The organism is Anaeromusa acidaminophila DSM 3853, from assembly GCF_000374545.1.
Classification (GTDB): Bacteria; Bacillota; Negativicutes; order Anaeromusales; family Anaeromusaceae; genus Anaeromusa; species Anaeromusa acidaminophila.
In genome coordinates, this window is sequence record NZ_KB894582.1 from 1 (window position 1) to 55,291 (window position 55,291).

Annotated in this window: 61 protein-coding genes, 1 pseudogene and 1 riboswitch (1 of these 63 cut by a window edge); of the genes and pseudogenes, 46 read left to right on the forward strand and 16 right to left on the reverse strand. The window is 49.6% G+C overall.

The window, feature by feature from the left end:
• From C508_RS0100005 to C508_RS0100015, 3 genes are all read right to left on the reverse strand, one after another.
• Positions 1-210, reverse strand: a 210-nt coding sequence (locus C508_RS0100005) for a helix-turn-helix domain-containing protein (RefSeq protein WP_018701476.1), incomplete at its 3' end; no start/stop codon positions are given.
• Positions 211-285: 75 nt separating this feature from the next.
• A complete protein-coding gene (locus C508_RS0100010) occupies positions 286-864 on the reverse strand; it encodes a hypothetical protein (protein WP_018701477.1) in 579 nt (192 codons plus the stop codon).
• 4 nt (positions 865-868) lie between these two features.
• Positions 869-1,141 (reverse strand): hypothetical protein, encoded by a 273-nt coding sequence (locus C508_RS0100015; protein ID WP_018701478.1) that lies wholly within the window; start codon positions 1,139-1,141, stop codon positions 869-871.
• Positions 1,142-1,403: 262 nt separating this feature from the next.
• On the opposite strand from C508_RS0100015, the gene C508_RS20520 reads away from it, so the two are divergent.
• From C508_RS20520 to C508_RS17385, 3 genes are all read left to right on the forward strand, one after another.
• Positions 1,404-1,904, forward strand: a complete 501-nt coding sequence (locus tag C508_RS20520) for an aldo/keto reductase (protein WP_018701479.1) — start codon at positions 1,404-1,406, stop codon at positions 1,902-1,904.
• A 9-nt stretch (positions 1,905-1,913) separates the two neighbouring features.
• Positions 1,914-2,426: a 4Fe-4S dicluster domain-containing protein gene (locus C508_RS20525; protein WP_018701480.1), complete on the forward strand. Its 513-nt coding sequence runs from the start codon at positions 1,914-1,916 to the stop codon at positions 2,424-2,426.
• 496 nt (positions 2,427-2,922) lie between these two features.
• Positions 2,923-4,113: an LCP family glycopolymer transferase gene (locus C508_RS17385; protein ID WP_071595748.1), complete on the forward strand. Its 1,191-nt coding sequence runs from the start codon at positions 2,923-2,925 to the stop codon at positions 4,111-4,113.
• Between the two features lie 62 nt (positions 4,114-4,175).
• Here the strand turns inward: C508_RS17385 and C508_RS0100035 are convergent, their stop codons facing one another.
• Complete coding sequence (locus C508_RS0100035) at positions 4,176-4,646, reverse strand: hypothetical protein (RefSeq protein WP_018701483.1); 471 nt, start codon at positions 4,644-4,646, stop codon at positions 4,176-4,178.
• A gap of 183 nt (positions 4,647-4,829) precedes the next feature.
• Here C508_RS0100035 and C508_RS0100040 point away from each other — a divergent pair, with 183 nt between their 5' ends.
• The 4 genes from C508_RS0100040 (at position 4,830) to C508_RS0100055 (ending at position 8,749) form a co-directional block, all read left to right on the forward strand.
• Complete coding sequence (locus tag C508_RS0100040; protein ID WP_018701484.1) at positions 4,830-5,813, forward strand: beta-ketoacyl-ACP synthase III; 984 nt, start codon at positions 4,830-4,832, stop codon at positions 5,811-5,813.
• A 31-nt stretch (positions 5,814-5,844) separates the two neighbouring features.
• On the forward strand, positions 5,845-6,852 hold the full coding sequence (locus C508_RS0100045; protein WP_018701485.1) for a hypothetical protein: 1,008 nt from the start codon (positions 5,845-5,847) through the stop codon (positions 6,850-6,852).
• A gap of 18 nt (positions 6,853-6,870) precedes the next feature.
• Positions 6,871-7,107 carry a phosphopantetheine-binding protein gene (locus C508_RS0100050; RefSeq protein WP_018701486.1) on the forward strand — a complete coding sequence of 79 codons (237 nt, stop codon included), beginning with the start codon at positions 6,871-6,873 and terminating at the stop codon, positions 7,105-7,107.
• 136 nt (positions 7,108-7,243) lie between these two features.
• Positions 7,244-8,749, forward strand: a complete 1,506-nt coding sequence (locus C508_RS0100055; RefSeq protein WP_018701487.1) for an ArnT family glycosyltransferase — start codon at positions 7,244-7,246, stop codon at positions 8,747-8,749.
• A gap of 87 nt (positions 8,750-8,836) precedes the next feature.
• Here C508_RS0100055 and C508_RS17390 read toward each other — a convergent pair whose 3' ends face one another.
• Positions 8,837-9,718, reverse strand: a complete 882-nt coding sequence (locus C508_RS17390) for a CPBP family intramembrane glutamic endopeptidase (protein ID WP_018701488.1) — start codon at positions 9,716-9,718, stop codon at positions 8,837-8,839.
• Positions 9,719-9,853: 135 nt separating this feature from the next.
• Between C508_RS17390 and C508_RS17395 the strand changes: the two genes are divergently transcribed.
• Together C508_RS17395 and C508_RS20200 are read left to right on the forward strand one after the other, a co-directional pair.
• Positions 9,854-10,378, forward strand: a complete 525-nt coding sequence (locus C508_RS17395; RefSeq protein WP_083927994.1) for a TlpA family protein disulfide reductase — start codon at positions 9,854-9,856, stop codon at positions 10,376-10,378.
• Entirely contained in the window at positions 10,375-10,551 is a 177-nt protein-coding gene (locus C508_RS20200) for a hypothetical protein (protein ID WP_018701490.1), read from the forward strand. Before C508_RS17395 ends, C508_RS20200 begins: the two co-directional genes overlap by 4 nt.
• 321 nt (positions 10,552-10,872) lie before the next feature.
• Here C508_RS20200 and C508_RS0100075 read toward each other — a convergent pair whose 3' ends face one another.
• The 3 genes from C508_RS0100075 to C508_RS19225 form a co-directional block, all read right to left on the reverse strand.
• Positions 10,873-11,475, reverse strand: coding sequence for a ribonuclease H1 domain-containing protein (locus tag C508_RS0100075; protein WP_018701491.1), 603 nt, complete (start codon positions 11,473-11,475; stop codon positions 10,873-10,875).
• Positions 11,476-11,656: 181 nt separating this feature from the next.
• Positions 11,657-11,899, reverse strand: coding sequence for a hypothetical protein (locus C508_RS0100080; RefSeq protein ID WP_018701492.1), 243 nt, complete (start codon positions 11,897-11,899; stop codon positions 11,657-11,659).
• 80 nt (positions 11,900-11,979) lie between these two features.
• On the reverse strand, positions 11,980-12,717 hold the full coding sequence (locus C508_RS19225; protein ID WP_018701493.1) for a zinc dependent phospholipase C family protein: 738 nt from the start codon (positions 12,715-12,717) through the stop codon (positions 11,980-11,982).
• Positions 12,718-13,314: 597 nt separating this feature from the next.
• Here C508_RS19225 and nifH point away from each other — a divergent pair.
• The 17 genes from nifH (at position 13,315) to C508_RS0100190 (ending at position 29,654) form a co-directional block, all read left to right on the forward strand.
• Positions 13,315-14,133 (forward strand): nitrogenase iron protein, encoded by an 819-nt coding sequence (nifH, locus tag C508_RS0100095; protein ID WP_018701495.1) that lies wholly within the window; start codon positions 13,315-13,317, stop codon positions 14,131-14,133.
• 30 nt (positions 14,134-14,163) lie between these two features.
• Positions 14,164-14,490 carry a P-II family nitrogen regulator gene (locus tag C508_RS0100100; RefSeq protein WP_018701496.1) on the forward strand — a complete coding sequence of 109 codons (327 nt, stop codon included), beginning with the start codon at positions 14,164-14,166 and terminating at the stop codon, positions 14,488-14,490.
• A gap of 18 nt (positions 14,491-14,508) precedes the next feature.
• Positions 14,509-14,919 (forward strand): P-II family nitrogen regulator, encoded by a 411-nt coding sequence (locus C508_RS0100105; RefSeq protein WP_018701497.1) that lies wholly within the window; start codon positions 14,509-14,511, stop codon positions 14,917-14,919.
• A 21-nt stretch (positions 14,920-14,940) separates the two neighbouring features.
• Positions 14,941-16,554 (forward strand): nitrogenase molybdenum-iron protein alpha chain, encoded by a 1,614-nt coding sequence (gene nifD, locus C508_RS0100110; protein WP_018701498.1) that lies wholly within the window; start codon positions 14,941-14,943, stop codon positions 16,552-16,554.
• Entirely contained in the window at positions 16,554-17,942 is a 1,389-nt protein-coding gene (gene nifK / locus C508_RS0100115; protein WP_018701499.1) for a nitrogenase molybdenum-iron protein subunit beta, read from the forward strand. The genes nifD and nifK overlap by 1 nt, the downstream gene beginning before the upstream one ends.
• Positions 17,943-18,415: 473 nt before the next feature.
• Positions 18,416-19,807: a nitrogenase iron-molybdenum cofactor biosynthesis protein NifE gene (nifE, locus tag C508_RS0100125; RefSeq protein WP_018701501.1), complete on the forward strand. Its 1,392-nt coding sequence runs from the start codon at positions 18,416-18,418 to the stop codon at positions 19,805-19,807.
• Position 19,808: 1 nt separating this feature from the next.
• On the forward strand, positions 19,809-21,200 hold the full coding sequence (locus C508_RS0100130) for a nitrogenase component 1 (protein ID WP_018701502.1): 1,392 nt from the start codon (positions 19,809-19,811) through the stop codon (positions 21,198-21,200).
• A 16-nt stretch (positions 21,201-21,216) separates the two neighbouring features.
• The gene (gene nifB / locus C508_RS0100135; RefSeq protein WP_018701503.1) at positions 21,217-22,488 is read left to right on the forward strand and encodes a nitrogenase cofactor biosynthesis protein NifB; all 1,272 of its coding nucleotides are present in this window, start codon (positions 21,217-21,219) and stop codon (positions 22,486-22,488) included.
• Positions 22,489-22,868: 380 nt separating this feature from the next.
• A complete protein-coding gene (locus C508_RS0100145) occupies positions 22,869-23,174 on the forward strand; it encodes a (2Fe-2S) ferredoxin domain-containing protein (RefSeq protein ID WP_018701505.1) in 306 nt (101 codons plus the stop codon).
• 38 nt (positions 23,175-23,212) lie between these two features.
• Complete coding sequence (locus C508_RS0100150; protein ID WP_018701506.1) at positions 23,213-23,833, forward strand: Fe-only nitrogenase accessory AnfO family protein; 621 nt, start codon at positions 23,213-23,215, stop codon at positions 23,831-23,833.
• A 36-nt stretch (positions 23,834-23,869) separates the two neighbouring features.
• Positions 23,870-24,904: a homocitrate synthase/isopropylmalate synthase family protein gene (locus C508_RS19230; RefSeq protein WP_018701507.1), complete on the forward strand. Its 1,035-nt coding sequence runs from the start codon at positions 23,870-23,872 to the stop codon at positions 24,902-24,904.
• The gene (locus C508_RS17410; protein ID WP_018701508.1) at positions 24,901-25,701 is read left to right on the forward strand and encodes a hydroxymethylglutaryl-CoA lyase-like TIM-barrel protein; all 801 of its coding nucleotides are present in this window, start codon (positions 24,901-24,903) and stop codon (positions 25,699-25,701) included. The genes C508_RS19230 and C508_RS17410 overlap by 4 nt, the downstream gene beginning before the upstream one ends.
• A 283-nt stretch (positions 25,702-25,984) precedes the next feature.
• Positions 25,985-27,124, forward strand: a complete 1,140-nt coding sequence (locus C508_RS0100170; RefSeq protein WP_018701510.1) for a M20 family metallopeptidase — start codon at positions 25,985-25,987, stop codon at positions 27,122-27,124.
• Between the two features lie 30 nt (positions 27,125-27,154).
• Positions 27,155-28,027, forward strand: a complete 873-nt coding sequence (locus C508_RS0100175) for an AraC family transcriptional regulator (protein WP_018701511.1) — start codon at positions 27,155-27,157, stop codon at positions 28,025-28,027.
• Positions 28,028-28,033: 6 nt separating this feature from the next.
• A complete protein-coding gene (locus tag C508_RS0100180) occupies positions 28,034-28,699 on the forward strand; it encodes a phenylalanine--tRNA ligase beta subunit-related protein (RefSeq protein ID WP_018701512.1) in 666 nt (221 codons plus the stop codon).
• Between the two features lie 204 nt (positions 28,700-28,903).
• The gene (locus C508_RS0100185; protein ID WP_018701513.1) at positions 28,904-29,092 is read left to right on the forward strand and encodes a hypothetical protein; all 189 of its coding nucleotides are present in this window, start codon (positions 28,904-28,906) and stop codon (positions 29,090-29,092) included.
• An 88-nt stretch (positions 29,093-29,180) separates the two neighbouring features.
• A complete protein-coding gene (locus tag C508_RS0100190; RefSeq protein ID WP_018701514.1) occupies positions 29,181-29,654 on the forward strand; it encodes an HD domain-containing protein in 474 nt (157 codons plus the stop codon).
• 2 nt (positions 29,655-29,656) lie between these two features.
• On the opposite strand, the gene C508_RS0100195 is transcribed toward C508_RS0100190, so the two are convergent.
• Together C508_RS0100195 and C508_RS0100200 are read right to left on the reverse strand one after the other, a co-directional pair.
• Positions 29,657-30,154 carry an L-2-amino-thiazoline-4-carboxylic acid hydrolase gene (locus tag C508_RS0100195; RefSeq protein WP_018701515.1) on the reverse strand — a complete coding sequence of 166 codons (498 nt, stop codon included), beginning with the start codon at positions 30,152-30,154 and terminating at the stop codon, positions 29,657-29,659.
• A 57-nt stretch (positions 30,155-30,211) separates the two neighbouring features.
• Positions 30,212-30,598 carry a MerR family transcriptional regulator gene (locus C508_RS0100200; RefSeq protein WP_018701516.1) on the reverse strand — a complete coding sequence of 129 codons (387 nt, stop codon included), beginning with the start codon at positions 30,596-30,598 and terminating at the stop codon, positions 30,212-30,214.
• A gap of 72 nt (positions 30,599-30,670) precedes the next feature.
• Between C508_RS0100200 and C508_RS0100205 the strand changes: the two genes are divergently transcribed.
• Positions 30,671-31,069, forward strand: coding sequence for a carboxymuconolactone decarboxylase family protein (locus C508_RS0100205; RefSeq protein WP_018701517.1), 399 nt, complete (start codon positions 30,671-30,673; stop codon positions 31,067-31,069).
• A gap of 144 nt (positions 31,070-31,213) precedes the next feature.
• On the opposite strand, the gene C508_RS20205 is transcribed toward C508_RS0100205, so the two are convergent.
• The gene (locus C508_RS20205; protein WP_018701518.1) at positions 31,214-31,363 is read right to left on the reverse strand and encodes a hypothetical protein; all 150 of its coding nucleotides are present in this window, start codon (positions 31,361-31,363) and stop codon (positions 31,214-31,216) included.
• Positions 31,364-31,445: 82 nt separating this feature from the next.
• Here C508_RS20205 and C508_RS0100215 point away from each other — a divergent pair, with 82 nt between their 5' ends.
• From C508_RS0100215 to C508_RS0100255, 8 genes are all read left to right on the forward strand, one after another.
• On the forward strand, positions 31,446-32,072 hold the full coding sequence (locus C508_RS0100215; protein ID WP_018701519.1) for a LysE family translocator: 627 nt from the start codon (positions 31,446-31,448) through the stop codon (positions 32,070-32,072).
• A gap of 372 nt (positions 32,073-32,444) precedes the next feature.
• Positions 32,445-33,224 carry an HpcH/HpaI aldolase family protein gene (locus tag C508_RS17415; RefSeq protein ID WP_018701521.1) on the forward strand — a complete coding sequence of 260 codons (780 nt, stop codon included), beginning with the start codon at positions 32,445-32,447 and terminating at the stop codon, positions 33,222-33,224.
• A gap of 2 nt (positions 33,225-33,226) precedes the next feature.
• Positions 33,227-33,415 (forward strand): hypothetical protein, encoded by a 189-nt coding sequence (locus tag C508_RS0100230; RefSeq protein WP_018701522.1) that lies wholly within the window; start codon positions 33,227-33,229, stop codon positions 33,413-33,415.
• 145 nt (positions 33,416-33,560) lie between these two features.
• Positions 33,561-33,998 (forward strand): C-GCAxxG-C-C family protein, encoded by a 438-nt coding sequence (locus tag C508_RS0100235; RefSeq protein WP_018701523.1) that lies wholly within the window; start codon positions 33,561-33,563, stop codon positions 33,996-33,998.
• A 160-nt stretch (positions 33,999-34,158) separates the two neighbouring features.
• A complete protein-coding gene (locus tag C508_RS0100240) occupies positions 34,159-36,006 on the forward strand; it encodes an APC family permease (protein ID WP_018701524.1) in 1,848 nt (615 codons plus the stop codon).
• A 200-nt stretch (positions 36,007-36,206) separates the two neighbouring features.
• Complete coding sequence (locus C508_RS20210; protein WP_018701525.1) at positions 36,207-36,371, forward strand: Flp family type IVb pilin; 165 nt, start codon at positions 36,207-36,209, stop codon at positions 36,369-36,371.
• A gap of 162 nt (positions 36,372-36,533) precedes the next feature.
• Positions 36,534-37,754 carry an EAL and HDOD domain-containing protein gene (locus C508_RS0100250; protein ID WP_018701526.1) on the forward strand — a complete coding sequence of 407 codons (1,221 nt, stop codon included), beginning with the start codon at positions 36,534-36,536 and terminating at the stop codon, positions 37,752-37,754.
• 83 nt (positions 37,755-37,837) lie between these two features.
• Entirely contained in the window at positions 37,838-38,926 is a 1,089-nt protein-coding gene (locus tag C508_RS0100255; RefSeq protein WP_422664639.1) for a M24 family metallopeptidase, read from the forward strand.
• Positions 38,927-39,004: 78 nt separating this feature from the next.
• Here the strand turns inward: C508_RS0100255 and pruA are convergent, their stop codons facing one another.
• From pruA to C508_RS0100270, 3 genes are all read right to left on the reverse strand, one after another.
• Positions 39,005-40,636, reverse strand: coding sequence for an L-glutamate gamma-semialdehyde dehydrogenase (gene pruA, locus C508_RS0100260; RefSeq protein WP_018701528.1), 1,632 nt, complete (start codon positions 40,634-40,636; stop codon positions 39,005-39,007).
• A 130-nt stretch (positions 40,637-40,766) separates the two neighbouring features.
• Entirely contained in the window at positions 40,767-41,681 is a 915-nt protein-coding gene (locus C508_RS0100265) for a LysR family transcriptional regulator (RefSeq protein WP_018701529.1), read from the reverse strand.
• A gap of 315 nt (positions 41,682-41,996) precedes the next feature.
• Complete coding sequence (locus C508_RS0100270; RefSeq protein ID WP_018701530.1) at positions 41,997-43,424, reverse strand: amino acid permease; 1,428 nt, start codon at positions 43,422-43,424, stop codon at positions 41,997-41,999.
• A 265-nt stretch (positions 43,425-43,689) separates the two neighbouring features.
• On the opposite strand from C508_RS0100270, the gene C508_RS0100275 reads away from it, so the two are divergent.
• The 3 genes from C508_RS0100275 to C508_RS0100285 are packed head-to-tail and all read left to right on the forward strand — an operon-like array spanning position 43,690 to position 45,800.
• Entirely contained in the window at positions 43,690-44,100 is a 411-nt protein-coding gene (locus C508_RS0100275; protein WP_018701531.1) for a MarR family winged helix-turn-helix transcriptional regulator, read from the forward strand.
• 12 nt (positions 44,101-44,112) lie between these two features.
• A complete protein-coding gene (locus tag C508_RS0100280) occupies positions 44,113-45,309 on the forward strand; it encodes an MFS transporter (protein ID WP_018701532.1) in 1,197 nt (398 codons plus the stop codon).
• Between the two features lie 41 nt (positions 45,310-45,350).
• Positions 45,351-45,800: a DMT family transporter gene (locus C508_RS0100285; protein WP_018701533.1), complete on the forward strand. Its 450-nt coding sequence runs from the start codon at positions 45,351-45,353 to the stop codon at positions 45,798-45,800.
• Positions 45,801-45,833: 33 nt separating this feature from the next.
• Here the strand turns inward: C508_RS0100285 and C508_RS17420 are convergent, their stop codons facing one another.
• Complete coding sequence (locus C508_RS17420; RefSeq protein ID WP_018701534.1) at positions 45,834-46,772, reverse strand: AraC family transcriptional regulator; 939 nt, start codon at positions 46,770-46,772, stop codon at positions 45,834-45,836.
• Between the two features lie 153 nt (positions 46,773-46,925).
• Between C508_RS17420 and C508_RS0100295 the strand changes: the two genes are divergently transcribed.
• A complete protein-coding gene (locus tag C508_RS0100295) occupies positions 46,926-48,140 on the forward strand; it encodes an MFS transporter (protein WP_018701535.1) in 1,215 nt (404 codons plus the stop codon).
• Positions 48,141-48,230: 90 nt separating this feature from the next.
• A pseudogene (locus C508_RS17425) lies at positions 48,231-49,441 on the forward strand (MFS transporter).
• Positions 49,442-49,538: 97 nt separating this feature from the next.
• Here the strand turns inward: C508_RS17425 and C508_RS0100305 are convergent.
• Complete coding sequence (locus C508_RS0100305) at positions 49,539-50,216, reverse strand: FlxA-like family protein (RefSeq protein WP_018701536.1); 678 nt, start codon at positions 50,214-50,216, stop codon at positions 49,539-49,541.
• 270 nt (positions 50,217-50,486) lie between these two features.
• Between C508_RS0100305 and C508_RS0100310 the strand changes: the two genes are divergently transcribed.
• From C508_RS0100310 to C508_RS19235, 6 genes are all read left to right on the forward strand, one after another.
• Entirely contained in the window at positions 50,487-50,669 is a 183-nt protein-coding gene (locus C508_RS0100310) for a hypothetical protein (RefSeq protein WP_018701537.1), read from the forward strand.
• Between the two features lie 248 nt (positions 50,670-50,917).
• A riboswitch (cyclic di-GMP riboswitch) is annotated at positions 50,918-51,002 on the forward strand.
• 82 nt (positions 51,003-51,084) lie between these two features.
• A complete protein-coding gene (locus tag C508_RS0100315; RefSeq protein ID WP_155836588.1) occupies positions 51,085-51,261 on the forward strand; it encodes a hypothetical protein in 177 nt (58 codons plus the stop codon).
• 11 nt (positions 51,262-51,272) lie between these two features.
• A complete protein-coding gene (locus tag C508_RS0100320) occupies positions 51,273-52,517 on the forward strand; it encodes an EAL and HDOD domain-containing protein (RefSeq protein WP_018701539.1) in 1,245 nt (414 codons plus the stop codon).
• A gap of 20 nt (positions 52,518-52,537) precedes the next feature.
• A complete protein-coding gene (locus C508_RS0100325) occupies positions 52,538-53,032 on the forward strand; it encodes a UPF0158 family protein (protein WP_018701540.1) in 495 nt (164 codons plus the stop codon).
• Between the two features lie 218 nt (positions 53,033-53,250).
• Positions 53,251-54,972: a methyl-accepting chemotaxis protein gene (locus tag C508_RS0100330; RefSeq protein WP_018701541.1), complete on the forward strand. Its 1,722-nt coding sequence runs from the start codon at positions 53,251-53,253 to the stop codon at positions 54,970-54,972.
• A gap of 71 nt (positions 54,973-55,043) precedes the next feature.
• Positions 55,044-55,291 carry the 5' end (the start) of a TetR/AcrR family transcriptional regulator gene (locus tag C508_RS19235; protein ID WP_018701542.1) on the forward strand. Its footprint extends 376 nt past the window's final position, so only the first 248 of its 624 coding nucleotides appear in the window; it begins with the start codon at positions 55,044-55,046; its stop codon lies beyond the right edge, outside the window.

Sequence of the window (55,291 nt, forward strand, 5' to 3'; positions counted from 1 at the left end):
TACATGAAGTTTAAAATCCAAAGAGTACGTTTGATTTTTTCTGCTTCGCAATAACCCATCTTCACCCAATCTGTTGTATATTGCAACCCATTTCTGGATATCTTTTATTGCAGGAATATTATACTTTTTGCTTAAAAATACATATCCACCTTTGCCGTTAAGATACTCTTGAACTACTTTTAATTTAAATTCAAAACTATATTTTGCCAAAAAAACCGACCCCCAAAAGTTAGATTTTTAAGGTCTAACTTTTGGGGGTCAGTTCACCCTGCACGGTTTTTCATTTTATTGCCATAGTGCGTCAAGATCTTTTTTTGTCTTGCTTACAAAGGTCGTTCTGATTAGAGAATCGGCTTCTTTTTTTTCTTCTAATTGATTGGTAATCACTTTAGCCTGCTTGAGCGCTGCTGTATATTCCGCTAAAGAAGAATAGCTCGCAGGGGAAGAATCCAGCTTTTTTCCTAAAGACGCTAGTTCTTTCAATTTTTGCGAGGCAGCTATACAGGCTTTTAGGTACTGGGCATGGGCGGCGCTGTATTGTTGCAATTCGCCAAGAGCGATGGTTAAGGTCTGTTTGATTTTTGCAGCGCTGGATGTGGGTGGGGTTGTTTCGGATAACTGCGCTTCTAGTTCAAGGAGGGTGTTTTGAATGCGTCCGCATTCGGCGATTTGTCCTGGCAGAAGCTGCTCATCGTTATCGCCTAACTCATAAATCGCTTCCAAACTTTCGTGTAAGGCGCCCATTGCTTGGTAGGTCGGCAAAATGGCAGCGGTATATTGTTTTGTTTGATAGTGCTGATAACCCCAGTAAAGGCTCAGTAGTAAAAGGAGAAGTAAAACGAATGCATTCGGTTTGCGCCGCATGAGCTTAGGGCTCCATGTTTTGTTGATTTAGCCAGTTGATGGCGGCTTGGTTGAAGTTTCCTTTGGTGTTGCGCGTAACACGGTCAATTAACAGATAATCGCTGTCATGGATATGACGGGCAAGCGTAAGATGAACCGCTGAGGCTGACTTGTCGGTATTTAGCAGCCAAACGGAACTCATCAGTTGATGAGTGTCGCCAAGATTTTCGATAGCGTTAAAAAAATCGGGGTACGCTTGTTGTGGTTGGTTGAAATCATAAGTGATTAAAAAAAGCATACTATAGGCCTCCTTTTCAGATGGGGTAGTTTGTAATTCAATTTTTTTATATTTCAATATCTATGAAAAAAATCCTTTTAAAATTCTGAAAAAATCATGCGTGCGTACAGAAAATTAAACAATGACAATTATCTTATGGGAGGCGTTTGGCGGACCGAAAAATGTATGCTGTAGTTGCAGTGCTAAAAAAGACAAAAAGACTCAAGGATTTTGCCGAATGGTGTGGAAGTCTCTAGAGAATTATTCTTTTGGAGGTTGAATGATGGATTCTATGCAATTGGGACGGACCGGCTTGCAGATAAGCCGGAGTGGTTTTGGCGCGCTGCCGATACAGCGAATTTCTTTTGATGAGGCCAAAGGTATTTTGCGCAGGGCCTATGAGGCGGGCATTACTTTTTTTGATACGGCGCGTATGTACACGGACAGCGAGGAAAAAATCGGCTATGCTCTTTCCGATGTGCGCAATCAGATTGTAATTGCCACCAAAAGCCACGCGAAGGATAAAAAGACGCTGCTGGAGCATTTGGAAACAAGCCTGCGCAACCTAAAGACTGACTATATTGATATTTATCAGCTGCACAACCCGAAAGAGCTGCCGAAAGAAGCGGATGAAGAAGGTCTCTACGCCGCCTTGCTCGAAGCGAAGAAAAAAGGACTGATTCGGCATATCGGCATTACCAATCACAGCAATAAGCTAGCTATGGAAGCGGCTGTTTCCGGTATGTACGATACCCTTCAGTTTCCTCTGAATACGTTGTCTTAGGAAGAGGACTTGCAGCTGATTGCCGCCTGTAAAGAGAGAAATATTGGCGTTATTGCTATGAAAGGCCTCTCGGGCGGGCTGATTACCAACGCGGCGACAACCTTTTCGTTTTTGCGGCAATATGACAATGTAGTCCCCATTTGGGGAATTCAACGGATGAGCGAATTGGAAGAATTTATTGCTATGGAAAAAAATCCGCCTGTATTGAATGCGATCATGTGGGAGGCCATTCACAAGGATCGCAGTGAATTAGCGGGCGACTTTTGCCGAGGATGCGGCTACTGTATGCCTTGTCCAGCGGGCATTGAAATTCCGACGCAGGCTCGCATTTCGCTGCTCTTAGGGCGCGCGCCCTATCAGCCATTTTTAGAAGACAGCTTCAAAGAAAAAATGGATCGCATTAATCAATGCATTGAGTGCGGCCAGTGTAAAAGCCATTGCCCCTATCAGCTGGATACGCCGAATTTGCTGAAACGGGAGCTGAAGCGCTACCAAGAGTTTTATGAAGCGCATGTAAGGTAAAAAATTGCTAAAAAAAAGTCCTGTTGTGCGTTGTTGTCACAATAGGACTTTTCTCTTAACGCAGTGAATGATATAATGCAATAAAGTTGGTACTATAATGAACTTATAATGGCTAATACGAGTAGTTGCTACTAGGGCAGAAGAAAGAATAGGAGTGAGAACGTGGTTGGGAAAAAGGTGCGCATTCTTCGCGGAAATCACTGTGGGCAAATAGGCGAAGTTGTGGAACGAATCTTTTTCGGGAAGATCAAAGAACCGGTTTATAGTGTATACATAGGCGGTGTCGATGTCGTTTCCTGCTGTTGTGATGAATTTGAAGTTTTATGAGATGTGAGCGCGAGCAGCCATTTCCGGTGCGGAATGGTTGCTTATTTTTTTCTTATGAACGCGAGCGTTGCATTGACAGATAGTGTGGCTAGTACTATTCTAAGCAAGTAAAGAAAATGGGAATTTACAGAGCCAAGAGAAGAAGTTTAGTCATAGGAAAGGACGAAGCATGAGTTATAGCGAGGAACCAAGACTTACTAGAAGAAAACCGAAGAGGCGCATTCGCAAATTGCGAGTGGCTATGCTTTTTGGGATTGTTTTTTTGCTTGTTGGAGCTGTATATGCTCTTTGGAATGGCGGGACTTCTTTGTTGGATGTAGTCGCGAAAAATCGTATCAATATTTTGGTACTAGGTGTGGATGAAAGGGCCGATGATGTAGGCCGCTCGGATACCAGTTTTGTGGTAACCCTGGATACGGAGGCAAAAAAAATAACCGTATTCTCTGTACCCCGTGATTCACGGGTGAAAATTGCCGGACATGGCTGGGATAAAGTGAATCATGCCTTTGCTTTTGGGGGGCTGTCACTTTCGAAGAGTACGATTGAAAACTTGCTAGGTGTTCCTATTGATTATACGGTCACCGTTGATTTCAAGGGATTTGTGCGGATGATTGACGCCCTGGGCGGGATTACGATTGATGTAGAAAAGCGGATGCGTTATTCCGATCCATATGATGATGACGGCGGCCTGGTGATTGACCTGTATCCAGGGGTACAGCGCTTGAGCGGCAAAGAAGCTATCAAGTACGTGCGGTACCGCGATGAAGAAGGGGATATCGGGCGCGTGACAAGGCAGCAGAAATTCTTAAAAGCCGTATTGAAGGAATTGGCATCGCCTCAGACGGTGGTGCGCCTGCCGGAATTAGCAAAAGAATTTTATGGAGCGGTGAAGACCGACATGCCGTTATCTAAAATCATAAAATTGTTGCCGATGGTGCAAGAAGCGGCCTCAAACGGGATGGTTACGGCTACCATTCCCGGAACGCCCTTGTGGATTAAAGAGGTCAGCTATTGGCAGCCGAATATTGCGGAGTTGCGCTTGAAAGTAGCGCAGATTCAGGGCCTTACGAATGATGAAGGCTATGCGAAAAAATCAGAACAGTTAGCGCGAGAATATAAACAGGCGATTCCTCCAGACGCGAAGACAGATTATATGCCGACGGTTGAAACAAAGGCTCCAACTGCGGAAAAAACACCGGCGGCCAATACGAAAGCGCCAGCGACTGATGCTGCGAAGAAGACGAAGGAAGCGGCGACAGATACAAAGGCGCCGGCAGATAAACCGAAGAGTACGACGGGAACGTCGACGTCTGCTCCTACTACGACATCACCTTCCAATACGAACAGTAAAAATCCATAAGCAAAACCCAGCTAGAAGCGAGGTCAAAAGCGCTTCCGGCTGGGTTTTTCGGTGCATAGCAGTTAGAATTTCTGTTTTAGTGTTAGCTGCGTCTGACTGCGGGGACGAACTTCCAAGGTGCGTGAATCGTCCTTATCCAGGTTGACGTTGACGCCGCCGCCTCTAATGGTGACGCCGGGAAGTATTTCCTTGCTTTTGGTTTCTTCTTTTTTTATAGACATGTTTTGAGTGGCCAAGTCGACGGGTTCGGATTCCGGTACTGGTATTTTGCCGTTGAGGCTGTGCGATTGTGCGAGGTGTATCTCGCCAGACTGCGTTGGGGAATTGGAGTTTGAGGAGGATTGCTTGCTGACCGCTATAACCGGCAGTGGATTTTCTTCGTTTTTAGCAGTGTTGCTGGCAGGAGCGGAAGCAGGGACCGTCATGGATATATTGGCTTCTTCTTGAAGAGAAGGACTTATAGCATAGTAAACGCCCCAGCCGAATAAAATGATCGCTAAGATGGTTGTGAGGCTTTGAAATGTTTTTTTCATTGGTTCTCCTTTATAACTAGGTAGAAGCTATCAATAAGCTTTCTGCATGATAACGCGCATTTCCTGCTGGTCGCCTTTCCTAAACGTGTTAGAGAGAGCGAGATCGCGACTTTTGGCGGCAGGATTTTTTGCCTTTTACAAGAATATCCATCCAATATGAGTAGAATATGCGGAGGTGCGTGCATGGCTGGTGCAGGAATTATTGGTTTGGGGCATTATGCTCCTCAGAAAATCGTGACAAATGAAGAATTGGAGCAACGCCTGCAAATGCCGGCGGAAGTTATTTTAGAGCGTTGCGGTATATGCCAGCGTCATGTGGCCGCCCCGGAAGAAGCCACTTCGGATTTGGCGCTGCAAGCGGCCCGCCAAGCGCTAGCCGATGCAGGGGTAGAAGCCCGCGAACTGGATTTGATTATTGTGGCGACATCCACATCGGATCGCCTTTCGCCGGGGTCTGCGGTTTCCGTACAGGCGGGGCTTGGCGCAACGAAAGCAGCGGCGTTTGATCTTTTAGCGGCTTGTTCCGGTTTTGTATATGGCTTGGTGATGGGCTGCCAGTTGATTAAAACTGGCTTGTATAAAAAAGTGTTGGTGATAGGCGCGGAGACGGTGTCGAAATTTGTCGATTGGCAGGATGCGAACACGTCTATCTTGTTTGGAGATGGTGCCGGAGCAGCGGTTTTGGGCGAAGTGCCAGAAGGCTATGGACTTTTAGGTTCGGATTTAGGCACAGATGGAACCGAAGCGGAAGTGCTGCAAATTCCTGCCGGAGGCAGCCGGTTGCCGGCGTCGGCGGAGACCGTTGCCCAAGGCTTGCATTATACAACGATGGATGGGCAGCGCGTTTTTATTTTTGCACTGCGGACGTTGGGGGCTTCAGTGAAGCGGTCCTTGGAGGCTGCTGGGTTGGACATAGCGGATGTGGATCTTTTAGTGCCGCATCAAGCGAATCTGCGCATTATTGAATCGGCAGTGCAACGGCTGCAGTTTCCCATGGAAAAAACCTTTATCAATCTAGAGCGTTACGGAAATACTGCTGCCGCCTCCATTCCGATTGCCCTTAGCGAAATGAAAGAACAAGGACGCTTGATACGAGATCAGCAGGTAGCTCTTGTTGGTTTTGGCGCGGGTCTTACCTGGGGTTCGTGCGTGCTGAAATGGTATTAGGAACCATTAATTTAGTAGGGGAGGAGAACCGGTGGAGGAACAGGCTTACGCGATACGGAGAGCTACAGCGGAGGATGCGAAGCTGATTGTCGATTTGTTCCGGGAAACCTATGGAGACGCCTATCCGCACGCCGATATGTATCAGCCGGAAGGGCTGCGCGGGCGCATCGATAAAAAAGAAGTACAGGCGCTTTTGGCGGTTTCGCCAGCGGGACGAGGCATAGGCTATTTTGCAAGAGAAACCACAGCTCCTAATCCGAATCTTTGGGAAGAAAAAGGACTGGTGGTAGCGCTGGACTATAAGCAGACGTCCTTGGGGCTGGAGCTGATGAACCAGATGCAAGAGGAAGAATTTGTTAGCGGCAGCGGTGTATTCAGCTTTCCGGTATGTTATCAGTATTTTTCGCAGTTAGCTTGTATAAAGCATGGCCGTCGCGATGTCGCTTTGTGCCTGGATATGGTGGAAGGAAGTATTTTCAAAGAACGTCAGGCGGGGCAGGGGCGAGTGGCTTGTTTATTGAATTTTTCCGAGTACGAGAAGCCTACGGCGCCGACATATCTACCAGACGTATATGATAAAATTCTACGAGACCTGGCCGCACCGTTGCAAGAACGTATTTTTAAAGAAGCCGCCGGAGGTTTGCCTGCAGAGGGAAAAACGGTTTTGGAAACGCTAGGCTTGCCGGAAGATGGTAGTTGGAGCGTAGCCGTCCGGGAGATTGGCGCGGATTGGCCGCAGTGTTTGCAAGAACTAGTAGCGCAGGCGCAACGTCAGCAGGTAATTAGTTTGCGTTTTATTATTAATGCGCATCGAGCTGCCGTAGGGGCTGCGGTAGAAGAGCTGCGGCAACGTGGATTCTTTTTTTGCGGTTTGGCGCCCCGTTGGTTTGGCAGCGACGGGATCATGATGCAGAAGGTAGTTCATAAAGATCCGGATTTTGAAGGCATCAGGCTGTACTCTCAGCAGGCGAAGGAACTTTGTTCTTTTATTCGCGCCGATAGGGACGCCGTTGAAAATATACATGCCGAAAAAAGATAAAACAAGGAGGACGATACTATGACAACGACGGAAAAGGTAAATAAGATTATTTTGGACTTGAAGAAGGGCAAGGTTACGGAGGATATGCTGCAGCCTTCAGCGGAACTGGTGAAGGACTTGCACATGGATTCCCTGGATATGGCGGAAATGCTGGTTATGGCGGAAGATGAATTTCAGGTGAAAATTTCGCTGGAAAAAGTAGGCGGCCTTAAAACCTTGGCTGACGCCGTGCAATATGTAGATAGCTTGCTGTAAGTTAAAAAAACGCTGGCCTAAAGGCTGGCTTTTTTTATTGTTTTTGAATTTATTTTGAAAACATGTTTGCTGTATGGGAAAATGTTGTTATACTAAGACACGTTAGATAGATGTTTTGTTTTATGGAGTGCTTTTCATGCAGATAAAAACCCGATATTTTCTGGAAAAATTGTTGTTGGCGTGGGCCGCTGCCGGTATTGGTTTAGCGCTGGTGACCTCTGCGATGTATTTGCTTTGGCCGGGCTTTGGCGAGCAAGGCGAGGTCAATTTTGCATCGGTGGCCTGGTTGGTCAGCAACGGGCAGCCTCTTTATACGGATGTGGATGCGGCGCAGCGGTACAGCTTGCAGCATGGTCCGATTGTATATTTGCTGATTGGCGGTATCATGCAACTGCTGGGGCCTAGCTATCTTACGGCGAAGCTATCCGGCGTAGTCATGTTTTGGCTGATTTTAGCGCTTTCGTTTAGTATGTTTAAACGAGCTGGCGGTACAAGAAACGCTCTGCTTTTTACCGGTCTGGAAGCCTGGCTCTTATTTCATTGGCATAACTCTTGTTATATTCGGCCGGACGCCATGCTGGTGGTATGCATGCTAATCAGTTTGTATGCGATTTCCTGTATTCGAAACAAGACGCTTATGTTGGCAATTTGCGCGGTTACGTTTGGTGTAATGATCAATCTTAAAATTCACGGTGTCATTTATTTGCTGCCGTTGTTGGTGCTTTTAACTAAATATCTTACGGTGAAACGCTTTTTGGCAGCTTCTTTTTTGATGGCGATTGTGGGGGGGCTTCCTTTTTTACTGCCGCAGGTTTCATTGGAGAATTATCTTTTTTGGATTCAAACGTCTGTGCAGATGGCTGTGGGCGATCCGGCGTCTACTTTGCGGAACTTTGCGCCTAAATTGGCGGCGATTTTGATTTTGGCCTTGTTTCCTTACTGCTTTGCAGTGCTGCGCGACATTCGCTTGTACAACTTTTACCGACATAATAGGATGGTGCTGAAGGCACTGCTGTTAGGCGTATTGGCCGCTTCCATTATTGGCTCCAAACCAGGGAGCGGTACCAATCATCTTATGCCCCTTATTCCTTTTTATTGTTACTTGCTGCTGCGGTTGAATCAGGAAAAACCGGAGGCAGATCTGGCTGTAAGTACAGGCCGCATCTGGAGACGCAGAATTAGCGGCATTGTTTTAGGAGTGTTGTTTTTACTAGTTACTTTGGGCGGAGCCCACAAGGAAATAACGTTGCTGAAAATGGCGGCAACCGATGACAGAAGACCTGTTTTGCAGGAATTGGCAGAGCTTGAAAATGCCTATGCCGGTAAGACGATGGAGATTGGTTATGGTGAAAAAGGGAATCGCGTAATTACAGACTGTATTCCCCAGTTGGTGTTTCATGGGCAGCCGCTGTTAATAGAAAAGGTTGCCTTTGGGGATATGCTGGCCGTGAAAGTCCCGATTCCCGCAGCTACGGTACAGGCGTTGCGGGATGGGTATATCCAGGTCTGGTTGATTCCTAAGGGGCAGAAGCCATTTCCTTGGATTAGCGAAGAAGCCTTTTCGCAAGCTTTTTTGCAAAACTATCATTTAGAAGAAAGCACTACTCATTTTGACGTTTGGACATATAAGCCCCAAATGTAATAAGAAGAAGCGTTGGCTAATTTAGCCAACGCTTCTTCTTATTTTTGTCCTACGTGTAGCTTTTGACAGTAATAGCGTTGTTGCTCATTATGGCAATGACGGATAAGTGAAAAGAAGGAAATGGGCCGCATTTACTAAAAAATGCAGCAAGATAGAAGCTTCAATACAGCCGGTTCTTTGATAAGCCCAGCCATAATATAGGCCGGCAAGGGTGACGAAGGCGACATACAACGAGCCGCCGGCAAAATGAGAAAGACCATAAACGAAGGAAGCTAATACAAGCGGCAGTGTTTGTCGCAAGGGACGGTCTTTCCAAAGAAGAGCGAGCTGCCGCTGCAAGAAGCCGCGAAAGAAGGCTTCCTCCGCAGTGCAGACAAAGAGCAGGTTCGTGAGCATCCATAATAAAGTATAGCTAGGCAGCTTCGGATCCCAGTGGACTTTGCCGGATGCAAGAGCCAGGATAAAAATAAGAGGCAAAAAAATAAGACCGCGGGAGCTCAAAAACGGCAAGAGCTGACGCCAGTCTGGCCGCGTGAAAAGTCTGGGCGTACACCAGCCCAGAAGACCCAGAGCGACAAGGGTTTTATCCAGGTTTAAATACATTGTAAAAGGAAGTCCATCGGCGCTGACTAAAACGGCGTCAAGCGCTTTGAGATTATGAAAGCCCGGCAAGAGATGGACGCCTAAGAGTAGGGAAAAGGCGGCGAGCAGTAGCCCGCTAAGCCCTTTTTCGAAAGAATGTGCTGCCCGTGAAAACCGGTAAGCGATAAAAAAATATAAAACGGCCAGTCCTAGGCCGAGCGGAGTCAGCTGGCCGCTTATAAGCCCGCTAAAGCCTGCGGAGGCGGCAAGAATAAGCCAAAGAGGCTGACCAAAGATAGAAACGGGAAGCCACAGGCAGGCAACGCCAAGATAAAGCAAGCTATAACAAAGAAGCGTAAAAGATGAGTCGGGCAGTGAAATATCCATTTTGCAGTTTCTCCTTAAAAGGCTGGTTTTTAAACGTGAATTCTGCAGGCGGTGCAGCTGGAGCAGGATTTTGCGTTGCAATCAAGAAGTTTCTAAACTATGAATATAGATAGGATAGGAGCGTGAATTAGGAAGATGAAAATACGAAGTGAAATGATGAAAATGTTTTTTTTGACGTGTTGTTTCTTGGTGGCGTTGACGGCTGTCTGTGCAGCTGGCGGTGCGAACGCCGGAGATAAGTGGACTCCTCGTGATTTGCCGCTCCTAGATGGAACGCCAGTGACGCTGGCGCCGGAGAAGGATAAGATTCTGGTGTTGAATTTTTTTGCCACCTGGTGTCCATATTGTGTAAGAGAGTTGCCGGAGTTTAATCAAGTATACTTAAAGTATCAAGACAAAGTCAAAATGTATGTCATTGATATGTGGGAAACCCCGGATAAAGCCAATGCCTTTATGTATCAAAACGGTTATCAAATTCCGACGCTTTTTGACAATACAGGCAAGACGTTGGCTAATGATATGGGCATGCGGGGCATACCGGTGACGCTGATTATTGACGAAGAGGGAACTATCCGGATACGGCAAAACGGCATGATGCCGCCTGGATATTTGGAGAAAGCCATCCAGCAGGTTATGAGAAAAAATGAGGCAGCAAAATGAAGAAATATCTGGCCGTGATGTTACTGACGCTGGTTTTGTTTAGCGGCAGTGTCGTGCTGGCTGGCGCTGGTGAACCGTCATCGCCGGGGAATTCTGGCGATGCAAATGGCAATGACGATTGCAAAGACGGCATTTGCACTCTTAAAGAACAACCAGATGAACCAGGAAAATAAGGAACGGCCTTCTTCGCAACTATTAACCGCTGCGGAGAAGGCCGTTTTTTCGCTATATCAGAGTATATTAGTTTTACGGATGAAAACCTAGGGTCATCAAGATTTCCGCGCAACTCGCAAAATAGGAGTCGACGGCAGTTCTGCGAACTCGCTAGTGTTCAGACATACGGAACTTTTCTCCGTTGGCTCCTGTTGTTGCGTCCTACGGATCGTTTTGCTCCAAAAAGTCTCAAATCCAATCACGGCCGCCGTAGCCTCATGGCCCCCCTCGCTTTACTCCCTCTACTCCTGTTCAACTCCCGTACTTCTCTGGTCTTATTGTTACTTAAGCAGCCCCAGTGCTTGTTTGGCCAATTTATCCGCCAGCTCATTTCCTTCTACGCCGGTATGACCGGCTACTTTGCAGAAGGTCACCCAGCTGAGACGCTGGGAAGCAAAAGCGGCGTACCAGGCGGTAAAGGGATTTTTAGCCTGCCATTCTTTGGTGGCCCATTTAGCTAGGCCGCTGTAGTCGTGATGAATCGAGATCGGCTGAATATCGTTCTCTTCGGCCCACTGGATCGCCATAGTGGCTCCGGCCAGTTCACCGGCAACGTTGCGCATTTTAGCCGCTTCGGGATCTTCGCCGACGCCGCTGTCTGAGTGCGTCAAATTTCCGTCTTCATAGACGGCAAAGGCCCAGCTGTATTGGCCTTTGCTAAAGCTGCCGTCGACGTAGATATGTATGCCTGCAGGATTTTCTTCCGGCGCGGCAGCTGTCGAGATTTGGGCGTTCATAAAAGCAAGGGCTTCCTCTTTCGTAGGAAAGCCCTTAAAAGCGGCATTGGGATAGCCGCTGACTTGTTTCTGACACTCCGGCCAATTGGTGTAAATGCCAGGAATTCGTCCTTCGCGGACGGCGTAGAATTTATTCTTGCCAGCCATAGTAAAAGCTCCTCTCAGTGACTTGCTTCTACTATACAGGATACAGCGCGGCAGCGCCAGCAAATTTGAGTGTGAAATGCCGATTAAAGGACGAACAAGAGAACCGGAGTGATCGGAGGGTGCGACAAAGAGAAAGCGGCTAGCGTCAGGCGCTTGTTCAAAAATTCGTGTTCCATAGTGATTAGCAAATGTTTCCGGCCAAATGCGCCCGTTCCGCCTGCTCTTCGGCATAATACCAGCGCACCGAGCTGCCGATGACGCAGCGGACCGCGTCCAATTTTCCTTCCGTGGCCATTTTGCGCATTTTTTGCACATCGAAGCCGTTAGTGGAGAAATAGCTTGCCGAGATAAAGCCGCGATGCAAAAGCTGTTTGCGATAGCGTTCCGAATCTCGTCTGTCCAGTTCAACTTGCCAAATCGCCATAGTTTTTAACACCTCTCTTACTTTGTCATAAGTAGTTTCTAAAGAGAATTGTAAGAAGCTATGAATACATCAGCGGTTCTTTAACCATTGGCTGCTTCGTCTCGTTGACGCCAGCCGGCAAAGGAAGGACGCAGGGCTAAGCGGCTGGAGAACCGCTCTAAGAGACCTGCGGTGCTGCGCTGCGCCAGAGGCAGCAGGATTTGCGTGGCGTGGCGGTAATCGGCTTCGTTCGCTCCTTGGGCGGTGCGGGCGTATAGCGAGGTTGCCAGTTCGGCATTTTCCAGCAGCCAAGCCAGGGGGTCTTGGCGGGTATAGTAAAGACCGCCTGCCTGCGCCTTATATTGATGGCGATGGCTGGCGGCCCATGTTTCATATTCTTTATGTCCGTCGAAGAGCTGCGCTTGGGCATGGTGAGGTACGCAAAGATCTTGCAGCAAATGCGCGGCAGCGCCCAAAAAGAAAGCTGCCTGTTTTTCGTCAGCATTTTTGGCGGCGCTTACGGCCTTTTCAAAATAGCTTTGGAATTCTTCTAAAGCGGAATGAAAACGCCAAAGGCCTCTGCGGTTCAGAGGCTGTAAATAATGGTGTATGTTTTTCCAGTCCGCGTCGGCCCAGACGGCGCCGCGATTAAATGAAGAGAGATGCCGGCGCAGCCAGGAACCTTCCCATGTACAGCCGTCGGTGAGCAAAATGCGCGCTGCCTGACGATTAATAAAGCAATGCGTCAAGGCCGGACGATCAAACCAATGCTGCACGCTACCGGCTAGGCTTAGCAGCCAGTTTCCTGATAATGATGACGATGGATGTCCGTGACTCACACCTATCTCCTCCTTTGGTAGCGGCTTTTAGCCTGGCAAGAGGTAAGTCTCAATTCGTTGGCTCGTAATAACCATAGCACATAGAGGGGAACGTTGCGTTAACCTCAAGTTAAGGTTTGATTAAAAAATACTATAGAAAGTACAAAGTGAGCCAAGAACGTACGGAATATACAAACTTTTTGTTAAGTGTATCTTTGGTGTTGACACTTATTTTTTTTCGTGCTATACTCGGCACAAATAAAAGATTTACGGCGTAGAAGCCGGCCAAGCCTATGGTTTGGTCGGTTTTTGCGTTTCCGGCGCTGACGCGGATGAGCAGGAGGTTCTGTTTGTCCGCGTTTTGTGTTTTTTACAAAGGCAAAAATGGCAATGGGGGAGTGGAGTAGGCGCGGTTTAGCGGAAAAGGAGGTGAGGCCGCTGCAGGGAGATGGGAAGGCAAATGAAAAATGCCGAAAGAGTATGGCACTACTCTTCCGGCGGGGGCTTGTCGTGAATCCCGAGGGGGGCTTCTTTGACATACCCATTTCATTATAGCCTCCCGCCAGAAGATTTTCAAGAAACAGCAAAGTCGGAAAAAGAGTTGGGAGGATGGAATTTATGAGACAGGTAGCTATTTACGGCAAAGGCGGCATCGGTAAATCGACAACAACCCAAAATACAGTGGCGGCCCTAGCGGAAGCCGGGAAGAAAGTAATGGTGGTAGGCTGTGACCCGAAGGCGGATTCGACGCGGCTGCTTTTGAACGGTCTTTGCCAAAAGACGGTGCTCGATACGCTTCGCGATGAAGGGGACGATATTGAACTGGACGATATTTTAAAACCCGGTTTTCGCGGCACGAAATGCGTGGAGTCCGGCGGCCCGGAGCCTGGCGTAGGCTGCGCTGGACGCGGCATCATTACCTCCATCAATTTGCTGGAGTCCCTGGGCGCTTATGAAGACGACCTGGATTATGTGTTCTACGACGTTTTGGGTGACGTGGTTTGCGGCGGGTTTGCCATGCCGATTCGCGAAGGCAAAGCCGAAGAAATCTATATCGTAGCGTCCGGCGAACTAATGGCTCTTTACGCAGCGAACAATATTTCCAAGGGCATTCAAAAATATGCGACTACCGGCAAGGTGCGCTTGGGAGGCATTATCTGCAACAGCCGTAAAGTCGACAACGAGCTGGAACTGCTGCAGGCGTTTGCAACGGAACTAGGCTCGCAGCTCATTCACTTTGTACCAAGGGACAATGTGGTGCAGCGGGCGGAAATCAATAAAAAGACGGTTATCGATTTTGATCCGAAAGAAGACCAATCGGACGAGTACCGCAAGCTGGCGATGGCTATCAACCAGAATAAAAACTTTGTCATTCCTAAACCGATGACGCAGGATCGCCTGGAAGAGCTGATGATGTCCTATGGTATCTTGGGCTAAACAAAACGGTAAGAAAAAGGAGTGAAGTCTATGTTGTTGGTAAGAGCCATTATTCGGCCGGAAAAACGAGACGAAGTGCTATATGAGCTGTCTACAGCCGGCTTTCACGCGGCAACGGTTATCGACGTTATGGGCCGAGGCAAGCAAAAGGGCATCAAAATCGGCAGTATTGTGTATGACGAAATTCCTAAAGTCATGATTTTGATGGCAGTGCGGGATGAAGACAAAGAAGACGTAGTCAGCGTCATCATGCGCACTGCGAAAACCAGTGATTCCGGCGCTTTTGGGGACGGTAAAATTTTTATCACGCCTATCGAAGAGGCGTATACGGTATCCTCCGCAGCCACTGGGCTGTAGAAAGGGGTGGCGCATTCGATGAAAGAGATCATTGCCATTGTGCGTATGAATAAGACTAATGCCACGAAAAAGGCATTGGTAGAGAGCGGAGCTGCCGGTTTTACGGCGACCAAGGTATTGGGACGAGGCAAGCTGGTAGATGATCCGACGGTGATTGCTGCTCGCAAAGCGGATTTGATGCGCTTGGCCGAAGAAGAAGATATGCGTGAGGCGGAGGTTTTGATTGACGGTTTTTTGGACGGCACTCGCCTGTTTCCGCGGCGCATGTTCAATGTCATTGCTCATGATGCTGATGTGGACAAAATTGTGAAATCCATTATTGCAGCCAATCAGACCAACAATCAGGTTGGCGACGGAAAAATCTTTATTCTGCCACTGCTGGATGCTTATCGGGTTCGTACGGCGGAAAAAGGCGATGCAGCGATTTAAAAGACAAGGGGGGACGCCATCATGGCGATGACCGAAAAAGAGCTTCAGGACATCTTGGATCGCTATCCGAGTAAGGTCCAAAAAAATCGCAAGAAGCACATTCTGATTAAAGATGGCGTTCTGGAACAGCAAGAGATTGAAGCGAATACCAGAACGGTTCCAGGCATTATGACCAACCGCGGCTGCGCCTATGCAGGATGCAAAGGCGTGGTGGTTGGGCCGCTGAAGGATATGGTGCATATTGTGCATGGCCCTATCGGCTGCAGCTACTATGCCTGGGGCGCACGGCGCAACAAGGCCCGCACCGAAGAAGGCGGCGACAATTTCATTAACTACTGTTTTTCAACGGACATGCAGGAAAGCGACATTGTCTTCGGCGGCGAGAAAAAATTAACCGCTATGATCGATGAAGTCGTGGAGATTTTCCACCCGAAAGCTATCAGTATTTCCGCTACCTGTCCAGTTGGGCTTATCGGCGACGATATCAACGCTGTCGCCAGAACCGCGCAGGAAAAACACGGTATTCAGGTGCTGGCGTTCAACTGTGAGGGCTATAAAGGCGTTAGCCAGTCGGCGGGCCATCATATTGCCAATAACAACCTGATGGACAAAGTCATCGGCAACAGCGATCTAGAGGAGGCGCCGGGTAAATTTCCCATCAATATTCTCGGCGAGTACAACATCGGCGGTGATGGCTGGGAAGTCGAGCGCATGCTCAAGGAAATTGGCTATCACATCGTCACCGTTATGACCGGCGATGGCTCGTGGAAATCGTTGCGCAACGCTCATGTGGCGGAACTGAATTTGGTGCAGTGTCACCGCTCCATCAACTATATTGCGGAGATGCTGGAAATTAAATATGGTACGCCGTGGCTGAAGGTCAACTTTATCGGCGTCAACAGCACCGTTGAGACACTGCGCAACATGGCCAAGTATTTTGACGATCCGGGACTGACGCAGCGCACCGAAGATTTCATTGCCAAAGAACTGCTGCGGGTACAGCCGCAAATGGAGCAGTACCGCAAAATTTGCGACGGCAAAACCGCCTTCTGTTTTGTGGGCGGTTCTCGGGGCCATCATTATCAGGGCCTTTTCGGCGAATTGGGTATTGAGACCGTGCTGGCTGGCTATGAATTCGCCCATCGCGACGACTATGAAGGCCGCGTCGTTATTCCCACTATCAAAACCGACGCGGATAGTAAGAACATTCCCGATCTGCATGTGGAACAAGATGAGCGCCGGTATCGCCTGAAGCTGTCGCCGGAAAAAATGGAGTCCCTGAAAGGGGTTATTCCGCTGGGCGATTACAAGGGCATGAATGTGGAGATGAAAGACGGCAGCATTATTGTCGATGACATCAACCACTATGAGACGGAAGAATTCATTCGCCTGCTCAAACCGGATATCTTCGCTTCCGGCATCAAGGATAAGTATGTGGTACAGAAAATGGGCATTCCCGCCAAACAGCTGCACTCGTACGATTACAGCGGACCCTACGCCGGTTTTAACGGGGCCGTGAATTTCGCCAGAGATGTCAGCATGGCCTTTGCTTCACCGACATGGAACTATATTACGCCGCCCTGGAAGGACCAACCCTTGCTTGACGGCAGCATGAACGAAGGAGGTGCGCGCTGATGTTGAATCACACGCCGGAAACCATTGTTGAACGCAAAAGCGGCGGGATGATCAATCCCGCTAAGACTTGCCAGCCTATCGGCGCCATGTACGCGGCGCTGGGTCTGCACGGCTGCATGCCGCACAGCCACGGCTCCCAAGGCTGCTGCTCCTTCCACCGCATGCACCTGACCCGGCATTTTCGAGACCCCATCATGGCAACGACCAGCAGCTTTACCGAAGGTGCCTCGGTTTTCGGAGGCGGCGCCAATCTGAAGACTTCGATTAAAAATATTTTTGAGGTCTATGACCCGGAAATCATTGCCGTGCATACAACCTGTCTTTCCGAAACCATCGGGGACGATGTACCGACGATTATTTTCCAATCGGAAGTTCCCGAAGGCAAAGTCGTGTTTCACGCGAACACACCCAGCTATCAAGGCTCGCATATTACCGGCTTTTCCAATATGACCAAAGCAATGGTCAACTATTTTTGCGAAGCTACAGAGAAGTTCAAAAAAGAGCAGGTCAATCTTCTTCCTGGCTTCGTTAACCCTGGAGACATGCGGGAAATCAAGCGTTTAACAAGCCTGATGGACGTGCCCTTTCATATGTTCCCGGACACCTCGGGCGTTGTCGATTCGCCGATGACAGGAACGTTCTCCATGTATCCCAAGGGCGGCGCGTTGCTGGAGGATGTCAAGGATGCCGGCAATTCCCGAATCACTCTTTCCTTGGGGCATTTCGCCTCCATGAATGCAGCGGAGCTGTTGGAGAAAAAATGCAAAGTTCCCAAAGTAGACTTGAAAACTCCTATCGGCATTAAGGCGACAGACGCTTTTCTCATGGCCTTGCGTGGCGCTTTTGCAAAAGAAATTCCGTACGAACTGGAAGAAGAGCGCGGGCAACTGGTGGATATCATGACAGATACACACTTCCATTTCCATGGCAAGAAAGTGGCGATTTTCGGCGACCCCGACGTAGTTACGGCGATGACCGAGTTTGCCCTCAGTTTGGGGATGAAGCCGGTGCATGTCCTCACAGGCACTCCCGGCGGTGGATTGGGAGCAGGACTGGGCAGCTTTGAAGACGACATTAATGGACTGCTCAAAGGAGCGGGAATCAAGGGCAATGTCAAAGCAGCGGGAGATTTGTTCCTGCTCCATCAGTGGATTAAAAACGAGCCGGTGGATCTGCTGATCGGCAACACCTATGGCAAGTATATCGCCCGGGCGGAAGACATTCCTTTTGTGCGGCTGGGCTTCCCTGTTCTGGACCGCAGCGTGCATTCCTACTTCCCGGTCGTAGGCTATCGCGGCGCGATGCGCCTCATCGAAATGATCAGCAGCGCTCTTCTGGACCGCGCTGACCGCGACGCCAAAGACGAAGACTTCGAATTGGTTATGTAGGCCGAGGGGACGCAAGGGCAACCGAAATCCTCGGAGGGTACGAAGGAGAGGACCCATTATTGCTAAATCCCTCCGCCGCTGTGGCGGCACCTCCCTTTGGCAAGGGAGGCAGGAGATTCGAGGACCACAGGGATTTAAAGGTCCCCCTTGCTAAAGGGGGATGGCCCGCAGGGTCAGGGGGATTTGACCTGCGGTTTATGTTCCATAAAGAAAGTGCTTAAAAATTAAGGCGCCACGGATGAAACGAATGCTTTTCTGTAAAGTTATCTTAGGAATAAATCTGTGGGCCAAAAGGGAAATAATGCTTGCCTGAGCACACCGTCAGGGCTAGTCATTTCTCTGTCATACGCGAAAGAAAACGCAGGCATAGCAACGCTCTGCCGAGGCTTTCTGAAAAAGTATGGCGGAGAAATGGATGTCCTGGCGCGTGATGCGAAGCAAGCAGTGATTCCCTCAAAAGGGAGGTGTGCGCCATGGAAGAGGCGAGAAGTCTAGCGGCTAGAGACGCGTTTATTGTAACCAAAGGACAGAAGAAAACCCTGCAGTGCGACGCCGACAGCATTGCCGGCTGCGTCAGTCAACGGGCTTGCGTCTATTGCGGCGCGCGGGTCGTGCTCAATCCGATTACCGACGCTTTGCATTTGGTGCACGGCCCTATCGGCTGCGCCAGCTATACCTGGGATATCCGGGGCAGTCTGAGCAGCGGCGAAGAGCTGTTTCGTAACAGCTTTTCAACAGACATGCAAGAAGAAGACATTATTTTCGGCGGTGAAAAGAAGCTGGCTCTTTGTTTGGATGAACTGATTACGAAATACCGTCCGCCCTTGGCTTTCGTATATTCTACTTGTATTGTCGGCGTGATCGGCGACGATTTGAAGGCCGTCTGCAAGGCGGCGTCAGAGCGGCACGATATTGAAGTGCTGCCTGTAGAATCCAGCGGCTTTATCGGCAACAAAGCCGCCGGTTACCGGGCTGCCTGCGACGCATTGCTGCGACTCATTGCCGTCGAACCGGCGGAGGCGGCGCGCCGCCGCAAAGAACGCCGCGCCAAAAGCGGCAAGCCGGTGATTAACTACCTGGGAGATTTCAACCTAGCCGGGGAAGCTTGGATTATTCGCGACTATCTGTGCCGGTTGGGCGTAGAACTGAATGTGGTTTTTACCGGCGACGCTACGTACGCCGATTTGAAACGGGCGCCGGAAGCGGAGCTGAACATCATTCAATGCGCCGGTTCGATGCAGTATCTGGCGGGGAATATGCAAGATGTGTACGGCATTCCCTCGCTGCAAGTTTCTTTTTTAGGCATGGACGATACGGCTTCTTCGCTGCGAGCCATTGCGCAAGAACTGGGAGAGGCGAAGATTGCAACGAACGCGGAAGCGGTCATTGCGGTGGAAGCGGCAGCTTACGCGCCGCAAGTAGAGGCGTATCGACAACATCTGGAAGGGAAAAAAGCGGCGGTATATGTGGGCGGCGGCTTTAAGGCTGTCTCGTTGATTCGCCAGTTCCGCGAAGTGGGTATGGAAGTGGTTATGGTGGGCAGCCAGACTGGGCGCAAAGAAGAATATGCGCTGATGAATGACTTGGTTCAAGAAGGCGCTGTTATCTTAGACGACGCCAATCCGGCGGAGCTGGAGCGGTTCTTGCTTGAGCAAGGGGCGGATCTTCTGGTTGGGGGCGTGAAAGAACGTCCTTTGGCCTACAAGCTGGGGCGGGCGTTTTTGGACCATAATCATGACCGCAAGCACCCTCTGAGCGGCTATGTAGGGGCGCTGAATTTTGCCAAGGAAGTGTATTCTTCCATTTGTTCGCCGGTTTGGCGGCATTTGGGCGAAGCGCCGTGGCTGAAGAAAGGCGGTGTGTAGCATGGTGATGCGCAGCCGCAATGTGAATGAAAATCCCTGCAATATGTGCATGCCTATGGGCGGCATTTTGGCCTTGAAGGGTATTGAAAAAGCAATGGTGATTGTGCATGGTTCTCAAGGCTGCAGTACGTATATGAGGCGTCATATCGCCGAACATTATAATGAGCCTATCGACGTAGGCTCCTCTTCTCTAAATGAAAAAGGCACTGTCTACGGGGGCGAAGGCCAGCTTAAGCAGGCTATCGACAACATCTGCGCCGTCTATCATCCGGAGGTGGTCGGCATCGTGACTACCTGTTTGGCTGAAACCATCGGCGAAGATGTAAAGCGTACCGCTGAAGAATACCTGCAAAGCCATCCGCAAGCAGATGTGGCTCTAGTAGCGGCTTCAACTCCCGGTTACGGCGATAGCTTTGGCGAGGGCTACCACCGGACGCTGCGAGCGGTAGTAGAGACGCTGGCGACGGATGAAGTCAAACACGACGGCATCAATATCGTTAGCGCGCTTCTTAGTCCGGCGGACATTCGCTGGATCAAAAACCTGCTCGAAGCGATGGACGTATCCTATACGTTTTTGCCGGATATTTCCGAGACGCTGGACAAGCCGTATTTGAAAGAATACCGCAAACTAGGGCCGGGAGGGACTTCGCTGAAGGATATTCGGACCATGGGCGGCGCGAAGGCGACGCTGCAGCTGGGCTGTACCGTTAAAAAGGCTTTTTCCGCAGGAACCTATTTAGAAGAACGCTTTGGCGTTCCTTGTTATACGCTGCCGCTGCCAATCGGCTTAGAAAATACGGATTTGTTTTTGGCAACGCTCCAAGAGGTCAGCGGCAAAAAGATACCGGCATCGCTGGCGCAGCAGCGCGGACGCCTGCAAGACGCCATGGTAGACAGCCACAAGTACAATTTTGCCGGACGCTGCGCTATTTACGGCGAACCGGACATGGTCTACGCGGTAACAACGGTATGCTTGGAAAACGGCCTATTGCCGGTAATTGCCGCTAGCGGCAGCCGAAGCAGTCTTCTGGTATCGCTGCTGGAAGAAAAGCTGGAAGCTTTTCGGGAAACACCGCTGCTGTTGGCGGGGGCTGATTTTGTTTCTATTCGCCAAGCAGTAGAAGAGCGACAGATCAATCTGGTCATTGGTTCTTCCGAAGGTCGTTACTTGGAAGAGCGCTGCGGCATTCCGCTGGTGCGCTTGGGCTTTCCTATTTTGGATCGCGTAGGCGGCGCTAGGCAGTTGTCGGTAGGATATGAGGGGACGGCTCTTCTTTTAGACCGGCTGACCAATTCTCTTTTAGACCATAAGCATAAACACTATCGGCAGGCCATGACCGACGCCTTTTGGCGGCCGGAAGAAAAACGATACGCTGAAGACGGGCGTAATTGAAAAGGAGGCGGGCCTCATGAGCTGTCAATCCGATTCCTGTATGTACGAGGGCATGTCCCCGGAGCTGGCCGCCAGCACCGCGAAACATCCCTGCTATTCATTTGAGGCGCATCATCAGTATGCGCGCATGCACTTGCCTGTGGCCCCGGCCTGCAATATTAGCTGTAATTATTGCAATCGGAAATTCGACTGTGTCAATGAAAGCCGTCCTGGCGTGACCAGCGAGGTGTTGTCGCCGGAAGAAGCGCTGGAGAAGTTTCTTTGGGTGAAGCGCGAAATGCCAAACTTGAGCGTTGTCGGCATTGCCGGTCCTGGAGACACCTTGGCTAACTGGCCGGCTGTGTCCAAGACGCTGCGCGCCATTCGGGCGGTTGATGAAAAGGTAGTCTTTTGCGTATCCACCAACGGGCTGATGCTGCCGACCTATGCGGATGAGCTCCTAGAGCTGGGGGTCCGTCATATTACGGTAACCATGAATGCTTTGGATCCAGCGGTTGGGGCCAAATTATACCGCCATGTGCTGTATGAAAATAAGGTGCTGCGAGGTGAAGAGGCGGCTAAATGCCTTTTGGAGAACCAGCAAGCCGGCATTGCCAAGCTGACAGCGGCAGGGGCGCTGGTGAAAGTCAATACGGTCATGGTTCCCGGAGTGAATGAGGCGCATATTCCGGAGGTAGTGAAAAAAGCCAGGGATTTAGGCGCTTTTGTGAGTAATATCATGCCGCTCATCCCGGCCCCTGGAAGCGCTTTTGAACATTTACCGCAGACCAATCGGCGCGACTTGGACGCGTTGCGAGAGCGCTGCCAGATTGATTTGCGGCAGATGCGTCATTGCCAGCAGTGCCGAGCTGACGCGATTGGCCTGTTGACGCAGGACGAATCATCAAAGTATCGCCTTCACGAACAGCCGGTGCAGCCTGTTGCGGTTGCAGCAGGCGTATATCGTATTGCGGTTACCTCGAAATATCAAAAGCTGGTGGATTTGCATTACGGCCATGCGGAGCAGTTTCATATCTACCAGGTGCGAGGCAAGCAGATGAAGTTTTTGGAGACGCGTCCTAGCCTCCGATATTGCCGGGGACAAGACGTCTGCGAAGAGGATGACATGCATAAGAGCAGTCTCGTACAATTGCTTTCCGATTGTGATGCGGTATTGACCATGCGCATTGGACAGGGTGCCAAAGCGCGGCTGCAGCAGGCGGGCATTGTCAGCGTCGAATCGTGCAACAGCGTTGACGAGGGATTGTTGTTTGCAGCGGAATGTTTGCGGCAGAAGCGGGCCATGTGATTTTTCTTGGAAACTATCATTTGATTCACTGCTACGCCAAAATGGTTTTTTACCGAGTATTCATGGCAACCGCCAATATTTTTGCGACAAGATTTCCGCAAGCTTCGCAAAAATGGGCGGCGACGGCAGTTCCGCAACTCGCTGACGCTCAGACATACGGAACTTTTCTCCATCGCCTTCCCTTTTTGCGTCCTGTGGACCGGCTTGCTCCAAAAAAGTCGCAAAAACACCGGCGGCTACGAACCTCCCGTTAATCCATTTGTTCTTGTTTAAAATTCGCAACCCTCATGCGTACCCTCCGATTCTCCCGCGACTCTTGTTTGCGGCCTGTTTTTTTCTGGTTTTCTTATAAAAATGCGAAAAGCGAAAGGGGTCTGGCAATGGAAAAACCGAAGAAGCATGTATTTATTTGTACGAGTTCCCGGATGACGGGGCAGCAAAAGGGATTTTGTCATACAAAGGGCGCGGTGGATTTGGTAAACGCCTTTATGGAGGCCATTGAAGAAGAAGATTTGGAAGGCATTTTTGTTTCGAACACAGGCTGTTTTGGTCTTTGCGAGGAAGGCCCGATTGTAGTGGTCTACCCGGATAATGTCTGGTACGGCAAAGTCAGCGAAGACGATGTGACGGAAATTGTCGAGGAGCATTTGGCGGCAGGCCGCGTTGTAGAACGGTTAGCGCTTTGAGAGAGGCGTAATAGCTCTCCGTAGAAAGGGTGTGGAGTATGGCTAAGGAAATTGCAGTGCTGATGGCGGTCAACGGTGAAACCGCATCGATGGATCAAGGCGGCTTGCTGCGGGTTTATCGCCGACAAGAAGGAAGCTGGCAAGAAGAACGCTCCATGCCGCTTTTAATGTCGGCGGGCGGCGGCTTGACGGGACTGCGCAAGCAGTTGGCTGCGATGGTGAATTTTCTGGACGGCTGCCGGGTGGTTGTGGCTTCTGCGATTACGGGGGTTCCTTATTATGAACTAGAGAAAGCCGGCTGTTCTCTTTGGGAGATGCAAGGCGCTCCGACAGGCTGGCTGGACGAAGTATTAGCTGGTGAAGAACTGCAGGCGGCTGTCAAGCCGGAGGCTGAGGCGATCAAGATACCAGTTCCTGAGGAAGTGGGAGAAGGGCGCTATCGTATTTCCATAAGCGAAGTGCAGCGGGCTAGCGGCGGTATTACGTCTAAACAAGTGCTGCAGCCATGGCTGCAAGGGAAGAGCTTTTCTTCCTTGGAAATTGTTTGTACTCATGTACCGCCGTGGTTGGAATGCGAGTGGCAAAGCGGCGGCTCCTTTGCAGGGGAAAAAGAGAAACTGCCCTCGGGAGAGTGGAAAGTACTTTTGCAAGGGAAATAAGATAGCTAAAATCGGCAAGAGCGGGAAGGTGAGAGCATGGCTCAGGATGTGTTGTTTATAGACCAAACATTGCGTGAAGCGACGTCGTTAGGGCCTGCGGCGGCAAGGGCCGTCTTAAAGGAAATGAGGCATTTCCAGATTTCGTTGCTGGATGTGCCGATGGCGTTGGGGAAGGTTCTGCCTCTGCGAACACAGGCGGAAGCTTTCCGGGCTATCTTGCCGCTCGCGCAGGGGGCGGCGGCAGAGGCGGCGCAGTTAGGTTTTCAACAGGTCTTGTTTTCGTGCTCTTTGCAACAAGGGCTGCCGGCGTACACCGTGGAAGTGCTACGTGAGGCGAAAGCGCAAAAGCTGCGGGCGATGCTTCTGGTAGAGGATGCTTCTTTGGCGTCCGGCTTACTTTGGCAAGCGGTTCTGCCTATGCTCTGTGCCGCAGGGCTAGAGGGGCTTGCCTTAAAGGATACTGCCGGCATCTTGCAACCCCTGCTTTTGCAGGAGCATCTGGACCTTTTGCAGCAGCAGTGGCCGCAGCTGGAACTGGAATTTCACGGTTCCAATGAGAAACAGCTGGCGACGGCAAACGCTTGGGCGGCTTGGCGCGCTGGCGTGCGCCGCTTGGCGGTGTCTGTAGGCGGCAAGAACAATAGCGCTCCATGGGAAGAAGTGCTGCTGCTTTTGCGGCAGCTTGGCGAAGTTCCTTTAACGGTGCCAGTGAATATGGCGCAGCGCAGCCGTTGGCTGCTGCAGCTCTTAGGTGAGGAAACAGCAGCGAATAAAGCCATTATCGGAGAAAATATTTTTGCCCATGAGTCGGGGCTGCATGTGGCGGGTGTGGCGAAGGACGCAGGACTGTATGAAGCGTTTCCGCCGGACTTGGTAGGGGCCGAACGAAAGATTATTCTTGGAAAACATTCCGGTACGACTTCGCTGCGCGTGAAATTCAAGGAATTAGGACTGCCTTTTCCCAGCCGCGCGGAGACTTTACTGATGAAAATACGCGCTTTGGCGGTGGCGCGCAAACGGGCCATTTCCGATGAGGAATTGCTGGCCTTGTGGCGGGAGGAAACAGCATGAGCGTGCATTTTGTCGATACAACCTTGCGGGATGGGGAGCAGCAGGCGGGTTTGGCATTTAGCGCAGCGGATAAGCTGCGCATTGCGCATTTGTTGGCAGGGGCTGGAGTGGCAGCGATTGAAGCAGGTACGCCGATTATGGGAGCTGCCGAGCAGGACGCATTGCGCGGCATTGTGCAGCAGCGGCTTTCTTGTCCCGTATTGGCATGGAATCGCGCTCGCAAAGAAGATATCGATGCGTCGGTTTCTTGCGGTTTTGAGTGGGTGCACATATCGGTTCCTGTTTCGGATCACCATTTAGTCAAAAAAATGCGGCGCAGTCGCTCTTGGCTGTTGGGGCAGTTGGCGCAAAGCATTCCCTACGCTAAATCTTGGGGCTGCCGGGTGACGGTGGGTGCGGAAGACGCTTCCCGGGCGGACCCTCATTTCTTCTTAGAGGTTGCGCGTTTAGCGGCGGGACTGGGCGCCGAGCGCATCCGTTATGCTGATACCGTAGGATGTTTGGAGCCATTTGGAGTGTATGAAAAAATGAAGACGCTTGGCGAATATTGCCCTCTGCCTATTGAATTTCACGGGCATAACGATTTCGGTTTGGCTGTGGCTAATACGCTGGCGGCAATTGAAGCAGGTATTGAGTGGGTGAGCGTTACGGTGGGCGGCATTGGCGAACGAGCGGGAAATGCTTCGCTGGAGGGCGTGCAAGAAGCGCTGGCCCTGGCTAAGGAGCAGAAAAGCAATATGAAAGCAGATTTGCTGCCTGCACTGCGCGGCGAAGTGCAATTAGCATGCGGGAGTTAGGGAACCGCTACTTTATTCGCGTTCTGACGGAGCGCGCATTAAAGCTGCGGTTCCCTAGGTAAAGTGTGAGTTTTACGGACCGTCTTGCTTCAATAAAAGTCTCAAATACAACTACAGCCTCCAGCAGCTCTTCATGCATATTGTTAAATTCGCTTTTCGTACCCTCAGTCATACCCTCCGCTTCTCATCGTGACTCTTGTTCAAATCCTTCGTTTTTTTTTATCTTCCAGCGCCAGTGTCTGTGATAAAATAAAAAGAAACAGCACTATTGGGGGCGCAGAACGTGGACGGAAGGCTGAATTTGCAGCAATACCTGCAGGACTTAGAACAGTTAGTCAATATCGACAGCGGCTCGAAAAATGCCGCAGGGGTAGCGATGGTGGCCGGGATTTTCACCGAGCGTTTTAAACAGTTGGGGTGGTCGGTGCAAGCGCATCGGTTTCATGACGTGATAGGACCGAGTCTGGAAATCAGCAATTGCGGGGATGCGCCTTGCGATGTGTTGATTTTGGGTCATATGGATACGGTTTTTGCCGCCGGCACCGCTGCTGAGCGGCCTTTTGCCGTGCGTGACGGGCGGGCGTACGGACCTGGCGTGGTCGATTGCAAAGGCGGCTTGACACTGGTGCACTATGTGTTGCAATCCTTGCAGCAAGACGGCGTTTTTAAAAAACTTGCCGTCCGCGTTGCCTTTAACGCGGACGAGGAAATTAGCTCGGTTCACTCTCGGGCATGGCTGGAGCAGCTGGCCGTCAAAAGCGGCTGCGTTTTAGTGGCCGAGCCGGGGCGGCCTAATGGTGATATGGTGAACCAACGCAAAGGTATTGCTCGCTATGAATTAGAGATTTGCGGTGTGGCGGCTCATGCAGGAGCGGACCATGAAAAAGGCCGCAGCGCGGTAGAAGAGCTGGCGCATTGGATTTTGGCGCTGCAGGAAAAAACTAATTATGAGGCGGGGACGACGGTAAATGTAGGAGTTATAGCTGGCGGCAGTGCGCCGAACGTGGTGGCGGCGCAGGCGCGGGCGCAGGTGGATGTGCGTGTTTTAGATATTAGCGAGGTAGAGCTGGTTGAAGAGTTTTTGCGAAAAAAAGAAGCAACACCCTTTACTGCTGGCGTTGTTGTAAAAGTGACGGGAGGGTTGAGGCGGCCTCCTATGCTGCCTTCGGCGCAGACGCTGGCCTTAGGCGAAATTTTGGAGCAGATAGGTGCGGAGATGGATATTTCTGTAAACTGGGCGGCCACAGGAGGCGGTTCTGATGGAAATTTTGCCGCGCATTTGGGCGTGCCGACGCTGGACGGCTTGGGTCCGGTTGGCGGACGCGCTCATAGTGAGGAAGAATATTTGGAGCTATCTTCGTTAGAGTCTCGTTTTAAGCTGTGGTGCGGGTTGTTAACGCAGCTGGCGGAGAAAAAGAAGTAAAGCAGAGGCATGTGAAAGGGAGGGATTGTCTTGACGGAATCGAGCAAGGAACGCGTAAAGTTTTGGCGTTCTCGGCACTTGCCGCAGGTGGAATTGCTGCACGCTTTCTATGTCAAACAGTCGTTCTCCCGTCACTTTCACGAAGGCTTTGCATTAGGCGCGGTAGAGCAGGGAGCGCTGCGTTTTTCGTATCGCGGCGAATGCCTGACGGCCTTTCCCGGCTGCGTTAACTTAGTGATTCCCGGCGAGGCTCATGACGGGGAAGCCGCTGGCGAAGACGGCTGGACGTATCGCATGTTTTATCTGGATAACTCTTTGATGGAACGAGTGGTGTTCGAGTTGTCCGGTAAAGAAAACAGGCTGCCTTTTATTGCTGCCGGCGTGCTGGAGGATGCTGCGCTGGCTCGCGCTATCAGCAATTTGCATCGTCAATTGGAAAGCGAGGAGCTGTCACTTTTAGAGCAAGAAAGTCAGTTGTTGACGCTCTTGACGACCTTTGTCGCCCGCTATGGTGAAAAACGGAGACAGCAAACATGGTCAGCTGATACGAGGGCGGTTGCCTTAGTGAAGGACTATCTTGAGGCCATGTATGTGAGAAATGTTTCCTTAGAAGAACTGTCTCGACTTTGCGGCTTAAGCTCGTTTCATATGCTGCGTCAATTTCGTGCGGCTGTGGGGGTGCCCCCGCATGCGTATCTTAAGCAGGTGCGGGTGCGGCAAGCGCAGCTGTTTTTGCGGCAAGGCCTACCGTTAGCGTATGTGGCCCAAGAAACGGGCTTTGCTGATCAAGGTCATTTTTCTAGGCAGTTTAAGCAGATTACCGGAGTCAGTCCGAAACAATACAGCAAGAACGTACAAGAAAAATCTTCTCTACGAGCTACAATGAAGTACGAGAGGAGATGAACTTGTATGTTGATATTGACGGAGAATTGGCGTCATCAGTATGAGGGCGCTTCCATGGGCGTACTGATAGTGGAGAACGCGCAGTGTGCAGAGTTGTCCGAGTTGTTGGAAGTGCAGCGGCGGCAAGTGGAAGAGGATTTGCGTGTAGCTTTTGCCTCCAAGGAGGAACTGGATGATTCGCCCGTATTGGCGGCATACGGCCAATACTATAAGCGATTTAAAAAAACCTATCATGTGCGGCAGCAATTGGAATCAGTGATCTTCAAAGGCAAAAGCATTCCGTCCGTGACTCCTTTGGTGGAAGCCATGTTTATGGCGGAATTAAAAAATGGCTTGCTAACGGCAGGCCATGATTTGGGTCAGGTACAAGGAACGCTGACCTTGGATGCGGCAAACGGTGAAGAGACGTATGTGCTGATAAATGGCAAAGAGCAGACGCTAAAGGTTCAAGACATGTTTTTGCGGGATGACGTAGGCGTTCTTTCCAGCATTATCTATGGGCCGGATCAAAGAACTCGCATCGCTCCGGAAACAAAGAATGCTGTTTTTACCGTATATGCGCCAGAGGGTGTTTCTCGGAAAACGGTGGAACAGCACTTGGAGGATATTTACAGCTATGTAAGATTGGCGGCACCGCAAGCGTTGCGAAGAGAGCAAAAAATATATGAATAAAACAAGCCCTGGTCAGTAGAGGTACTGGTCGGGGCTTGTTTTTGTTTCTATACTAGAAGTTATAAGGTTTTATGGATGAAAACGAGTCTTATGGATTTCTTCTAGAAAAAGGAAACGCAACAATTGTGTCGAAGAAATGAAAAATGGTCATAAGAAAGTGTACTGTTGGCAAGATGATTCTCTTTGGTTAAAGGAGGAGTTTCAATGAAAATGGTGCAAGTGCAGGAATTGGCGAGAAGTAGGGGGCTTAAGCCAGGACGGCGCAAGAAGGCGGACTTAATTCACGCCATTCAGATTGAAGAGGGGAATCGTCCTTGCTTCAATGAAATGAATTCGGATTGTGGTCAGGCTGATTGTTTATGGCGGGACGACTGCAGCGCCGCTAAGACGTAAATGAGTGTATTAGATTTAGTTTAGGGTTCCCTGTATAGGGGCTCTTTTTTTGTCTATTAAACTATAATGAAGATTACGGAGGAACTTTATGAATCGGATTTGGAATGTGCAAACGAAATTGTTGGATGTAATTGCTCAACAGGAGAACCATAAGGCAGAACGAGATTACCCTTTGCACTGGGAGCGCCTCCATTTGGCCAGTTGCGCGCAAATCGGGCAGTGGCTGGCGGTGAAACGGGGCGTGAATCCAGAAATGGCGGCGCTGGCATGCTCGCTGCATGATTTTGGCCGGATTGTAACCGGCAAGCAAAAGAATCACGCCGAAAACGGCTATGAACCTGTGAAGAATTTTTTGTTGCAACAAGACTGCTTTTCATCGGAGGAGTGCGAGCAATTGGCATTAGCGGTAAAGCATCACAGCAATAAAGATATAGTGGGGACGCCGCTGGAGGAAATCGTTAAAGACGCCGATGTGCTGGACTGCTTTCAATATGGGCAAGAGCTGACTCGTCCGGAGCAGAGGGAGCGCCTTGAGAAAGTACGGACGGAACTGGGGCTGTAGGGTTAGCCTTTTTTATTGCGGCAAACCATTTCGCAGTAGGGAGCGCCTTCGAGCGTGTTTTGCAGTGTAACTAAATCACTGTCGGGGTGGAAGCCTTGGTATTTTGCTTGGTCGATATAGCAGTATAATCGGCCAAATTCAGCAAAGTCTTTTTCCTTCCAAACCTCAGCGAAGGGGCAATAGGTAATACGGATATGCGTATCATTTTCCGGCTGTTCCGCTGGCTCCATGTCCCAGCCTAGGGAAGGAAGGTCCGAAACCTTGACGTAGTTCCGCGGCAGGTGTTCGTAGCCGGCGGCGAGAACGGCTTCTTTTTGGGATTGTCCTCGTTCTTCTCCTAAAGCGGCAATGGCCTTGGTGACAATTCCTTTGGCTGCTTCAGGGCCTACGGCGTCAATCATTTGACGGCAAAGATGGTAGTAGAGCGATGCGGTCATTTTGCCCATTTGCCGAACCTGCCGGGTTGCTTCCGTGCGGGAGATGGTTTCTTCATTATTCATAACGTAGACTCCTTTAGCTTTAATTTTTATTTGTAGCTTGCCCTGTTTTGTTGCCCTCTATTTTCTCTTTCCTTTGCTTGGTGTTTTGTACTGCAGCGCCTGACGGTAGAAAGTCAGCTTTTCTTCCAGCTTCCGCAGGTTTTCCGCTAACTTTTTCTGTTCCTCTAAGACATTTTTGTGATGCTCTTCCAGCATTGCTAACCGTTCCTGCATCGTGCTGTCTCCTTGATAGCGCAGCTGAGCATAGCGGCGAATTTCTCGAATGGGCATACCTGTTTCTTTGAGGCGCTTGATGAAATGAAGCCATTCGACATCCTGCTCGGTGTACTCGCGGCGTCCGGCGGCGTCTCGTTGTACTGATAGCAAACCTTCTTGTTCGTAGTAGCGCAGCGTCGGGCCAGTGAGGCCGGTCAGCTTTGAGAATTGTCCAATGGCATAACTCATAAAAAACTCCTTGACTTCAAGTTAACTTTAAGTACTATGCTTTTAGTATAACAAGTAGAGGGGGCTAAAACAATGCAAAATGAACGTTGGACAAAGGGATGGGACAGACTGGCGGAGGTGGACGGCCATGCCGGTGAAATGGTAGTGGACGGGCTTAAAGATATTGCGCCGGACTTAGGGCGTTATATTGTAGAATTTGCTTTTGGGGATGTGTATTGCCGCGAAGGGCTGGATCTGCAGGAGCGGGAAATGATTACATTAGCCAGCTTGCTGACCCTGGGAGGCTGCGAGACGCAGTTGGAGGTGCATTTGCACGGAGCATTGAACGTAGGCGTAACGCCGCAGAAGATTATAGAAACCTTTTTGCAGTGCATTCCCTATACCGGTTTTCCCAGAGTGCTCAATGCCGTGGCAGTGGCTAAACGGATTTTTGCGCAGCGTCAAGTGTCGCTGGAGTCAAAGGAAATTTAATATGCGACGTAGAAACAAAAGAAGCATTGAGGCATTCAATGCTTCTTTTTCACGTTTGCCAGGATTTATAAGTTTTTCAAGGTTTGGGAGATTCTATATGACCGGCGGCATAACTGTATTTGAGGCAAGATTTCCGCGCGACTCTCAAAAATAGGAGACGACGGCAGTTCCGTGAACTCGCTGGCGCTCAGACATACGGAACTTTTTTCCATCGTCTCCTGTTTTTGCGTCCTGCGGACCGTCTTGCTCCAAAAAAGTCTCAAATACAGTCACGGCCACCGTAGTATCAGCCATACCTTCTTTTTACTCCAGCCACTCTCTCTGGTCTGTGTTTTCGGCTTTTCTTATGTTTTGTATTTGAAAGGAAGTCGGTTCTATGTTTGGCATTAGCCATTATGAGATGTTTTTATTAGCCGGTATTGTTCTTAATATTACGCCAGGGTCGGATACTCTCTATATTTTGGGACGCAGCGTGTCGCAGGGGAAGAAGGCGGGGTTATATTCGGTGATGGGCATTAGCTCCGGCTGTGCGGTACATACGCTGTTGGCGGCGTTAGGGCTTTCGGTGCTTTTGGCGCAATCTGCTGAAGCGTTCATGGCGGTCAAGATAGCCGGTGCATTATATCTGGGGTATTTGGGCTTGCAGCTTCTGCGCAGCAAGGAAAGCATGCTGGCGGCCGTGCAAACAGAGGAAGTATCTAGAAAAGATATCTATCTGCAAGGGCTTTTGACCAATGTCTTGAACCCCAAAGTGGCATTGTTCTTCGTTTCCTTTTTGCCGCAGTTTATTGACTCGCAGAATCAATATGGCATTTTGCCCTTCATGCTGCTGGGTGTTACTTTTTTGACAACCGGTACGCTATGGTGCTTGTTTTTGGTGTTCTGCTCAGCTCGCGTAACCGCCTGCCTGCGGCAGAGCCAGACGATGGCTAAACGCCTTAACAAGATTTGCGGCGGCATCTATGTGCTGTTGGGGGTTAAGCTATTGACTTCCGAGCGCTAAAGGGCCAAAACTTTATTCACATCTCGCGCCCAAACAGTGCTTTTTTCATCAGACTTTGTCAGAAATCCTCGGCAGAGCGCCGCTATGCCTGCGTTTTCTTTCGCGCCTGACGGAAAATCTCTAGTTTTGGCGGAGTGTTCATTAAAGTATTGGACCTTTAATAAAAAATGAGTGGTAGTCGAAATACGAAAGGAAAACAAGGGTTTGCCGTGCTGGATTATATTTTGCCTCCCTTGTTAAAGGGAGGTGCCGCCGTAGCGGCGGAGGGATTTGAAAACTCGTAGCCCTCATTCGTACCCTTCTTTGACTCCCTTTACTCCTGTTTAAAACCGCATTCCGCAGTCATTGTACGCTGATTTGGAGGTACTCAATATGAGACATAACACGATGAAGGAAAAACTGCAAAAAGGAGAGCTGGTTACCGGCTGCATGCTGCAGGGGTATCTGCCGGCGCTGGTGGAAATCTGCGATTTGGCTGGGTTTGATTTTGTCTTTTTAGATGCGGAGCACGGGCCGTTATCGCCGGAGGACTGCGAAGGCCTGGCTCGGGCGGCGGAGGTCCGGGGCGTTACGCCGTTGGTGCGGGTGCCGGATTTGCAGGAGAGCACGCTGTTGCGGTATCTGGATGTGGGGGCGATGGGCGTCATCTTGCCGGGCGTGTCCAGTGCGCAAGAAGCTAAGGCGGCCGTCTCGGCAGTGAAATATCATCCGATGGGAAAGCGAGGGCTAAATGGCGTGCGCGCTTCCGGATACGGTATGGAGAAGCCCTTGGCGGACTATGCGCAGGAGGCCAACCGGGAGACGGTAGTGCTGGCCATTATCGAAAATACGGCGGCTATGGAAGCGTTGCCGGATATTTTACAGGTAGAGGGATTGGATGGCGTAATTTTTGGCGCCATGGATTATTCGCAGGCGGTGGGCGTCCCGGGACAAGGCCAGCATCCACTGGTGCAAGCAGGCTATGAAATAGTATTGGCGGCGGGGCGGGCTGCTGGCAAGCCGGTGGGGACCGTGGTCCGCGCCGGGGAAGCGGCGGAAGGATATGTGCAGCAAGGAGTTCAAATGATTTTAACCAGCGCCTTTGGCCTTTTCGGCAGGGAAGCGCGCCGGTTTGTACAGACGGTACAGCAAGAAGCGGCTAAGGGAGAGTGAGAATGATGGTGACAAGTCATGTAATTGCCCGGGCGGCGGGGGAAGAAACACTTAGAGAACGATGCTGGCGGCAATGTCGTCATTGCGGTGAAAAATTTGAGCAGTATCGTCAAATGTTTAGCTTGAAAAAAGAACCTGTCTGCTGTCCGCACTGCGGCAAGGAGCTGGATGCAGTAGAATTGCTGGATTAAAAAGGCGTTCGAACTAAAACCGAAAGTAGCTGGAAGGTACTAAGCGGTTATATAATAAATGATTGTAAGAGCCTTGAAGGAAATGGAAGATGGATCAGGAATCTTATCGATAGTAGTATGAATGATGAAAGAGAGCGTGAGTAGCATGAGTAATGAGAAACGAGTACAACAGGCAGTAGAAGCCTTTATGGATGGTAAATCTTGTTCTCAGGCGGTGTTTTTCGTGTATGGTCCGGCTTTGGGAATTCCAGAAGAGGCGGCGTTGCGCATTTCCGGAGCTTTTGGCGGCGGCATGGGAAATTTGTCCGAAGCTTGCGGCGCGGCAACCGGAGCGTTCATGGCGATTGGGGCCAAGGGACTGCCCAAAGAAGAAACATATCAATTGGTACAGGCCTTTGCCAAAGAGTTTCAAGCGAAATACGGCTCTATTCACTGCACGAACCTGCTAGGCTTTGATTTGAGTACGGAAAATGGCCGTGAGGGTCGCAAAAACAGCGGCCTTGGTCATGAGTATTGCGCCCAGTATGTGCGAGGCGCAGCGGAAATTTTGGAAAACCTTTTATTTTCGGCCGCGACAAAATAGATAGGTAAAACAGGCGTATCTTTTTGGAAAAACGGGAGATCTGGAGTTGGAAAGAAAACAATAAGATTGATTGACGTTGCCGCCTTCTTTTGCTATATTGAGTCGGTATGGCTTGTTTTAATTTAGCAAATGAATGCTTGAAAGTACGAGGTGGTACTTTATGATGCGCTGGGTGAGACGGGCTTTGATTGGCAGACCTTTGCACAATCGTGAGCTTGCGCATGAAAAATTGCCGAAATGGAAGGCACTGTCTATTTTTTCTTCAGACGCACTGTCTTCGGTAGCGTATGGTCCGGAACAGATTATGATTACTTTAGTAGCCGCTCCAGGCATTGTCGCCTACGGCTACATGTCGCCAGTAGCGTTGTCAATTTTGCTGCTCCTGGCGATTGTTGTTTTGTCCTATGTCCAGGTGGCGAAAGCCAATCCGGGCGGCGGCGGCGCCTATGCGGTAGCTAAGAAAAACCTTGGAGAGATGCCGGCGCTGGTAGCGGCAGGTTCGGTGTTTGCCGATTATGTTCTTACTGCTGCGGTGAGTGTGTCTGCGGGAACCGCGGCAATTATTTCAGCCTTTCCAGAGTTGTCGGGGAATGAAGTAACCTTGGATTTGGTGGTGCTCTTCGGCATCTTAATGATGGTGAATTTGCGGGGCGTGCGTGAGTCTTCCAATGCCTTTGTGATTCCGACATACGCCTTTTTGCTAGGCGTTGTGGTACTGATAGGAGTTGGCGTTTGGAAATCGCTGTTTGATGCGCCGTATATACTCCCGGCGGCTTCCATGGCAAAACAGCAGCTGGATTGGGCCATGCTGTTTTTAGTCTTGCGCGCTTTTGCCAATGGCTGTAGTTCGATGACAGGCGTAGAGGCGATTGCTGACAGCGTGCCTATGTTCCGTTCGCCTGAAGCTCGTAATGCCGCCGTGACGACCTACTGGATGGCGGGCATTCTTGGTTTTATGTTTATCGGCATTTCCTATTTGATTATGCACTATCATATTATGCCGATACCGGAAGTAACGGCTATGTCGCAACTGGCGGAACAGATTTTCGAACGTTCGCCTATGTACTTCTATATTCAGATTACAACTATGCTGGTGTTGTACTTGGCGGCCAATACGGCTTATAACGGCTTGCCGGTGCTTATGTCCATTGTGGCTAAGGACGGCTATATGCCGCGTTATTTGGCGGCTAGAGGCGAGCGGCTGACGTTTTCTAACGGCATTATCCTGCTGACCGTGGCTGCTGGGCTTTTGATTGTCGCCTTTCAGGGCAACACGGAGCATTTGATTTCCCTTTATGCCATCGGCGTTTTTATTTCCTTTACCGTGGCGCAGAGCAGCATGGTGGTTCATTGGAACCGCGAGAGAGGCGCCGGTTGGCAGTTCCGGGCGTTTCTTAATGGTTTGGGCGCGACCGTGACCGGCATTATTGTAGCTGTTATTACGGCGACAAAATTCCTCTACGGCGCGTGGATTGTCCTTGTCTTTATTCCGATTATGATTTATATCTTCAAAGCCGTACGGGCGCATTATAATGTTGTAGCCGATCAATTGCATCTGCCAGAGGAGAGCTACAATCAGGGCGCTGAAGTATTTCCCAAGGGTAAGCATATTATTATCGTTCCTGTGGCTACGCCGACGCGGGTGGTCTACAATACCATTCGCTACGCTAAAACCATCGGCGATAATATTATTGCCGTCAATATCGCGGATAATGCCGAAGCGGAAAAAAAACTGCGCGAAAAATGGCAGCTTTGGGACCCCGGAGTGGAATTGAAGATTATCCGGTCTCCTTTTCGGCTGCTCATGCGGCCGCTGATCCAGTTTATTGAAAAGAAAGAACGCGAGAAGGGGCCTAATGACTATATTACGGTGATTATTCCGGAGTTTGAGACCAGTAAGCCGTGGCATCGTTTTTTGCACGGCCAGACCGGTTTGTTTTTGCGTAACGCTCTGATTTGGAAAACCAATGTGATCGTTAGCACCGTGCCATACCACTTAAAAGAATAGAGAATAAGAAAAGCAGCCTGGCAAGGCTGCTTTTCTTATTCGATGAAAAGAAATGGCCTATATATTAATGGAATAATTTGTTAATATATAGGCAAGTATAATAGGCGTAGACTCATATAAAATAGAGATACGATATGCTTGAAGCGATCAGAAAAATAATCTTTTAAAAGGTATGTCGGAGAAAGGAGCGACAAGAGGCTATGAATTTGCGTATCTTCGTTTTAGATAAGAAGGGGCAGGCAAGCGTAGAGTATTCATTAATTTTGTTGCTTGTCTTTCTTGCGGTCGTTGGCGCGGCCTCGCTACTGGGCGTTGGCCTCCAAGAACTTTATACCGAGATCGCTGCTACTCTACAAAACTTATAGAGAATGTACGATGACTTTGTTCATGGAAGCGCTTGCCGAGTGGAAGACTTGCAAGTCGGAATGAACGCATTGTTTTGGCGGCTGGCTCGCATCTAAACCCGGTGCCAATATTCCTCCGCAGCGTAGTCTAGCATCGTTATAAAAGAGAAGAGGAGGGGGAGTATGGAGGTTTTTGTTGCCAGACAACCTATTTTCGACAATAAAATTGAAGTAGTGGCTTATGAACTGCTTTATCGCAACGGCATGTTCAATCGTGCCGAACCAATTGATGATAATCAAGCTACTACCGACGTCCTGACCAATGTATTTTTGCAAATGGGCATAGATACCATTGCTGAAGGAAAACGAGCTTTTGTGAATTTTAATGAAGCATTGTTGTTGCAACAAGTTCCTCATTTATTGCCTTCAAATATTCTTGCGGTTGAGATTCTAGAGACGGTTATTCCTAGTGAAGCCTTGTTGCAGGCCTGTAAGAAGCTGAAACAGGAAGGCTATTGGCTTGTATTGGATGATTTTTTGCCAGCGCCGGAGTGGCTTCCGTTGGCTAAAATTGCCGATATCATAAAAGTGGATTTTAAAAACCCTCAAAGCCTTGAAGCAAGGGAGTATTTGCTGCGCCATGACGTTCATCAACCGGAATATTTGGCGGAAAAAATAGAGACGAAAGAAGAATTTATGCGAGCGCGCAAACAAGGATATTCTTTCTTTCAAGGTTATTTTTTTCAAAAACCAATTATTTTATCGCAAAAAGAAATGCCATTGGCGAGCATTCAGCATTTGCGGCTGTTGAAGGAACTTTATGCTGAAAATGTCGATTTGAGAAGGTTTGAAGAAATTGTTAAACGAGATATGTCGCTATCGTTTTTGCTTTTAAAGTATGTCAATTCGGCATTTTTTAGCTTTCGCTCGCCGATCCAATCCATTCGCCATGCCGCGGCGCTGCTTGGACAGCGTGAATTGGCAAAATGGCTGGCTTTAGTGACCTTGCGCAATTTGGGAGAAGATCAGCCTTCTGAAGTATTACATGTGTCTGTGTTAAGAGGGCGGCATTGCGAATTGATTGCGGCTTGTTTGCCCCAATGCAGGATGGCAGTGGAGCAATTCTTTTTTGTAGGCTTGTTTTCGTTGCTGGATGTATTTATAGGTAAATCGCTAGCGGATATTTTAGAATACTTGCCTGTTGGTGAAGAGGTGAAGCAAGCGCTGCTAGGAGGAAAAAATGTCTTGAATACAGTGCTGAATTTAGTCGTTGCTTATGAACGAGGTCAATGGTGGGACGTGCAGCAATATAGCGATGAACTCAGGCTTCCCTATGATCAACTGGCGCCGACCTATATTTCGGCAATTTGCTGGGAGCAAGAGCTATTTAGGAAAGACGCTTGAGAGCGTAGCGAAAAAAGAAACCTCCTTCCAGGGGTTTTCTTTTTTATGTAGAAATTAATCAAAAGAAAGAACCGGCAAGGGAAGTGTTTGACTTGATAAAACAAGAGCGTCTGCAGCGACTGCTGCAAGGCATGAAGGTGGCGGAAATGCCGCAACTGCTGGTATCGGATCCAGCATCGCTTTACTATCTCACAGGGCAGTGGTTTTCGCCGGGGGAACGGATGTTGGCTTTGTATGTAAGCTTGGAGCAGGAACCGCTGGTCTTTCTGAATGAGCTGTTTCCGTTGCAGGAAGAGATCGGTGTAGAAATTGTGCGTTTTGATGACACTCAGGACGCGGTGGCTAAAGTAGCGGAGCGGGTCCGTAAGGATCGGCTTATGGGCGTGGATAAAAATTGGCCGGCGCGGTTTTTGCTGCGACTGATGGAGTTAAAAGGCGGCAGCCGCTTTGTCAACGGGTCGGCGGTTTTGGATCGCCTGCGCATGTGCAAGGACCAAGAGGAGATCGCGTTGATGCGGGCGGCGTCTCGTGTTAATGACAGGGCTATGAAGCATTTGCTGGAATTGATACCGCAAGAGCTGTCCGAAAAGACGATGGCCAGGCAGCTTTTGGATATCTATGAAGGCTTGGGAGCGCAAGGGTTTTCCTTTACTCCTATTGTTGCTTATGGCGCGCATGCCGCCGATCCACATCACAAAACAGGCACAAGTACGGTGCGGGTGGGCGATTGTGTACTCCTCGATGTGGGCTGCAAAAAAGATTCCTACTGCGCGGATATGACGCGGACGGTCTTTTATCGGCAGGTTACGCCGTTGGGTCGCAAAATATATGAAACCGTACTGGAGGCCAACCGGAGGGCCATTGCTACGGTGAAGCCGGGGGTGCGCTTTTGTGATATTGACGCGGCTGCGCGGCAAGTTATCGCGAGTGCCGGGTACGGGGCTAATTTCACTCATCGTACAGGGCATTCGATTGGGCTGGAGACGCATGATTTTGGCGATGTCTCTGCGGTCAACACGGAAATGGTGCAGCCGGGGATGATTTTTTCCATTGAACCAGGCATTTATTTGCCAGGACAGCTGGGCGTACGCATTGAGGATTTGGTGCTGGTCACGGATGACGGCTGCGAGGTGCTGAATGCGTATTCGAAAGAGCTGACCATTGTGGAGTAATGGGAGATGCAGAGGTAGCTGCAAAACAGCGGAGCGCACCGATCGGTGCGCTCCGCTGTTGCTTGCGTAAAGAGGTGTTTATTTTTCGATCATGTAAGGGTAGGTCGTCGTAGTGCGGGGGGACAGCACTTCTTTGATAGCGCGCTGACTGATCCAGCGGTGCAGGTTGACTGCACTGCCGGCTTTGTCGTTGGTGCCGGAAGCGCGGCTGCCGCCAAAGGGCTGTTGTCCGACAACGGCACCGGTTGGCTTGTCGTTAATGTAGAAGTTGCCTGCCGCATGATCCAGGGCTTTTGCAATCTTGATGATGGCGTTGCGGTCTTGGGCGAAGACCGCGCCGGTCAAGCCATACACGGTAGCGGTGTCGCAAGCATGGAGGGTTTGCTCCAGCTCGGCATCCGGATATACATAGATGGTGAGAACCGGTCCGAAGATTTCCTCCACCATGGTTTTAAAGGTAGGAGTTTTAGCCAAAATAACCGTAGGTTCTACGAAGAAGCCGATGCTGTCATCGCAGCCGCCGCCGATAATGACTTCCGCATCCGGGGAGCTTTTGGCGTAGTCTACATAGCTTTTGATGTTATCGAAAGATTTGCGGTCAATAACGGCATTCATCAAATTCGTGAAGTCGCAGACATCGCCCATTTTGATGGCGGCCACTGCTTTTTCCAGACGGGGTTTTACTTCGCTCCAGAGGCTGGCCGGAATATAAGCGCGGGAAGCGGCGGAACATTTTTGTCCTTGATACTCAAAGGAGCCCAAGACAAGAGCGCTTGTCAGCGCTTCTACATCAGCCGACTTGTGGGCAAAAATGAAGTCTTTGCCGCCGGTTTCGCCGACCAGGCGCGGATACGTAACATAGTTGGCGATGTTTTGGCCGACTTGGTTCCAAATGCCGTTGAAGACGCCGGTGGAGCCTGTAAAATGGAAACCTGCCATTTTTGGGTGGCTGACGACGATCTTGCCGAAATCGGAGCCGCGGCAAGGAAGGAAATTGATGACCCCGGCGGGCAACCCGGCTTCCATGAGAATCTGCATGAAGTAGTAATTGGAAAGAACCGCTGTCGACGAGGGCTTCCAAAGCACCGTATTGCCGACCATGGCCGGAGCGGTGCACAGGTTGCCGCCGATGGAAGTGAAGTTAAAAGGCGTAATAGCGGCGACAAAGCCGTCCAGGGCGCGATATTCTACACGATTCCAAATGCCGTCGGTGCTCAAGGGCTGCTGCTTATAGATTTCTTGCAGGTAGTAAGGGTTGAAGCGCAGGAAATCGGCCAGCTCGCAGATGATGTCGATTTCCGCCTGGAAGGGGTTTTTGCTCTGACCAAGCATACAGGAGGCGGCTAACTTAGCGCGATACTTGCCTGTAAGCAGTTCCGCCGCTTTCAGAAAGATGCTGGCGCGGTGTTCCCAAGGCATATGTTCCCATTCTTCGCGTGCGGCTTCCGCCGCAGCGATGGCCAAGTTGAGTTCCGACTCGCCTGCAACATAGTATTCGCCCAATACGTGCTGATGATCATGAGGGCAGATGATTTGCTCTTTGCGGGTTGTACGGACTTCTTGTCCGGCGATGATGAGAGGGACTTCCACGAACGACGCCAACTGGCGCTGTAGTTCTTCTTTCAAGGCCAGTGTCTCCGGAGAACCGGGCATATAGCCTTTAACAGGCTCGTTGACAGGATGTTTGACTTCAAAATAGGCATTGTTCATAGCGGCTCCTCCTTAACTTACATAAAAAATAATATGGCCTTATCTTAGCATAGAGGAGGAACTCCGGTGAATTATGAGTATTTGAAGAGACCCTACAGTTTCTTTGAAGGCTATTTAGAGGCGCTTTCGATTACTTGCGTTTTGAAGTGTTTGTTAGAGGAAAATGCAGGAGATCTTTTTCTACCAACCAGGAATGGACGCACTGGACAAACTTTCTGGCGGCCGGGGGCATTTGTTTGAAAGAAAGGGCCGCCAGGCCGATTACGCGGTGTTCTTCTGGAGCTAGCGGGATTAGATGTACATCCGGCGGCACGTGCTCTAAAATGAGCTCAGGCAGGATGCTGATGCCGAGGCCGAGCTGGACCATGGCTAAAATGGTGCGTTCTTCCATCAGTTCGTATTGGACCTGCAGCTGCACGCCATGCTCAAGAAGCGTGCGGCGTATATTATCATCCGCCCCCCATTGAGGCATGATGAACTGTTCATCCCGGATTTGAGAGAAGGTGATGGATGCTTGCTCTCTCAGGGGATGCTGCGGCGGTAGAATCACCATTAGCCGATCTTTATACAACGGCTGAACCTCGAAAGACTTGGAGATCGGCAAAGAAACAAAACCGAAGTCGACGGTTTTGTTGGAAATCCACTCGTTCATTTCATCATAGCACCCTAAATAGGTCTTAACTTCGATATGGGGGTATTGCTTGTGAAAAGAGGCAAGAATTCCGGGAAGCCATTGCATGGAAACGCTGGATAATGTGCCGATTCGGACCAGACCGGTTTCAATGCCTTTGATTGCTAACGCTTCCTGGAGCAATTGTTCTTCGTGGTGCAAGATTTGTTTTACATGTACGAGTATTCGCTCGCCGTTATTCGTCAGGAGCATGCCGGACCGTTCTCTTTTGAAAAGAGGAAAGCCTAGCTCGCCTTCAAGCGTTGAGATTGCGTAGCTGACGCCGGACTGGGCCATGTTCAATTTATCGGCCGCCTTGCTGAGACTGCCGAGTTCGGCAATGGTGCTGAAAATATAGTATTTAGAAGTAAGCAAAGAGAAAACCTCCGTTCGCGTGTCGATAGGTGGTAATAGCTTACCTTTACTTTACTGGAAGACTTGCTTGTAGGCAAGGTGATTTGTGATAAGCAGAGTCAAAGGAGAGTGTAGCTAAGTCCACAAGAGATGATTATTGTAGAGTGGCGAAAACAAGTTTTGAACAAGAGAATCGGCGACGGCGCTGTAGGCAGCTAGGGTCGGCTTAAGTCCCCCTTGTTAAAGGGGGACGGCCCGCAGGCCAGGGGGATTGTATTTAAAAAGAAAAAATCCGCAAGCAGCGTAATGCTGGTCGCGGATTTTTTCTTATTCGTTTTATTTGTTCAAACGTTTCGCGAAGGAAGGCAGAATCAAGCCCAGCGCCAGGAGGGCGAAGGGGGTCAAGATGTTAAGCGTGATCTGGAAGTACCACTGCGAGGTGTAGACGGCTACGCCTTTAGGGAACATGCCCATGATGCAGGCAAAGGCGGTAAAGAGGAAGCACCACGCGCCGATGCCCATGCCCAAAGTAGGATTTTTAACGAATTTGTAGTCGGAGACAAAGGAACCTGCCAGACGGCGCAAGGCGATGTAGGCGGCGAACACCCACAGATAGCGCAACGGCATAACGATGGAGTTAAGGTCTAGCAGCCAGTTGTACAGATCGTTCATATTGCCGATGCCCAAAGCAGGGATGATAATGAGGATGCCCACTAAAACGGCAGTTAGCTTGTAGCCGTTGATGGGAGCGCCATGTTCATTCGTTTTGGTTAAGATGTTGGGGATGTATTTGGAATCGCCTTCGGCCAGCATGACCTTGAGCGGTGCGTCAATAGAGAAAACCAGCGCCGAAATCTGTCCGGCAAATTGAGCAAACGCATAGAGCATGAGGAAAAGATTGCCTACGCCGTAATATTGGCCCAAGAGCTGGAAGGCGTAGTATTGACCGTTCATTTTCAGGTCTTTAGGAATGTTGTTGGAATCGAACATCATGCCCATGGCCAAAGAGCCCAGCAATGCGGAAAGAACGACTAAAACGGCGAGGATGATCATGCCCCGGGGGAATTCCTTGGAAGCATTATACGTATTGTTGACATAGGGGGCGATTTTTTCCGAGCCGCCGACGGCAAAGACCAGCATGGAAATGGTCGTGAAATACGTAAAGTCAAAGTTGGGAATAAAGGTGTGCAGACTGAGATCGGTAGTGGCGGAGGTGACGCCGCGCAGGGCGGGAGCCGCCATCATCAGCAGGATGTAAAGAAAAGACATAACAAGCATAGATGTGCCGGCGATCATGCCGATGCGTTTGAGAGAAGTAACGCCGCGCGAGGCAATCCAGAGAAAGAAAAGAAATAAAGCCAAGGTCATCAACTGCAGTACCATGGGGCTAAACATTTTGACAAACTTGCCGTCCTGGAAAATACCCCAGCCCATCGCGACCAGGATCATCTGCGGTTTTTGCGCCAAATAGGGGACATGGACTACCCAGTAGGTCCAGCCGGCTAAGTACGCTAGGAGCGGGCCGGTGGTGGACCTCATCCAGGTGCTGACGCCTGCTTTGCCTTCTTTAAAGGTTGAACCCAGCTCGCCGACCATTAGCGCGTAGGGGATGAAATATAAGGCATTGATCAAAATCCAGGAAACGATAACCGTCAGGCCCTGGTTGGCATAGTTGTTTACCACATTGCCGAAACCCCAGACCATGATGAAGGCCATAACGGCCAGGTTGTACCAGCGTAAATTCTTTTCGTTTTGAGTTTCCACGCTTAGACCTCCTTTTTTGTTTTAGAATTTTAGTTGTCCTTGCAATTTTCTTACGTTATTGTAACATTTTCTGTCCATTCCAGGCAATCGTATTTTATAGAAATTCCACAACGGGAGTACAAACAGTGAAAGCTTGCGGAGTTATGAAAGTGCTGTTTTTGTATCATGCACGGTAGTTCCTTGACAAGCGACAAGAAACGAGATATAGTTACCCTTGCTAATAATTAACAATGGTAACTATATGTAAAAAAGCGGAGGAAGCTCCATGCAAGGATTCTTTAGGCAGTGTCTGCCCCTGCAGCGCCGGATTGTCGCTAAGCTGAATGAACGGTTAGAGGGTTTTGGTTTGTGCTACTCGCAGTGGACGGTGCTATACTATGTGAAAAATCATGGTTCTACTGTTTTAGGGGAAATTGCCGCTTATTACGGCGTGAAAAAGCCGGTGATTACGCGTTCCGTGCAGGCCTTGGAGGCGAAGCGGCTGGTGGAACAGCTTCCCAGCAGAGACCGGCGAGAAAAGTTAATCCATTTGACGGCCAAAGGCGAAGAAATTTACGCAGCCGGGCGTCGTTTGATTGACGAGCTGGAACAAGAAGCGCTGGCAGGTCTTACGGAGACGGACGTAACAACGCTTTTTGCGGCCATGGCAACGATACGAAAAAATTTACAGGTATAGGTGATAACAAGAATGCAGGAACATACTACCTTATGGACGCGAGACTTTCTGATCGATTCGTCGGTAAATCTACTTCTTTATTTGACGTATTACTTGCTGATTTTGACGATTACCGTCTTTGCCAGCGAGACTTTTGAGGCGACGCCCAGCCAGGCGGGCTTGGCATCAGGCTTGTTCATCCTAGGAGCGTTGGTGGCGCGACTATTTGCCGGACGGTCGATTGAAGGACTGGGCTGTAAGCGCATGCTGTATATGGGCGTGGGATTACTGATTGGTACAACCGGACTTTATTTTGCCGTCGGGAATTTGCAGGCGCTCTATGCGGTGCGATTTTTCAACGGCTTGGCTTTTGGCGTTTGCTCTACCGCCACAGGTACGATTGCGGCGCATTTGATCCCTAAAGAGCGTCGCGGCGAAGGAATGAGCTACTATGCCATGAGCGGCACCATTGCCTCGGCGATTGGGCCTTTTTTAGGGATGGTTCTTTGTCGTTACAGTACGATGGACATGATCTTTCTTTTTTGCTTCGTGTTGGCTCTTTGTTGTTTGGGAGGCGTTCTTTTTTTGCGGGTACCTCCTTTGCAGCTGACGTCGGAACAGCGGCGGCAGGCGGCAAGCTGGCGGCCGGACAGCTTTTTTGAGTCTAAAGCGCTGCCGATTGCTTTTCTTAGCTTGCTCATGGGCTTTTGCTATTCCAGCGTGCTTGGCTTTTTGACTTCTTATACGAAGGAAATCGGACTTTTAGGGGCAGGCAGCTTTTTTTTCATTGTTTATGCGGCGGTTGTTTTTCTTTCCCGTCCGCTGACAGGACGGCTTTTTGACCAAAAAGGCGAAAACATGGTGATGTATCCGTCGTTCGCTTTTTTTGCGCTGGGCATGCTTTTGCTTAGCCAAGTGCAGGCGGAAGGCATGCTGCTTTTTGGGGGCGCTTGCATTGGCCTAGGATTCGGTACGTTCTTTTCCTGCGCGCAGGCTCTGGCGGTCAAGGTGTCTCCGAAGCATCGCATGGGTCTGGCGACGTCGACCTTTTACATTCTTTTAGACGGCGGTATTGGTGTGGGACCCTTTCTTTTGGGTATGCTGGTGCCTTCGCTGGGGTTCCGGGGCCTTTATGCAGCCATGGCGGCGCTGGCGCTGGCCTGCGGTATCCTCTATCGCCTGCTCCACGGAGCTAAGGCTGGCTGGGAGGAAGAAGAACTGGCGGCTTGACCCCGAGTGGAACGGCTGGAATATAGGAAGGGAGGAGCCATGTGCTTTATTCGATTTTGGCTTTTATTTCCGGGGCGGCCTTAACGATACAGGTAGGGATTAATGGAAAGCTGTTAGGGCAAATGGGCAGCCCTTTGTTGACTGCATTGATTAGTTTTTTGGCGGGAACCGCAGGCTTAGCTGTGACGTATCTTTTTGCAGCAGCCAATGGGATGCAAGCGATGCCTGCAATGGGTGCGTTTCAACAGACGCCGCTATGGATGTGGTTGGGCGGGCTTTTAGGAGCGTTTTATATTTTTTCGGCTATTTTTTGTGTGCCGCAAATTGGGTTTGCCAATATGTTCAGTTTGGTTGTGGCGGGGCAAATTATTTTAGCGCTGCTTTTCGACCATTTTGGGGTGCTTGCGGCTGGGACGCATGAAATAAGCCTGCTGCGTCTGCTTGGCGTGGGCCTTTTAATTCTAGGAGTGTATCTCATTCAAACACAGTAGCTTTTGGCGGTCGCCGCTGTGATTTTTCTATTACTAGACCGGATGCGACGGTAGAACGTCATGTCCGGTCTGTTTTTTTCGCAGTTCCGACGGAGCTCGATTCTGGTATTTTTTAAAAACGCGGCTGAAATAATTGCTGTCGTCAAAGCCGACGGCCGCGGCTATTTCGGTAATGCTAAGGCGGTCTTCCGTCAAGAGCGTAACCGCTTTAGTTGTACGGATATAGTTAATATAATCCATCGGACGCTTGCCTGTAAGGGTTTTGAAAAGGCGGCAGAAATGTTGCTCGCTGAGATTGGCCAAAGCAGCTAGCTGGCTTAAGCGAATCGTTTCCTGGTAATGAGTGTCGACGTACTCCAGCGCCGCGCGCAACTGCGCCAGAGAATGCTGCTGGCGTTGTAGTTCAGCCGGCGGCAGCGCCTCCTGGCGATAATGACGCAGCAGATGGACAAGCAAAAGGTAGAGCTGGGCTTTGATAGCTAGTTCCCAGCCGGGCTGCAAGTGCTGGTATTCTTCGGTAATCGTCTGGATGCGTTGGCTTAAAGCCGGATCCGGCGGCAGCTTGTTTTGAAACAAGAGCGTTCCTTGAGCCAGCGGCGTTAGGTAGTTGAGCTGACATAAATCCTGTTGGCTGCTGGCCAGAAAGGGCAGGTCGATTTTTAAAATAACATAGATCAAGTGGTCGCTTTCGGTGACGCCGTAATGAAGTTCTTGACTGTTAATGACTAGCGTGTCGCCTGGGCCCAGGCGGTTTAAGCGGCCATTGCAATGAATAAGGGCTTCTCCCTGTTCGCAATGCAGGATTTGTAGGGCTTCATGCCAATGCTTTTCAAAGAGCGGTCCGGCTAAAGCTCGTTTGCTGCGAGCGATTTTTACGGGGAAATCACGGTATAGAGCGGCGGTCCAGTGCGTGTTGTGGGTGATGTCGCCGGGGTGGGCGGCCCCGGGCCAGTATTCGCCGGTGCTAGGCATAGTAGGCTCCTCCTTGAAGTAATTTATATTCATATTATGCTAAAGATAACGAATATCCTTCATGACATTCAGCATCATTCTCTATATGATAGTACTATATTTTAAAAGTAGCGGGTTAATTTTTTGCTAAACTTTTTATAGAGGTGTAAGGATATGGAGTATCTTCGGAAGATGGACCGGAATTATTTACTGTTTTTATTGTCTACGGCTTTAGTCGGCGTGGCTCAGAGCGTGGACGGGTCTACGCTGACCAATTATTTACGGGATGGCCTGGGAATGATGATTTTGGAGCGTTCGGCGCTGGAGTTTCCCCGGGAATTGCCGGGCTTGTTTATGGTGGGAATTATCGGTATGCTGGCGTTTTTAGGCGATACCCGGACGATGATGTTGGGGAATCTTTTTTCCGCGGCAGGCATGTTTGCTTTGGGCATGATTCCGCCGGACTATGCCTTGGTAGTTGTCAGTATTTTTGTTTATAACGTTGGCACCCATATTTATATGCCTTTGTCCAACAGCATCGGCATGAGCTTTGCTTCGGCAAGCGATTTGGGACGGAGCTTGGGACGGATGAACGCCGTTAACACGCTTACGTTGGTTCTCAGCAGCGCTGTGCTTTGGGTGCTTTTCACTTTTTGGCATATTTCTTACACGACTGCTTTTACAATTGGGGCAATCGCCTTTGTGCTGGCGGCTGTGCCGTTGTTTTTTATGAAGCCGCTTGAAGGTACCCGCAAAACGCCTCGTTTTGTTTTTCGTAAAGAGTATAAGCTGTACTACTGGCTCAGTGTACTTTTTGGCGCGCGTAAGCAGATTTTTATTACCTTCGGCCCTTGGGTGCTGGTGGATATTTTCCGACAGCCTGTGGCGACGATGACCTTGCTGTTTTTTATCGTTTCTATTGCCGGTATTTTCGTGAAACCCTGGCTTGGCTCGGCTATTGATCGGTATGGAGAAAAACAGGTACTGAGCGGCGAAGCGATTTGCTTCTTGCTGGTTTGTCTTGGGTATGCGTTTGCGGCGGATTTGCTGCCTTATTCGTGGGCGCTGCTTCTCATCTGCTTCTGTTATATTGTGGACCAGGCTCTGAACGCCGTGAGCATGGCTCGAGCTACGTATATGCGTAAAATTGCCCTGGCGCCGGAAGACATTTCCCCGAGTCTTTCCCTAGGTACGAGCATTGACCATTTGGTGACCATGGTGCTGCCTATTTTAGGCGGTTTTGTTTGGTACAACAGCGGACCCAATGGTTATAAATACGTATTCTTGGGCGGTGCGGTTATTGCGCTTTTGAATTTCATCTCGGCGCGCTTTATTCATATCAAGGAGGCCAAGGCGGAGGGGGTGGAGCATGGAAAGCTAAAAAAATAAAAGAAATTTTGGCAAGGACTAAGAGCGCTTGTAAGCGAACTGAATTATAGATGTGAAAATGAGCGATTCTTTTTAGTGGAGATAAAAATGATGTTGGAGACGATAAAGACAACCTATCCGGCGCTGACGCAGCGCGATTTTCGCTACTTCTGGTTTGGTCAGTGTATTTCTCTGCTGGGTACCTGGATGCAAGCGACAGCGCAGCAATGGCTGGTCTATTCGTTGACGAAATCGGCGTTGCTCTTGGGCTTGCTGGGAGTAGCTCAATATGGACCTATTATGTGTTTATCGTTGCCTGCTGGCGTTTTTATTGATCGGTATCCGAAAAAAAGTTGCTGCTATTTACCCAAGTTAGTCTTATGCTGCAAGCTTTTTTTATGGCGTTGCTTATTTGGACCGAACAGGCGACGTACGAAAATATTCTGATGTTAGCTTTTTTATTGGGCCTAGCCAATACTCTGGAGCAGCCAACGCGTCAGGCGATGATGCCGGAGTTAGTCGGGCGGGATTATATTCGTAGCGCGGTGGGGTTGAATTCGGCGATTGTGAATGTAGCCCGCATGGTGGGGCCAGCCTTGGCGGCGGCTTTGATGGTCGAATACGGCGCAGGGCTGCTGTTCTTTTTGAACGGAATAAGCTTTATTCCTGTGCTTTGGGGGCTGGCTTTAATTCAGACGCGGCCAGCGATTGTGCAGGATCATACGGCAAAGGTGCTGCAGGAAATCCGGGCTGGATTGATGTATGCCAGAACAAATCGGGTTCTTATGCAAGGCTTGCTTTCCATGCTGATCGTTTCGGTTTTTGTTATGAATTTCAGTATGATGGCCCCGTTATATGCAGCGGAAATTCTTGGAGAAGGCTTAGATGTTTACGGGCTGCTTTTATCCGCCCTTGGCGGGGGCTCTCTGGCGGCAGCCATCTTAGCGGCATCCCGTGCGCAAGGAAGTCCCTCCCTGAACGTATTGCGCGGCAGCGGATTGGCGGCTGCTGCGTTGCTAGTGGCGGGCACTTTTTTGCATCACGTAGCAGCGGCGGTAGTTTTATTTTCTTTATTGGGTTTTTGCTGCATTCTCTTTATTACTACGACCTTGTCATTGGTGCAACTTCATACGGAAGATGCTTTTCGCGGGCGTGTTATGAGCATTTATTCCTTTGTTTTTTTGGGAATTACGCCTGTGGGGAATTTGTTGACCGGCGTATTGATGGAATGGGCTGGTGCAGCCGGTGGGCTTGTTGCATGCGGTGCGGCAGCGATTATCGGTTTGCTGCTTATTGAGTGGCGAACCAAGAATAAGACCTAAAGACGAAAAAACAGCATACTCCGGCAGAGATGGCTTCTGTCAGAGTATGCTGTTTTTATAATAGGAGATAGGCGCTTTAAGCAGTTTCTCTCATTACTTATACGAAAAGGTCAAGAGGGTGTCTTTTTTTGGCAGCGTCTTTATCCGCGGCGTCTTCCGGAGAGTCCGTAGCTGAGTCGGCTTTTGCATCCGCAGGAGAGGCGGTATCGTCCGGCTTGTGTGAAGCGGCAGAGCTGGCAGCGATATTTTTATTGATATCCTGGGACAGCTTGCCGAGCTTGGCTTCGATCCTGCCTAACCCGCCGGCAGCTTTCATCATAGCTTCTGACTGATATTTGATGCTGCCTCCCGTACGAAGACTGTTGGCAATCTCGCTGGTGGAAATTGCAATCTCGCCAGTTAGGCGGCTTTGCAATTGATGCAAGTCGGTCATGTTTTTCTGCAGGGTCATTAATTGGTTTAAACTGTCGGATACAGCCACGCCTTCGTGAGTGAACACTTCTTTTTTTCTGAGAGCGGGGGTTTCTTTTTGAGCCGGTTCCGTTTGCTTTTGTCGATCTTCAGCAGTAAGCTGCTGTATTTGCGCATCGAGCTGGCTGATTTGCTCGGTTAACGTTTTGATTTTTTCCTGTTTACTTAACGGATCATCATTGCTGGCTTGAATTTTTTGTCGTTGATCCATAAGCTGTTGCTTTTGGCGTTCTAAAGCCTGAAGTTGGGGATTTCCGTGTTGTCCGGACGGGGAAGTAGCATTATTGACGGCTGTAATTGCCATGAAAGACGCCTCCTCAAGAGAGTTCTATGTAGTATATCGATATTATCCGTAAGTTTTATAAGAATTAATTACCTGTTGTAGCGGATATTATGCAGATCTTTCTAAAAAATGGCACTGCACCTACTATTCAAACAATAATTATTCTCATTTACAATTGTGTTAGTGAGAAGTATAATTAGAAAAAACAATGAGAAAACCGCTATGTTAAAGGAGCTGTTGTTTCAACGCTAAAGAAGGAAGCGGTTTTTCGGTTTAAAAGGGGATGGGAAAATGTCGACTTATTGCCATAATGAAAAAAGCGTTTCTTTGTCGCAGCGTGAATTGAAAGAAAGCGCATTGGGAGACAAAGTTTTATTGTTGGGGACGTATGCATTTTTCGTAGCGTTACTGACGGTACTGATGGTATACGGGGTGCAGCAGGGAATGGTGTTTGATTCCGGCGCCTTGAATTAAGGAAGCAAATTTCGCGATAAAAGACTCTTTCTGTAAAACAGAAAGAGTCTTTTATTCTTTTGGAAACGTCTATGGATAAAGAGCTGCAAAAAACAAGGACTTAAGTCTCAAAAATAGACTTGAGAGTCAAAAAATGGGAAGTTTTAGGCTTTTTTAAAGCAAGGAGCCTTGACGGAAGTCTTAAGAAAACGATACACTTGTTTTGAGAATTCTTGGAGATTCTTTTTGAGACAAGCATATACTGTAAAATTGTAAAATAGCAAACTTGCTGAAAGGCAAGGACGCAAAGCCATGGATCTACGGACAGATGTCTATGATCGCCAGGTTGCCGATTTTTTTGGTTCCGAATTCGACACTGGCCAAATCCTGGCTGGTGTCTTTTTTTTGCAAAGAGGAAGGTAAAGGAGGTTGGACTATGCCAGAGGAAAGCATTTTGCTTCTTTTGGGACTTGGCGCTGCGATGTTGGCGGGATGTGGAGCAGCAGGCTGTTTTGTTTCTAACACCTTGTCGGCGCGGAGTCGGTTTAAAAAATCGGCTCAATATGTGAACATGAATACCTTTCGTGTTCGACCGACTCCTCTAAAAAAGTAGGCAGGTGCAGAATGAATTGTAAAGAGGAAGCACAAGCGCAAATTCATATTGCCAGGCAGCCTATTTTTGACATGCAGCGGCAGGTATATGGTTATGAGTTGTTATTTCGCCGTACCTTGCAGAATACATACGATGGCACAGATCCGGATCAAGCGACGCTGGATGTAGTGACAAGCAGCTTTTTGTTGTTTGGAATCGATTCCTTAACGCGCGGCAAGCTGGCATTTATTAATTTTACGGCTAATAATTTGTTAACGAAACTGCCTGCGATGCTACCGCGAGAGCAAGTGGCCGTGGAAATTTTAGAAGATGTAAGGCCGGATGAAGAGGTGCTGCGGCGTTGTCGCGAGCTAAAAAGCGCTGGCTATATGCTGGTATTGGATGATTTTGTTTACAAAAAAGAGCGGTTGCCATTGGTAGAACTGGCGGATATTGTGAAAATTGATTTTCGGGCTACTTCTACGGCGGAGCGCCAGCGGTGGCAGGGGCTTTTAGAGCCTTATGATCTTCGGTTTCTGGCGGAAAAAGTGGAAACAGAGGAAGAATACCAAGAAGCAAAGACTGCTGGCTACGCCTATGTCCAAGGTTATTATTTTTCTAAACCGGCATTAGTTTCCGCAACCTCGTTGCCTGCTTATAAAGCCAGCCATTTTCGCCTGTTGCAAGAGTTTAGCCGGCAGGAGTTGGAATTTGAACAAATTGAGTCCATTTTGCGTAAGGACGTATCGTTGTCTTATAGTTTGTTGAAATTTATCAATTCGGCATTATTTGGCTTTCGCCAGCCCATACGCTCGTTGCGCCAGGCGATGGTCCTGTTGGGGCGCAAAGAGCTGAGTAAATGGGGCGCTCTTGTGGCGTTGAAAGATATTGGAGTGGACAAGCCAGGGGAATTAATCTTATCTTCGCTGGTGCGCGCGCGTTTTGCAGAGAAATTGGCCATGCAGTGTGAAGGGGAAATTTGTACGGCCGATGCGTTTTTACTAGGTTTGTTTTCTCACTTAGACGCGCTATTGAACCGGCCATTGACGGAAGTGCTGTCGGAAATGCCGGTTAAGGAGGAAATAAAAAAAGCCTTTGACGAAGAGCCGGAGGGCATTTTGAGCGTACTATACAACCTGATGCAACAGTATGAACAAGGACATTGGCAAGGAGCTGCCGCCTATGCTCAGAAGATGCAGTTATCAGAGGGGCAGGTTCTTTTGGGATATCGGGAAGCGTTACATTGGGCGCAGGATGTGTTCACAGGTAACTATTAAGAAAAAGAGAGGTCCTACATATGGTAATGCGGAGTGTTTCTGTCTTTTTAGATCATATCATTGTCGCTTTGTTAGCTCCGGCGAATGCAGACTATTATCAGTTTTTGGATTTGGCTTCCGGCAGAGTGATGGTATTGAGCGCTAGAGAAAAAAAACAAACGGCTCCCAGGGGGCTTTGCGAAGAAGGCTGGTCGTTGCTGGAGCAGGAACCGGGCAGGTTTATTCCGTTGCTACCCCTAGCGCCGCAGCAAGTCGCTCCGTGGTATTCGGAATTTGCCAAGACTTGTTGTCAAGGAGTACAACGGAGAGAACTGCTGCAATTATTAGAAGGTAGCGGATATTTGGCTCGCTTTTATGACGCGCTGGATTGTGATGATTTGCTCCGTGAAAGCTGGCGGCAGTTTGAAACGGAAAAAGTTCGCGCTTATTTTTTGACGTTAGTCCCTGCAGAGCTGGCAGTAGAATTTTGTAATTTTACGGAGCAAAAAGAAGGGGCTTTGAATGCTTTTGGTTAGGCGAATAAACGGAATAAAACGGGTAGCGCTTTTGTCGCAAAAATAATCTGCAACTTTTGAGGAAGGGGCGGATTATTTTTATGCGATAAAAGAAGATTATAAAATAAGAGAAAATGTATTTTTTCTTCGGGACATTATTTAAGAAGGTTTTTTGCAAGGAAAAAAGAATTATCAGAAAATACAAGAAATAATAAAATTATAGAAAGCGAGGGATGAACATGGGTTGGTTGAATAACTTGAAAGTAGCGCAACGGTTGGTATTGTTAATCCTCGTTTTTGTAGTAGCCTTAGCGGGCGTTGGCGGGACGGGGTATTTGTATCTCAAGAAAACAAGTGATGCGATGGATGCGATGTATCGCGAGAAGATGCATGCAGTAGAGTTGATTTTGGATAATCGCATTCATATGCGGCGTATTGAGATGAGTACCTTTGAACTTATGATAACTACGGATGATAGTGAAAATCAAAAATTGCTGACAATGATACGAGAGAGGGAAGCAGCATTTGACAAGAATGTGGCGGAGTTTGAAAAAATGCCGTTGACAAGCCAGCAAAAAGCGGAGGTAGAGGGGCTTCGCGCTAAACTGCAAGCCTACCGACAGGTTCACAAGCAAGTGTTGACCTTGGCTGGGCAAAATAAGAATGCAGAAGCGTATCAGCTCTTTAAAACTCAGGCGGAGCCTTTAGGACTCTCTTTTAATCAAGTGCTGGTGCAGTTGAGCGAGGACGTCAAAAAAGAAGCGGCAGCGATGAATGAGCAAGGGAAAAAAGATTTTTCTCAAGCTTCGCTGACCTTTACGATGATTTTAGCAGCCTCTATTGTACTGGGCCTGGCTTTGGGCTGGACGATTACCAAGCGTATTACCAGCCGTTTATCAGCGACAGTGGTGTTTTTGGATCGTGTAGCGGAAGGAGATTTTTCGCAAGAAGTGCCGACGACTAGTATGGCTGACCGAAGTGAATTCGGGGCGTTGGCGACTTCCGTGGATAAGATGAATCGCAGTATTGGCGCGCTGATTCGCAATTTGCTTAACACCGCGGAGCAACTAGCCGCGTCTTCTGAAGAGTTGACAGCCAGTGCGGATCAATCGGCGCAGGCGTCGAACCAAGTGGCGCAGTCCATTACGGAAGTGGCGAAAGGCTCGGATGAGCAGCTGCGGGCGGCGGAACAGGCAAGAGATATGGTAGAGCAAATGTCAAAAGGCATTGATCAAGTGGCGCAAAATACAATGGTCGTGTCCGCGTCGGCGCAAAAAACGGCGGGCGCTGCAGCGGAAGGCGAGCAGTCTGTGGGGCAGGCTGTCGCCCAAATGGGTATTATTGAAACTAAGACAGAAGCGACGGCCGAGGTAATCGCGTCCCTAGAAGAGCGATCCAAGCAAATCGGGCAGATTGTAGAGGTTATTTCTACAATCGCGGCGCAGACCAATCTCTTAGCGCTCAATGCGGCCATTGAAGCGGCTAGAGCCGGTGAAGCCGGTCGAGGCTTTGCCGTAGTCGCCGATGAGGTGCGCAAATTGGCGGAACAGTCTCAAGACGCGGCCAAGCAGATTACGGAGTTAATTGGCGAAGTGCAAGGGCGGACCAATCAGGCGGTCTTGTTTATGAATGAAGGTCGGCGAGAAGTAGAGACAGGAGCAAAGGTCGTAAATTCCGCCGGACAAAGTTTTGCGGATATTTTGCGGATGGTACGGGAAATTTCTGCGGAAGTACACGAAATTTCAGCGGCAACCGAAGAATTGACAAGCGGTACGCAACAGGTGGTTGGCGCAGCGCAGCGCATCAGCAAAGAGAGCCGTCAAGCGGCGGAACAAACGGGAACCATCTCGGCGGCGACCGAAGAACAGTCTGCCTCGATGGAGGAAATTGCTTCCGCCAGCAGGCATTTGGCCAATATGGCGGAAGGCTTGCAGACGGCGGTGCAGAAATTCAAAATTTAAGAAACATGGTTTGACATTTTTTTAGCGCCCCCTTATAATTTGAATATATTCAAATTATAAGGGGGCGCTTTATGGCTAGAATTGCGCAAGATCCGGAAGTGCGCCGACGCGAAATCTTAGATGCAGCGGAAAAATTGTTTGAGCAGAAAGGCTTTCAGCGCACTACGATCAGTGATATTGCCCAAGCTATGAATGTCGCCCAAGGCATGCTTTATTATTACTTTAAATCCAAAGAAGAGCTGTTAGGAGCGCTTGTGCATCGCCAAGTGGTGATGGTTATGGCCGAAACAAAACAGAAAGCGGACTTTGCAGAGGGAAC

Excerpts from the sequence above, each read along its gene's own strand:
- C508_RS0100250 (WP_018701526.1), top strand. The coding sequence starts at position 36,534 with ATGGAGGTTTTTGTTGCCAGACAACCTATTTTCGACAATAAAATTGAA.
- C508_RS17415 (WP_018701521.1), top strand. The coding sequence starts at position 32,445 with ATGAGACATAACACGATGAAGGAAAAACTGCAAAAAGGAGAGCTGGTT.
- C508_RS0100280 (WP_018701532.1), top strand. The coding sequence starts at position 44,113 with ATGCAGGAACATACTACCTTATGGACGCGAGACTTTCTGATCGATTCG.
- C508_RS0100015 (WP_018701478.1), bottom strand. The coding sequence starts at position 1,141 with ATGCTTTTTTTAATCACTTATGATTTCAACCAACCACAACAAGCGTAC.
- C508_RS0100325 (WP_018701540.1), top strand. The coding sequence starts at position 52,538 with ATGGTAATGCGGAGTGTTTCTGTCTTTTTAGATCATATCATTGTCGCT.
- C508_RS20210 (WP_018701525.1), top strand. The coding sequence starts at position 36,207 with ATGAATTTGCGTATCTTCGTTTTAGATAAGAAGGGGCAGGCAAGCGTA.
- C508_RS0100315 (WP_155836588.1), top strand. The coding sequence starts at position 51,085 with ATGCCAGAGGAAAGCATTTTGCTTCTTTTGGGACTTGGCGCTGCGATG.
- C508_RS0100100 (WP_018701496.1), top strand. The coding sequence starts at position 14,164 with ATGTTGTTGGTAAGAGCCATTATTCGGCCGGAAAAACGAGACGAAGTG.
- nifK (WP_018701499.1), top strand. The coding sequence starts at position 16,554 with ATGTTGAATCACACGCCGGAAACCATTGTTGAACGCAAAAGCGGCGGG.
- C508_RS17390 (WP_018701488.1), bottom strand. The coding sequence starts at position 9,718 with ATGGATATTTCACTGCCCGACTCATCTTTTACGCTTCTTTGTTATAGC.
- C508_RS0100305 (WP_018701536.1), bottom strand. The coding sequence starts at position 50,216 with ATGGCAATTACAGCCGTCAATAATGCTACTTCCCCGTCCGGACAACAC.
- C508_RS0100215 (WP_018701519.1), top strand. The coding sequence starts at position 31,446 with ATGTTTGGCATTAGCCATTATGAGATGTTTTTATTAGCCGGTATTGTT.
- C508_RS0100240 (WP_018701524.1), top strand. The coding sequence starts at position 34,159 with ATGATGCGCTGGGTGAGACGGGCTTTGATTGGCAGACCTTTGCACAAT.
- C508_RS0100235 (WP_018701523.1), top strand. The coding sequence starts at position 33,561 with ATGAGTAATGAGAAACGAGTACAACAGGCAGTAGAAGCCTTTATGGAT.
- C508_RS0100195 (WP_018701515.1), bottom strand. The coding sequence starts at position 30,154 with ATGAATAATGAAGAAACCATCTCCCGCACGGAAGCAACCCGGCAGGTT.
- C508_RS0100205 (WP_018701517.1), top strand. The coding sequence starts at position 30,671 with ATGCAAAATGAACGTTGGACAAAGGGATGGGACAGACTGGCGGAGGTG.
- C508_RS0100295 (WP_018701535.1), top strand. The coding sequence starts at position 46,926 with ATGGAGTATCTTCGGAAGATGGACCGGAATTATTTACTGTTTTTATTG.
- C508_RS0100010 (WP_018701477.1), bottom strand. The coding sequence starts at position 864 with ATGCGGCGCAAACCGAATGCATTCGTTTTACTTCTCCTTTTACTACTG.
- C508_RS19230 (WP_018701507.1), top strand. The coding sequence starts at position 23,870 with ATGGCTCAGGATGTGTTGTTTATAGACCAAACATTGCGTGAAGCGACG.
- C508_RS0100150 (WP_018701506.1), top strand. The coding sequence starts at position 23,213 with ATGGCTAAGGAAATTGCAGTGCTGATGGCGGTCAACGGTGAAACCGCA.
- C508_RS0100180 (WP_018701512.1), top strand. The coding sequence starts at position 28,034 with ATGTTGATATTGACGGAGAATTGGCGTCATCAGTATGAGGGCGCTTCC.
- C508_RS20520 (WP_018701479.1), top strand. The coding sequence starts at position 1,404 with ATGGATTCTATGCAATTGGGACGGACCGGCTTGCAGATAAGCCGGAGT.
- C508_RS0100040 (WP_018701484.1), top strand. The coding sequence starts at position 4,830 with ATGGCTGGTGCAGGAATTATTGGTTTGGGGCATTATGCTCCTCAGAAA.
- C508_RS0100130 (WP_018701502.1), top strand. The coding sequence starts at position 19,809 with ATGGTGATGCGCAGCCGCAATGTGAATGAAAATCCCTGCAATATGTGC.
- nifH (WP_018701495.1), top strand. The coding sequence starts at position 13,315 with ATGAGACAGGTAGCTATTTACGGCAAAGGCGGCATCGGTAAATCGACA.
- nifB (WP_018701503.1), top strand. The coding sequence starts at position 21,217 with ATGAGCTGTCAATCCGATTCCTGTATGTACGAGGGCATGTCCCCGGAG.
- C508_RS0100190 (WP_018701514.1), top strand. The coding sequence starts at position 29,181 with ATGAATCGGATTTGGAATGTGCAAACGAAATTGTTGGATGTAATTGCT.
- C508_RS0100330 (WP_018701541.1), top strand. The coding sequence starts at position 53,251 with ATGGGTTGGTTGAATAACTTGAAAGTAGCGCAACGGTTGGTATTGTTA.
- C508_RS0100035 (WP_018701483.1), bottom strand. The coding sequence starts at position 4,646 with ATGAAAAAAACATTTCAAAGCCTCACAACCATCTTAGCGATCATTTTA.
- C508_RS0100050 (WP_018701486.1), top strand. The coding sequence starts at position 6,871 with ATGACAACGACGGAAAAGGTAAATAAGATTATTTTGGACTTGAAGAAG.
- C508_RS0100080 (WP_018701492.1), bottom strand. The coding sequence starts at position 11,899 with ATGGCGATTTGGCAAGTTGAACTGGACAGACGAGATTCGGAACGCTAT.
- C508_RS0100275 (WP_018701531.1), top strand. The coding sequence starts at position 43,690 with ATGCAAGGATTCTTTAGGCAGTGTCTGCCCCTGCAGCGCCGGATTGTC.
- C508_RS0100320 (WP_018701539.1), top strand. The coding sequence starts at position 51,273 with ATGAATTGTAAAGAGGAAGCACAAGCGCAAATTCATATTGCCAGGCAG.
- C508_RS0100185 (WP_018701513.1), top strand. The coding sequence starts at position 28,904 with ATGAAAATGGTGCAAGTGCAGGAATTGGCGAGAAGTAGGGGGCTTAAG.
- nifE (WP_018701501.1), top strand. The coding sequence starts at position 18,416 with ATGGAAGAGGCGAGAAGTCTAGCGGCTAGAGACGCGTTTATTGTAACC.
- C508_RS17410 (WP_018701508.1), top strand. The coding sequence starts at position 24,901 with ATGAGCGTGCATTTTGTCGATACAACCTTGCGGGATGGGGAGCAGCAG.
- C508_RS0100310 (WP_018701537.1), top strand. The coding sequence starts at position 50,487 with ATGTCGACTTATTGCCATAATGAAAAAAGCGTTTCTTTGTCGCAGCGT.
- C508_RS17385 (WP_071595748.1), top strand. The coding sequence starts at position 2,923 with ATGAGTTATAGCGAGGAACCAAGACTTACTAGAAGAAAACCGAAGAGG.
- C508_RS20200 (WP_018701490.1), top strand. The coding sequence starts at position 10,375 with ATGAAGAAATATCTGGCCGTGATGTTACTGACGCTGGTTTTGTTTAGC.
- C508_RS0100075 (WP_018701491.1), bottom strand. The coding sequence starts at position 11,475 with ATGGCTGGCAAGAATAAATTCTACGCCGTCCGCGAAGGACGAATTCCT.
- C508_RS0100230 (WP_018701522.1), top strand. The coding sequence starts at position 33,227 with ATGATGGTGACAAGTCATGTAATTGCCCGGGCGGCGGGGGAAGAAACA.
- pruA (WP_018701528.1), bottom strand. The coding sequence starts at position 40,636 with ATGAACAATGCCTATTTTGAAGTCAAACATCCTGTCAACGAGCCTGTT.
- C508_RS0100105 (WP_018701497.1), top strand. The coding sequence starts at position 14,509 with ATGAAAGAGATCATTGCCATTGTGCGTATGAATAAGACTAATGCCACG.
- C508_RS0100145 (WP_018701505.1), top strand. The coding sequence starts at position 22,869 with ATGGAAAAACCGAAGAAGCATGTATTTATTTGTACGAGTTCCCGGATG.
- C508_RS17395 (WP_083927994.1), top strand. The coding sequence starts at position 9,854 with ATGAAAATACGAAGTGAAATGATGAAAATGTTTTTTTTGACGTGTTGT.
- C508_RS17420 (WP_018701534.1), bottom strand. The coding sequence starts at position 46,772 with ATGCCTAGCACCGGCGAATACTGGCCCGGGGCCGCCCACCCCGGCGAC.
- C508_RS0100200 (WP_018701516.1), bottom strand. The coding sequence starts at position 30,598 with ATGAGTTATGCCATTGGACAATTCTCAAAGCTGACCGGCCTCACTGGC.
- C508_RS20205 (WP_018701518.1), bottom strand. The coding sequence starts at position 31,363 with ATGGCTGATACTACGGTGGCCGTGACTGTATTTGAGACTTTTTTGGAG.
- nifD (WP_018701498.1), top strand. The coding sequence starts at position 14,941 with ATGGCGATGACCGAAAAAGAGCTTCAGGACATCTTGGATCGCTATCCG.
- C508_RS0100055 (WP_018701487.1), top strand. The coding sequence starts at position 7,244 with ATGCAGATAAAAACCCGATATTTTCTGGAAAAATTGTTGTTGGCGTGG.